Below are 56,813 nucleotides of genomic sequence, written 5' to 3'. Positions count from 1 at the left end.
GCCCTTGATCCGCGCCGATGCGGCGTTGGCGAGCACCGGCACGAAGGCGCCGATCGGCCCCGCACCATCCGGATCGATATTGTAGGTGATCTGGATGTCCTTGTAATCGGTATAGAATCCCGCGATGTTGAAGCGCAGGCGGCGATCGAACAACTCGCTCTTCAGACCAACCTCGTAGGAGGTCGCCTTTTCCGGACCGGCATAGGAGACGATATCGTCGGGATCGGTGCCTGCCGCGGGAACGACCGGCGGGAAATAGCGCATGGTGAAGCCGCCACCCTTGAAGCCCTTGGAATAGCTGGCATAGATCATCGCGTCGCGGCTGAGCTTGTAGTTGATCGAGACCATCGGCGTCACCGACTTGCTCTTGCGCGCATACCAGCCGGCCGGAAACAGCGGCGTGCCGGGCGCGCCGACGGCGCCGGCGAAGAGATTGGTGAAGCCGGGCACTGGCGTCACCGAAAGATAATCGTAGCCCTGCAGCACCTGGCCGGCGGGATTGAAGCGCCGGGTTTCATCCGTGTAGCGCAGTCCGCCAGTGATCGAGAGCTGGCTGGTGAGATCATAGGTCGCCTGACCGAACGCCGCATAGCTGTCGTTGCGAATGCGCCCGCCGGAGAGGAACTGCACCAGGGTCAGCTCGACCGGAAAGAGCTGCTTGCCGGTCTCGTGCAGATAATAAAGACCGAGCACATAATGCAGCTTGCTGCCGAAGGCGTCGCCGAGCAGCTGGACTTCCTGGCTGAACTGCTGCGTCTTGATGTACTGAGCGATGTAGTTGTAATAATATGGCGATGCGGTGATGTCCTGCGCGATATCCGCCTTCACCTTGCGCCAGGCGGTGATCGACTTGAGTTTCGCCCCGCCCAGATTCCATTCGAGCGTGAGCCCGGTGCCGATTACGTCGGTATTGGATCTATTGGGCCCGACATTGGTGGTCTCGTGCGTGTCGATCGGTCTCACCCACTGGCTGTTGTAGCAATAGGGATTGGTGAAGCGCGAGGCGCCCGCGCTGGCGAGGCACACGCCGCTGGGAACGCCGGCATTATAGGCGCCGGCAAAGGACGCATTCTCGTCGACGCGGACGAGCACCTGTCCCGGCGATTCCTCGCGGATGCGCGTGCCGTCGAGGCTGAGCGTCGCAAGCAGGTTCGGCGCCAGATCCGCCTCGATCGCCAGCCGGCCGCTCAGCCGGTTCATATTGCCCTGCCGCGCGCCGGTATATTCGCCATCCGGCGTCACCCGTTTCACGAAGCCGCCCCGGCTCTGATAGGCGCCCGACAGCCGCACACGCACCGCATCGGTGATCGGGCCGGAGATCGCCGCCTTGGCATCGAAGCGGCCATAGCTACCGGTAGTCAGCTCGCCATAATATTCCAGCGCCTTGGACGGGCGCTTGCTGACCAGCTGGATGGCGCCACCGATCGTGTTCTTGCCGAACAGCGTGCCTTGCGGCCCGCGCAGCACCTCGATGCGATCGATGTCGACCGTGTCGAGCAGCGAGCCCATCGACTTGCCGATATAGACGCCATCCAGATAGACGCCGACGGCCGGTTCCACGGTCAGTACATAATCGGTCTGCCCGATGCCGCGGATCGAGATCTGGCTGGAGGCACCGCCCCCGGATTCGCTGGCGGTACTGTCGAACTGCACATTTGGCACGAAATTGGTGATGTCCGACGAGGTCTGGATATTACGCTCCGCCAATGCGGCGGAATTGAACGCCGACACCGAGAGCGGCGTGGTCTGCAGGCTCTCCGCGCGACGGCGGGCAGTGACGACGATATCCTCCAGCCCCGCGCCGGACACGGTCGGGCCGCCATCCTGCGCCCAGGCACAAGCCGGCGCGCCGATCAGCACGAGGCCGAGCAACGAGGTGGACTGGCGAAACAGGCGGGCGGCGCAGCCGCGTCCGGCGATGCTCATGACGTTTTCCCCTTGTCGCGCCCTCTCGGCGCTTGTCGGAGCGGATAGTGATGCCGATCGACCGGATCGCAAAAGACCGTGGTGGCAAAGGCCAGCCAAATCCTGCAACGAATTCGCCATATTGCCATCACCCTGCCGCCAGGATGGGCGGACTTGGCGTTGCCGCGCTATTCTGCCATGCAGAACGCTCTACAGGTGGATCGGAATTGTATTTTCAGCAATGTCACAAGTCAGCATTACCCACAGCGAAGGTGATTTCAGCTTTCGAACCTGGCCCTTCTACTGGCTGACGCGAGCGAGCGGACGCTATCTGCAGAATATGGAAGAGGCGCTGCGGCCGATCGGCCTCGACATTCCGCGCTGGCGCGTGCTCATGGTGCTGCACGAGGAAGAATGCGCGAGCGTAAGCGAAATTGCCGACCACGCCATCTCCAAGCTCTCGACAATGACCAAGATCGTCCAGCGCATGCAGGCGGATGGCCTCGTCATCTGCCGCCCGCGGGCGAGTGATGCCCGCGTAACCGAGGTGTTGCTGACGGAAGCCGGAAAGAAGGCCGGCGAAAAGGCCTGGCAGGCGGCCAACGGTGTCTATTCCCAGGCATTCAAATCGATGCGCAAGAGCGACATCGGCACGCTGAACCGCCTGCTGGAGCAGCTTGCGACCAAATTGGCCGGCGATGGGCCGGCCGGGGCCGAGTAATTTAGCGATCAGAAATTGGTGTCCGATCCGGCGCCCTTGGCTCGATGCTGGCCGTAGCGCAGATTGTGCCGAGTTGCGCTGATCCTTATGGTCGTCTGAATGCTGGCAGAAGCTGCCACGCGCCATGTCTCATGCAGCGGGTAAGACGATCGACTTCACATCGTCGCAAAACCGATCCGCCGCTGCCAATATATGCGCTTTTCGGATATGAAGACTGCCGAATATAACAGCGGAATGAAAGCGCCGAGGATATCGACCAATATGACGGAGAATTAAGCTGCTATCCTCCTTTGTAAGATCGAAAATATTCGTTTAAATATTGCCCTGCGTCCTTCCGTCAAACCGATTGACTGTCGTTCCGCAGTCGCGAGAAGCAGATATGCGGCAATCAGATCGGGGAAGGATAGTTGGACCCAATGGCAAAAGCCAAATGCCCTGGCCACTTCTTCAGCAGTCCCGCAATGTTCAAATCGATGTAGCAGGGAGAAGCAATTAAGATCCGTAATGATATGTCAGCCGCCGCACTTTCGGGGGCACTCGATCACGCCGCTCTTCGTGTCCGCGGGGATCGGCAGGAAAGCGATTCTCGTTCACAATTCGGACACATCGTTCTGCTTGCATTCAGCTTGGGTCGCTGACAGAAGCGGCGCCTTCCCCCTACCCTTCGATGGAGCTTCATTAAATGGACGAAACCCTTCTCACACTGACGGTCGACATCGTTTCGGCGCATGTGAGCAAGAACAGCGTGGCGACGACCGACCTGCCCGCGTTGATCAGCAGCGTGCATGCTTCGCTCTCCGCCCTCGGCAAGCCGGCCGAGCCTGAGCCCGAGGTTTTGGCTCCGGCCGTCTCGGTGCGTTCATCGGTGAAGCCCGATTACATCGTCTGCCTGGAAGACGGGAAGAAGCTGAAGATGCTGAAGCGGCATCTGATGACCCATTATCAGATGACGCCGGATCAGTATCGGGCGAAGTGGAAGCTGCCGGCGGACTATCCGATGGTGGCGCCTAACTATGCCGATCAGCGCAAGGCACTGGCGATCAAGATCGGTCTCGGCCGCAAACCAAAGGCAAGCGAGCCCGCCCCGGCCCCGGCCAAAGCGGCCCGCAAGCCGCGCACGAAGAAGACCGCCAGCGACGCGAAGGCTGCCGCCGCCGCGCATCTCAGCGGAAACTGAGCGCAGGCGCAGCCGCCCGGCGATGGGCGGCTGCACCTGGTTTCACCACTCCGGACCAGCCGGCGCAGCAACACCTTCCACCGGCCAATCCGGGCGTACATGTTGTTGCAGCGACTCGTGATGCCGCTTGGAGAGCAAGTGCGCAACGGCGGCGCTCTGCTGCCGGATATCGGGCACGGCCACGATTTCCCAGAAGGCGCCGCGGGTCATCGGCCCCAGTACGAACAAGCGCGGATTGGCACGCCCCCGCGCATCAATCGCCTCTCCTGCCGCATTGACGTCGATACCGAGGCCATGTGGATCCGGACGGATGTGGCCCGCCGCCAGCAGCAGTCGCAGAAGCGGCTCCTTGGCCTGCACTATGTCCCCGCGTGGCCCCGTGCAGTTCACCACCCTGCCAAAACGCCCGCCGCCGGTGCGACCGCTGCCGCGCTCGCGCCATTCGATCGAGATGCCACCCTGCGGATGGGCGCTCACGCCGGTCAGGCGTCCCGCCACGACCTCCAGCCTGCCCGCGCCGCGGAGGGCCGCGATCCGATCGGCGATACGCGGTGCCAGCCGATGGCGATGAATGTCCCACCATGGCCTGACATGGCGCAGAAAACGGGCCTGCTCCACGCGAGAGGCCGCTATCCACATCGCCTGGGTGTGCGGACGCAGTTCGTCGACGGCCGCACGCCAGCCGATTTCGGCCGCCCGCCGGCGCACGCTGCGTAGGAGCGCAGCGCCCGTATCACGCGGCCGCTCCGCCAGCGGAGCATGCTGCGGCCCGGGCTCAGCCGCATGAGCGAGCGGAAGCAGCCCACGCCGGGATAGCGCCACGATGCGTCCGCGAAAGCCACGTGCATCCAGCATCAGCACGGTATCGACCATCGACAGGCCGGTACCCATCACCAGGACCGCTTGCCCATCCGACAGGCCCTCGCCCGCGCCGGCCGCCCAGGGATCCTTCACATAGCTACCGGGAGGCATCATCGTCGGATCGATCCCCGGCGGATCGTGCGGAGAGAGGTTGCCCACCGCGAGTATGACGACATCCGCTCCGATCAGCGTACCGTCGTCCAGCATCACCTGTGTTCCGTCGGCGGCGATATCGACATCGACCGCAGCCGATCGATAGGTGGCGAGACGACCGACGGCCGAACGCTCTGCCTCTTCGAGCAGCGCGGCGAGATAGTCGCCATACTCCGCGCGGGACGCGAATCCCTGCGGGGCTCCGCCGTCGCGCGCGCCGAGCCAACGGGAGAAATGCGTGGCATCGTCCGGAAAGGCGCTCATGTTCGAGGCGCGTACGTTGAGCAGCAGGTCCGGATGGCTGGTCGAATAGGCGATGCCCCTGCCAAAGGCGTGGCTCCGCTCCACCAGCCCGACCGAAAAACCTTGACGCAGCAGGTTGACCGCCAGCAGCGTGCCGGAAAAGCCCGCCCCGATGATGACGGCACGCCCAGCGGACCGATGCATTCGATCCTTCTCCCTCTCTGAATTGCGCTGCCATCGCCGCAACGCGCCGACGGGACCGGGACGTGCTAGGGGATAAGTCCTATATAGTCTACGTTTTTAATAGGTATTAAGATGACGCTTAAGGGATACTGCTTCCGGCGGTTTCCCGACGATCGCGCCCGTGCTTGAAGATGGCCGGAATCGAACACCGGGCAACGCGCCTCCGTTATCTCGTGCATCGTTGACGCCCGGACGAAATGCCACTCTGGAGCCGACGGGTGCGTTGAGGCATTGCCGAGCGCAGGAATCATTGTCTGCCGGAGGTCGCCGATGTTCATCGCCATGAATCGCTTTCAGGTCATTCGGGGAGAAGAGAAGGCGTTCGAGGAAGTCTGGCTCTCGCGCGACACGCATCTCGCCGGCGTTCCGGGCTTTGTCGAATTCCATCTCCTGCGCGGCGATCCGCAGGACGATCATACCCTCTATTCCTCGCACAGCATCTGGCGTTCAAGGGCCGACTTCGAAGCGTGGACCCGTTCCGACGCCTTTCGCGAAGCGCACAGGAACGCCGGCTCGAACAAACCGCTCTATCTCGGCCATCCCCGCTTCGAGGGATTCGAATCCATTCAGACGGTGAAGGGCGGCTGAGGCCGCTCCTTCCCGCCCTTGCCTATCGAACGATGCCGATGCCGAAACGAAGCCGGGTGGTCCGCCGATCATAGTCGAGCAGATTTTCCCCGTAGCCTGCAAAAGCCTGGCCGAAGAGATAGAGATTGAGGCTCGTGTCGATGATCCGGTCCAGCGGATAGGAAAGCTCCCCATCGATCGCGCCCTTGCCCGACGAGGCGTTGAAACGGACATTGGTGGTCAGGCGCAGTCCATCGTCGCGGCCGATCTCCGCGAACAACGACGTGGCGCCGCGATAGCGCCGTATGTCGGGATTGTCCGAAAGATCGCCGACATAGAAGGATAGATGCGGCCCCAGCGACAGCGTGTAGCCGCCGAGCGGAATGGTCGCGACCGGCTGGACATAGAGGGTGTTCGCGCTTCGCGAGGCCACGCCGTCACGCCCGTTGGATTCGTGGCGAAACCCGATCTGGCCGCCCAGCGCGACCCGGTCGCCCAGCGGGATCGGGGGCACCAGGTAGAACAGCTCCGGCATATAATCGATGTTGCGGAAAGGTGACGACTCCGCCCCCAGATCCCAGAACATCCGTTGCGTATAGCCGAAATGAATGCCGTTGAGGAACGGCGCGCCGCGGCCGACCTCTCCCGCCCGTCCGAAGAGCTGATATTTGAAGCTGATCTGGATCTTGGCCTCGCTGTCGGTACCGGGGCCATAGACCGCGTATATCGGCGCATAGGCCGAAATATTGCCGAGATAGGCGTTGCCCGGATTCGGCTTCGCCGCTCGCCTCGTGGCTTCATTGCCATCGGTGGCCGGCAGGGCCGGCGCCCGGCTGCGCTCTGGTTGCCGCCGCTCCTCGGCCAGGATCGGAGCGTCCGGCAGGGAAAAGGCGTAGCCCAAGCCCGTCAAACCTGGGAGAGCGAGGGTAGCCGCTTCACCGCCCACACCATCGGCCGGAAGCGACAGGCGATAGGACGTCTCGACAAAGCCTCCCGGCGCGATCGGCTCGCGCGCCACCGGGCTCAGCCGGTCCATCGTTACCGCCATCCGCCGGCCGGAGACGATGAGCTCGCCCGACAGCCGATCCGGTGCTCCCTCCCGCGCGCGGCGATCGGGATTGAGAATCACGATGGTGACGATCAGGGTGGACGGATCTCGATCCGGCCGGATGTCACGAACCAAGATGGCTCCTTTATCGGCCTGCCCGTGCGCCTGCGTGGCGATGAGCATGCCGGATAGAAGGGCGATTGCCGGATATAATCGCATTTTCTCTCTCGCTGCTCGTCGCTCGGATAACCTAGCCTCCGACAAAAGCAGATGCTTTCCTCAGATGCGATCCACCATCGATCCATGATGCGTCGCATGGGGTGCTTGCGCCATCCCGGCGCGAAGCCCGCACTTGGCGATCAAGGCCGCCGCTGTCAGGACCCGGACGCCGTGTCAGCCGGCCAAACCCCGTTGGCACGACGTTCCGCCGGCTCGTAGCGGATGATCCATTTCGGATAACCCTCCGGCGCCAGGATGATGTCGGGAAAGGCGACGGGATCCTCGCCCGTCTCGATCCAGCCGAAGCCGGAGCAATAATCGCAGATCGCCCGCTTGCAGCGGAAGCTGACGAGATCGATCTCGACATTCCACTGCCCATGGCCACCGCAGACCGGGCAGCGCGCATCCAGCGCGCCGTTGCGCGGCTGCAGCGGAACGATATCGAAGGCATGGGCGCTGTCCGGCCCCTTGCAGGTCACGATATCGTCGGCATGGGCCATCCATCATCTCCGCTCCGGGCCAGACCGGGCTGTCCAGCCGAAAGCGTCCGAAGCTGATGCCGGTTCCATGGCGAGCGCCGTCCACCGATCCCCCGCAGAGGTTCAGCGCATGTAGAGGCCGCCGTTGACGTCCCAGGTCGCACCGGTGGTGAAACCCGCCTCGCGCGAGCCGAGCTTGACCACCAGGTCGGCGATGAAGGCGGGATCGCCGAGCGTGCCGACGGGGATGGTCTGCTTAACCGCCTCCAGCTTCTCGGGCGAGAGCAGCGCACGAACCGACGGCAGGTCGAGCGGCCCCGGCGCGATGGCGTTCACGGTGATGCCGAACGGTGCGAGATCGCGTGCGAACACCTTGGTGAGCGTCAGCACGCCGCCCTTCGACGCGGCATAATGCGCGCCCGTCGCCGATCCGCCATTCTGGCCGGCGAGCGAGGCGATGTTGACGATCCGCCCATAGCCGCGCTCCCTGAAATGGCGGCCGAGCACCTGGCAGCCAACGAAGGTGCCGCGCAGATTGACGGCCAGCACCGCGTCGAACTCGTCGGGCGTAATTTCCAGCACCGGCTTCACCACGGTGACCACGGCATTGTTGACGAGCAGCTCGATCGAGCCCCAGCGCGCGATCATGGCATCGCATACCGCCTCGAACGCGGCCTGATCGCGAACGTCGAGCTGCGCGCCGAACGCGGTCTCGCCCGCGGGGTCCAGCGTCGCGGCGAGCGCGCCGGCCGCCGCCTCGTCGACGTCGGTGATCGCGACGCGGTAGCCGGCGGCGTGGAGCGCCGTGGCGATGGCGGCGCCGAGCCCCTGCGAGGCGCCGGTGACGAGGGCCGTGTCCGCCATCAGAATAGATAGCCTATGCCGTGGAGCGTATCGTCCGAATTGATCAGCGTGACGACCTTGCGATCGAGCAGCAGCCGCTCCCCCTCCCGCACGAGACGATAGGTGACATCCGCGGCCAGGGTGCGCGTGCGGGTATATTTATACTCGACGATGATCTGCGCGGCGCGCAGGACGAGAGCGCCGGGCTCGCTCGTCTCCACCACGAAGCGTGAGACGGTGCGCACCGTGCGCGCGGGCGGCGCGGAAGACATGGAGAAGCCGCTGCGCAGCCGCTTCACCCGCGCCTCGCGCATCTCGCCATCGTCATAGGCGATGTTGAGCACGGCGGCATAATCGTCCGCATCGCGCTCGATCGGGATGATGTAGCGCCCGTCCTCGGTCCACAGCGCGAGCCAGGGCAGATAATCGTGACGATCGAGCAGCTCCGCCTCGGCCCAGACGAAAGCCTGTGCCTCGACGAGGCCGATCGGGGCGAGATCGGCGGATGCCGGGTTTCGGGTCTCGGTCAGCGTCGTCATACCGCCATCATCCTCTTCCACATCTGATAGGCCGCGCGCATGCCGGTCTCCGCGCTGACGTCGCCGGCATTATGCCCGGGCGCGGCGCGGCCCTCCGGCGCCTCGACGCCGCGGTTGAGCATGATCCAGAGATCGTCGCCGGCCTGGGCGCCGCGCTGGACGCGTTCCCAGCCCTCCGCATCGTCCGGCGTGCCGAAGCCCATCGGCCCCTGGAAATGCTCGTGCAGTCGCATCCGCATGCGATTGCCCGCCTCCGGGCCGCCGTCCATGCCGATCGCGATATGCTGGATCTCGGTCTCCTCGACCGAGATCGGCCGGAGCACGCGGAAGAAGGCCATGGAGCAGGCGACGTTGGGAAAGAGGTTGAGGTTGAAGCCCGATCCGCCGACGGCCCGCACGATGCGGCGCACCTGATCGTCGGCATGGCCCTCCGCCGCCAGCTCGGCCGCGAGATCGGCGAACCGCTCGGGGATCGGCGCGTGGAGATTGTCCTCCAGATCGATCAGATCGGGGATCATCACCATCACGCTGTGGCCGTTGCCGAGATCCTCCACCCAGCCGCCCTGGCCGAGCACGTCCATGAGATTTTCCGTCTCCTCGTCGAGCGAGCTCAGGAAGGTCTTGTGGACGATCGGGAAATGATAGGCGTCGGTGGTGTTCTCGAGCTGGATCTTCCAGTTTCCCGGAAAACGGAAGCGATGCTCGCCGAGCGCCTTGACGCCGAATCCGGCGCCCTGCTTCATGAACAGATCGATCCATTTGCGTGCCGGGCCGAGATATTCGGCCAGCGGCTGGATGTCCTCGCGGAAGGTTGCGAAGATCATGCCGTTATAGTCTTCGGTCCGGAGCGAGACGAGCGAGAATTCCGCCTTGTCGAAATCGTCCCGATAGCCCTCGGCATAGGGCACTTTCCGCAGGCTGCCGTCCACATTGTAGCTCCAGCCATGATAGGGGCAGACGAACACGCTCGACTTGCCCTTCCTGGCTTCGCAGATGCTCGCGGCACGATGGCGGCAACGGTTGAGCAGGACATGCACCTGCCCGTCCTTGTCGCGCGTCACGATCACCGGCTGGCGGCCGACATAGCTGGTCTTGTAACTGTTCCTGTCCGCGATCTCGCTGGCATGGGCGACCCACACCCAGCTATTCTTGAAGATCCGGTCCATCTCCGCCTCGAAGATGGCGGCATCGCGATAAAGGCTGGTGTGGACGCGATCGTCCCTTACCAGCGCGGCATAATCCTCAACGGCGACATCAGTCATGTCGGCCTCCTTGGTTGTCGGAAGGGGGGCTGTCGGATGAAGGAACCGGCACGGGCGCGGGATCGTCCCAGCGATCGACCGGTCGGCTGAACAAGTTGGTCGTTCGGAAATGCGCGATGCGCCAAAGGCCGTCCTCCAGCGCGAAATCGATCTCGAGCTCCGCACTGCGCAGGTCGGAAGCGCCGCTGGCATAGGTGGAGGCTTGCAGCATCATCCAGCGCCCCACCGCCCGCTCGCCGTCGACCGCGATCGTCTCCGAGGCGAGATAATGGGCGTTGAAGGTGAAATGCGGCGGCGGCCCTCGATAGCTCCCGAGCATCGCGACGATCGCATCCCGCCCTTCGTGCCGCCCGAAGGCGGAGGCATAGCGCGATCCCCGCCCCTCCCACCGCGCATCGCGGCAGAAGAGCGCGCCGAGCGCGTCCATCGGCGTCTCCGCGTCCAGCCGGTCGCACAGCCGCATATAATCGGCCATCACCCGCCGGATGGCATTCTCCGCCTCCAGCCGATCGAGGCGAGCGAGGACGGAAGCGAGGTCGGACAAGCTCATCGTCTCCCCTCCCCTGTCTTCATCCTCCCCCGAAGGGGGAGGGGGACCGCGCGCAGCGCGGGGGAGGGGCAAGTCGGGTGAAGAATGTGATGCCGCTCAGTTGGGACGGCGCGGGAGCCCCTCCACCACCCTCCGGGCGGTCCCCCTCCCCCGTTGGGGGAGGATGAGAGGACTAATTCCACCCCCATCATTGCGGGATCACGAGCTCGCGGCCGATGCGCGCCTCGACGCGCATATATTTCCACAGCCGATACTCGCCCACCGCGATGGTGCGGAACAGGTTGCACGCCTCCACCACCGTCTGCCGGTCGGGCACGTCGGCGAGGACGTAGAAGGTCCAGGGCCAGCCATTGGGCGAGGTGCCGACCATCGTCTGATCGTCGTCGATCGTACCGAGGATCTCGACGCCCGGTAGGTCGCGGATGCCCTTCAGCATCTCGCCGGTCGCCTGCCAGACCGCGCCGATCTCGCTTGCGGGCAGATCGAAGAAATTCTGGAGAACGGCGCCGCAGAACAGCACGCGCAGCTTGGCTTGGGGGGCAGTGGCCATGGGTCAGATCCTCTCAGGGGAAGCCGGCGGGAGCATCGAGGCCAAGCAGCACGCGGCCGGCATTCTGCCAGGTGCTGTCTGCCAGGAAGGCATGCTGCGGGACGATCATCGCATCCTGCAGATACTGGGCGATGGGATGCGACGCGAAGACGCCAGTCGTGCCCATCAGGCGATAGACGGTCTGCGCCACGTCCGCGCCGACGCGCGCCGCATTGGTAGACGCGAGGCGCAGCAGCGCGCGCGTCTCCACCGACAGCGGATCGCCAGCGACGAGCGTTGCATAGGCCTCGTCGGTGATCTCGTAGAAGAAGGCACGGGCCGAGCGTAATGCCGCCTCCGCCTTGGCGAGATCGGACTGGACATAGGCACGGTCCGCCATGGTCGGCTGGCCGGTTATCGAGGTGCGGCCGCCGGCGATGCCGATCAGCTCGTCGATCGCCGCGCGCGCCACACCGAGGCCGACGACCGCCAGCACCTGCGCCGCGAGCGGCATGGACGGATATTGGTAGAGCGGGGTATCCAGGCTCGAGGCGCCGCCGCGCACGAAGGTCCACTCCTCCGGCACAACGACCTTATCGACTACCATATCGTGGCTGCCCGTGCCCTTGAGGCCGATCACGTCCCAATTGGGGGCGATCTGCACCTTATCGGCCGGCATCACGGCGATCAGCGGGAGGCCGCCGGTCGAGCCGCCGCCCTCCACCTTGATGCCGACTCCGATCAGGTCCGCGCCGGTGCTGCCGCTGCCCCAGCTCCAGCGGCCCGAGACCTCGAGCCCGCCGTCTACCGGCACCGCCTTCTGCGGCGGGAAGATGCCGCCGGCGAAGATCACGTCCGGTCCATCGGCGTACATTTTTTCCAGCGTCGCGACCGGCAGGGCGGAGAGATAGACCGCCGAAAAGCCGAAGCTCGCCACCCAGCCGGTCGATCCGTCGGCGATCGAGATACGCTCGATCAGCCGCAGGAAATCGGACGGGCTCATCTCGTCCCCGCCGAAGCGCCGCGCGACCAGCGCGCGGTAGACTCCGGCCTCGCGCAGCAGATCGACCACGTCCGCGCTGATCTGCTGCTGCGCACCGAATTCCGCCCGGCGCGCCCGCGCCTGGACGAGCAGCGCCACCAGCGCCTTTTCCCGATCGGGTCCGGCGGTCGCCTCACGTGTCGCGACCGCGTCGAGGACAGCCATCATCTTCCTCCTTCGATGCCGAGTTGGTCGGCCATCCACTGGCCTATGGCGCACAGCGCCTCGTCCGCGCCCCGGCGCCCGATCAGCTGCAGGCCGACAGGCAGTCCCGACGCCGTCTCTAGCGGAATGGTGAGCGCCGGATGACCCGACAGGTTGAACGGCCGGACGAGCCGGGTCAGCGGAATCACCGCGGCTGCGTCCGCTGCGTCCTCCAACCGGGGCGGCAGGATCGGCAAGGTCGGCAGCACGAGCGCATCGACCTCGGCCAGCGCCGCGTCCACCTCCTGCGCGAAACGCACCCGCACCGCTTCCGCGGCAGTCAGCGCATCCGGCGTTATCTTGCCCGCCCCGATCAACCGCGCACGGACGTCCTCGCCCAGCCCGGGATCGTCGACATAATGACCGAAAGCTGCAAAGGTCTCCGCGGCGATGATCGCCAGCCCTGCCTCATAGGCGGCAACGAAGGAGGCCAGCGGGGCGGCCTGCTGCGCCGCGCCCGAGCGCTCCAATGCAGTCGCGACCGTCGCCAGCACCTCGGCATCACCTTCCACCGGCACAACACCGAGCCGCGGCGTTTCGGAACGGGATAAGGCCGTGAAATCCGGATCCATCATCGTCATCGCCGCGAGGATGTGCGCCATGTCGCGGGCGAAAGGGCCGACGCAGTCGAGGCTGGTGCCGTCCGGCACGACGCCGACGCGGCTCAGCCGCCCGAAGCTGGGTTTCAGCCCGAACACCCCGCAGCAGGCTGCGGGAACGCGAACCGATCCGCCCGTATCTGTGCCGATGCCGATCTCGGCCAGGCCTGCGGCGACCGCGGCAGCCGAGCCGCTGGACGAGCCGCCGGGAATGCGGCCAGGATATTTCGGATTGCGCGCCGTGCCCCGGAAAGCGTTCACGCCGGTCACGCCATAGGCGAACTCGTGCATATTGGCTTTGCCGACGATATGCGCGCCGCCGTCGAGCAGGCGCTGCACCACGAGCGCATGACGCGCGGCGGGTGGCTCATCGGCGAGCACCTTGCTGCCGCAGCCAGTGACGGTGCCGGCGACGTCGATCGAATCCTTGATCACGACGGTCGGACCGTCGCGGTCTCCCAGGGAGAGGGGTTGAACCAGTATCGCGTCCATCCACACGCCTCTTCTGCGGGCGATCCATGTCGCCTGATGACCAAGGGCTAAGCGACGATACGTGAATAGTCAACTATTCTTATGCGAAAAACGGAGGGCTTTCAGAGTGCCTCGTCGAAGCTTTTGCAAGACTTTTGATAAATCGCGCGAGAGCGTCTTCAACCATCGTTCCGGCGAAGGCTGGGACTCTCAAAATCGTGCGTTTCTAATGACATGCAACCACCCTGCGGACGGGATTGTGCCAGCGGAACACCCGCACGGCCTCGGTAAACTCCGACGCGCACTCCACGCTGGAGAGGTGCGCCGCCGGCAGCACGATGAGGCTTGCGTCGGGGATTCCCTCGACCAGCGCCTCGGAATGGTCGAGCGGCGTCGCCGGATCGTGGCTGCCTGCGATCACCAGCGTCGGCGTCGCGATCAATGGCAGATAGCGGCGCATGTCCATGTCGCGAATCGCCGCGCAGCAGCCGGCATAGCCATGCGGCCGGGTGGCCAGCAGCATCGCCCGCACGGGCGCGACCGCATCCGGCGCCCGTTCCTGAAACTCGGGCGTGAACCAGCGTTCGAGCACGGCATCGGTCATCGCAGCCATGCCGTCCGCCAGCACGGTGCGGATGCGCGCGTCCCAGCCGCTCGGCGGCCCCATATAGGAGGAGGTGTTGCACAGGATCAGCCGGTCAAGCCGTTCTGACGCTCGCAGCCCCATCCACTGGCCGACCATGCCGCCTTTGGAGAGACCGCAGAAGGTGACGCGATCGATCGCCAGCGCATCGAGCAGTTCGACCACGTCGCGGCCGAGCCTGTCGATCGAATAGGCGCCCGTCGGTGCATCGGACGCGCCATGGCCGCGGCTGTCATAGCGCAGCACGCAAAAATCGCGGGTCAGCGCGGCCATTTGCGGTTCCCACATCGCCATAGCGGTGCCGAGCGAGTTGGACAGCAGAAGAACCGGTGCATCGGCCGGTCCGTCGAAACGATAGGCGATACGGCAACCATCACCGGTGAGGATCGTGTCGGTCATGGATGGTCCTCGGGAAGGAGGTGCAGCATCCCACCAAAGCCTCATGCTGACGAACGTCGGCATCAGGTCTGGAGTTTTGCTCGCCTTCAGGTGATCACGCTATCGGCGGGACACGCGGGCGGGCGTGGAGTTCGCCTTCCGCCTCCGAACGGGCCTTCACCAGCGTGAAGCCGAAATCGATCTCCGCAAACGGCGTGTTGAGCCCTTCGGCGCGGATCGCCTCGGCATCCTCGTGTCGGACGACATCGGGGATCAGGCCTTCGCGCGTCGCCTGGGCGAAATCGTCGTAAAGGAACGGATCGCCGGCGATGTTGATCTGCGTCGTCAGATGGCGGTAGCCGGGCGCGGACACGAAGAAGTGGATATGCGCCGGCCGGTTGCCGTGACGGCCGACCGAACCCAGCAGCCGCTCCGTGGTGCCCTGCGGCGGCACGGCATAGCCTGACGGCACGATGCTGTGGAATTTGTACTTGCCCTCGGCGTCGGTCTCGATCCGGCGACGGTTGTTGTAGTCCGTCTGGGATTTGTCGAAATAGCTGTAATTGCCCAGCGTGTTGGCGTGCCACACGTCCACGATCGCGCCCGCGACGGGCTGGCCGTCCTGATCGGTGACGCGGCCGTGCATGACCAGCACTTCACCCTTGTCCGTGCCGTCGTCGAGCCGCGCGAAGCCCTTGGCAAGCGGTGCGCCCGGCACGTAGAGCGGGCCCTCGATGGTACGCGGCGTGCCGCCCTCGATGCCGGCGGCCTTGTCCGCCTCGTCCATGCGGATGTCGAGGAAGTGATCGAAGCCGAGGCCCGGCGCGATCAGGCCGAACTCCATAGCGCCCTGCTGCAGGAAACCCAGCGTGCCCCAGAATTCGTCCGGCGTGATGTCGAATTCGTCGATCGTCGTATAGAGATCGGAAACTATGCGCCGGACGATCTGCTTGGTGCGCGGATCGCCGCCCCCGACGGTGAGGCCGCTCACGCGATCGAGCAGCTTTTGGATTTCCGGGGTCTGAACCAGTCTAGAAGCCATGAAGATCTCTCCTTGAGATTGTGAGCCGTCTCAGCGGTCGTCGTCGTGGATGGACGAGGGATGACGGCACAGCGCCGTCACGCGAACGTCCATGAAAGGATAGAGCGGCAAGCCGGTCAGAATGTCGTGAAGCTCGGCATTGCTCGCAACGTCGAAGATACTGACGTTCGCATATTGGCCCACTACCCGCCAGATGTGGCGCCAGATGCCGGCGCGCTGCAGCTCCTGGAAACGCATCTTCTCGGCCAGCTTCAGCGCCTCGAATTTTTCCGTATCGAAGCCGAGTGGTACCTTCACATCCATTTCAACCTGGAACAGCATCGGTCATGTCCTCTGGCTTGCAGCGATACTTATGGTCGGCCGATCGGCGCGGTCACGCCGCAGATGGGCGACACGCTCTTCGTCGAGCGCGATGCCGAGGCCGGGGCCGGACGGCACGGCCAGGGCGAAATCGCCATAGCCGAGCGGCTCGGCCAATATCTCCTCGGTGAGCAGCAGCGGCCCGAACAGCTCGGTGCCGAAAGCGAGCGCCGGAAAGGTGGCGAAGACATGTGCCGAGGCGATGGTACCGACGCCGGCCTCCAGCATCGTTCCGCCATAAAGGGCGACGCCCGCTGCATCGGCAATCGCCTGAACCCGCTTGGCCGCGAACAGCCCGCCGGATTGTTCGATCTTCACCGCGAACACGTCCGCCGCCGCCCGCGCGGCGAAGTCATAGGCATCCTCGGGTCCGCGCAGCGCCTCGTCGGCCATGATCGGGATGCGTGAACGCGCCGCGAGGCGGGCCATGCCTGCACGATTGTGGCGAACGATCGGCTGCTCGACGAGATCGCAGCCGGCGTCGGCGAGCATGTCGATCCCGCGCCGCGCGCTCGTCTCGTCCCAGGCCATGTTGACGTCGACGCGGATCGAGGCGCGCGCGCCGAGCGCCTTCTTGATCGCCGCAACATGAGCGACGTCGTCGGCCACTGATCGTTTGCCGATCTTGAGCTTGAAGGCGTTGTGCCGCCGCCGGTCGATCATCTCCTCGGCCTCGGCGATGTCCTTGCCGGTATCGCCGCTGGCCAGCGTCCACAGCACCGGCACGCTGTCGCGCACCCGCCCACCGAGCAATTCGCTGACCGGCAGCCCGACCCGCTTGCCGAGCGCATCGAGCAACGCCGTCTCGACCGCGCATTTCGCGAAATGATTGCCGACGATCTGCCTGGCGAGCGCAGCCATCGCCGCGGCGGGCCGATTCGCATCGCAAGTGAGCAGCACGGGCGCGAAATAGGTGTCGATCGCGAGCTTGATGCCTTCGGGGCTCTCCTCGCCATAAGCAAGGCCGCCGATCGTCGTCGCCTCGCCGATGCCGACCGTGCCGTCCGCGCAGCGGATGCGCACGAGGCACAGTGTCTGGCGGTACATCGTCGCCATCGCCAGGACGTGCGGCCGCACCGTCGGCACGTCGACGATCAGCGTCTCGACCTGTTCGATGCGAGTCATCGGCTCTCCATATCCTTCATGTCTTCAAGACTGGATATTCCTCGAAATCGGCAAAAGGAAAGACCTATTCGGTCCACAGCATACCTGTTAGGTATCGAACATGGAGCTACGTCACCTGCGCTACTTCGTCGCCGTGGCAACCGAGCGCAATTTCACCCGCGCGGCCCAATGGCTGGGCATCGCCCAGCCGCCGCTCAGCCGCCAGATCCGCGAGCTGGAGGAGGAGCTGGGGGCGCCGTTGTTCGTCCGCGCCAGCCGGCCCGTCGCGCTCACCGAGGCTGGACGCCTTCTGCTCGATCACGCGACGCGCGTGCTCGCCGGCGTCGATCAGCTGCGCGCCGAGATCCGCCGACTGGTCGCTGGGGAAAGGCGGCGCTTCGTGATCGGTTTCGTCGGGTCGACCATCTATGGACCCGTGCCGCTGCTGATCCGCCGGTTCCGCGAGGCCGCGCCGGAAATCGACGTCGAGCTGATCGAAATGAACACGCTGGTCCAGATGAAGGCGCTGGAGGATGGCCGTATCGACGCCGGCTTCGGCCGCCTCCTCTTCGAGAATGCGGCGATCGCCCGGCGGGTGATCGAGCAGGAGCCGCTCGTCGCCGTCCTCCCGCTCGGCCATCCGCTCGCCGCTACCGGCGATCCCGTCGCCCTCGCCCGCCTGATCGAGGAGACGCTGATCCTTTATCCGAACGATCCCCGGCCGAGCTATGCCGACCAGCTTCTCGCCATCTTCCGCGCCCATGATCTGATGCCCAAGCGCGTGCGCGAGGTGCGCGAGCTGCAGACCGGCCTCGGCCTCGTCGCAGCGCATGCCGGCATCTGCATCGTGCCGCAGTCAGTGCAGCGTCTCGGGCGCGACGACATCGTCTATCGGCCGCTGGCCGAACCGGATGCCGTCTCGCCGATCATCCTGAGCTGGCGCGCGGCCGACGTGAGCGCGCAGATCCAGACGCTCGGCCGGATATGCAACGAACTCATGCGCGACGAAGTGGCCGTATAAAACCATCGCCCGCCTCTGCAGGGGCGATGCGGCTTATTCCACCTTGGTCTTGTCCGCGTCATTCCGAAGCCCCGCCGTCATCGGGGCTGAGGAGACGTCAAAGCTGCAGTTGCGGTCAAGCAGTATCGCCGATCACTACATAACCGGCAGGTGCGGGAAAAAGCTCACGCTGTCTCGATGTCCGTCTTAGGAAAATCGTCTCCCTTGTACAGGAGCGGCATGCCCGCGTGCCGCGCGCAGGCGTAAGCAAAGCAGTCACCGAAATTCAAAGCCGCCGGATGTCGCGACTTACCATAAGCGTCATAGGCTTTGATAGCGAGGTGACGTACGGCGGGTTCCACTGGAACGATCTCTATTTCCGCGAGAATGACGAATTCTTCGACCGCTTCGGCAGCTTCCAGGATCGGCAGGTTCAACACACGCGCCACAGCGAGCGTTGTCTCCCATGTTGCGAGCGCCGAGGTGATCCGTTTGCCTCTCTTCTGCATACGCGCGAGCAGCTCGGGGCCATCTGCCTCACTGGTCAGGATGGCGGTCAAAGCGGAAGCATCGATGAACATCACTCTTCGCCGTAGAGGCCGTCGATAAAGCTCTTATCTGCAGACTGGCCTCCCGGCGCTGCGCGCGCACGCAAATTCTGGGCAAACTGCATCCCGCGTTCGACCAGACTGGCTTGCGCGCCTTCGCGCTCGAGCTCGTGAAGCAGCGCGCGGCGTACGGCCTCGGTTTTACTCACGCGATGAAGGGACGCCACACGTTCGGCGAGACGGTCCACCTCGATATCCTTCACATAGAGAGCCATCGCCTATCTCCTTAGGATATCCTATATCCTAGGAGTATATAAATGTCAATCCGCTAGGCGCTTCCGCTGACCCAGGAGAAGGAAAATCGATGCGGTGAGAGGATGAAGAACGCGCCATACGCGGTTGGCGCAGATCGCCGAACTGGTGGCCATGGTGCGACCGCTGCTGCGCGGCTGGAGCCGAATCTCTGCTCTTATTCGTCCCCCTCGGAATGAAATTCGTGCCACATGCCGTTGAGTATGCCGAAGCCGACGGCAAGGCCGAGTCCCAATATCCAGCTGAAATACCACATTTGAGCTCTTCCTTGCGTCAATAATAGTCGGGGTTGGTTCTGACCTGGTCGATGGTGATGCGGCCGAACAGCACCCTGTACACCCAGGCGGTGTAGAGCAGCACGATGGGCAGCAGCAGCAGCGTCGCGAGCAGCATGATGAACAGCGTGACGTGGCTCGACGATGCGTTCCAGACGGTCAGGCTCGACGCGGGATCGATCGAGCTCGGCAGGATGAAGGGGAACATCGAGAGCCCCACCGTGGAAATGATCCCGACGGTGCCGAGCGCAGATCCGCCGAAGGCCAGCGCCTCACGCCCGGCCCGAATGCCGATCAGCGCAAGCACCGGGCCGACGAAGCCGAGCAGCGGTGCCGCCAGCATCCAGGGATGGGCGCCGTAATTGTCGAGCCAGGCGCCGGGCGCCTCGACCGTGCCCGAGAGCAGCGGATTGGACGGCCCCAGCGGATCGCCGCCATGGGCCAGGCGATAGCCCATGCCCATCGTCGCCACCATTCCGCCGCCCAGCGCGAAGAGCAGGATCGAAGCAGCCGCGGCGATCTGGCCGAAACGGGCAGCGCGAGCGTGCACCGGGCCATGCTCGACCTTGATCGCCAGCCAACTCGCGCCATGGAGGACGAGCATGGCGACCGATAGCAGTCCGGCCACCAGCGAGAAGGGATGAAACAGGCCGAGCAGGCTGCCGAGATAATAAGAGCGCAGATCGCTGTCGAGGTGGAAAGGTATGCCGGTCAGCACGTTGCCGACCGCCACGCCGAACACCAGCGCCGGCACTAGCCCGCCGACGAACAGGGCCCAGTCCCATCGCGCGCGCCAGCCGGCATCCGGCCGTTTCGAGCGGTATTTGAACCCCACCGGCCGCAAGATCAACGCCGCAAGCACGAGAAACATGGCGAGATAGAAGCCGGAGAAGCTGACCGCATAGACGAACGGCCAGGCGGCGAAAATGGCGCCTCCGCCGAGGATCAACCAGACCTGGTTGCCTTCCCAGGTAGCGCCGATGGAGTTGATCACCAGCCGGCGCTCCTCGTCGCTCCGCGCCACGAAGGGCAGCAGCGCGGCGACGCCGAGATCGAAGCCGTCGGTAAGTGCGAACCCGATCAGCAGGACGCCGAGCAGCGCCCACCAGATCAGCCGCAGCGTCTCATAGTCGATGGGGGGTGTCATGATGCGGGCTCCTCATTCGGCCGGCAGCGGCGCATAGCCGTCGATGGTATGGGCGGAAGGCTGCGGGACATGGTCCTCGGGCCCCTTGCGGATCGCCAGCAGCATCAGGCGGACCTCGATCACAGCCAGCGTGCCGTAGAGCAGGGTGAAGCCGATGATCGTGGTCCACAGCTGCGGCACGGTCAGGCTGGATGCGCCCAGGAAGGTTGGCAGCACGCCGTCGATCGCCCAGGGTTGCCGCCCGATCTCGGCCAGGATCCAGCCGAACTCGATCGCGATCCAGGGCAGCGGCATCGCCCAGAGCGCGGCCCGCTGAAACCATCGCACGTCGAAGCGCTGGACGGTGGAGAAATAGAAGGCGGTCAGGAAGAAGGCGATGAACAGGAAGCCGAGGCCCGCCATCACCCGGAACACCCAGAACATCACCGGTACGTTGGGCACCGTGGTCCAGGCCGCCTGCTCGATCTGCTGCGGTGTCGCCGCGCGCGGATCAGAGACGAAGCGCTTGAGCAGCAGCGCATAGCCGAGATCGAGCTTGTGCCGCTCGAACGCCTCGCGCGCCACCAGGTCGTCGCGGTTCAGCTTGAGCTTCTCGACCGCGTCATAGGCGAGGATGCCGTTTTCGATCCGCCCCTGCGCCTTGGCGACGAGTTCCGATATGCCCGTCACCTCGCCCGTCAGGCTACGCGTCGCGATGAGACCGAGCACATAGGGGATCTTGACCTCATAGTCGGTCTTGCGCTCCTTGACGCTCGGAATGCCGAACAGGGCAATGCCGGCGGGCGCGGGCTCGGTGTGCCACATCGATTCCAGCGCGGCGAGCTTCATCTTCTGGTTATCGGTCAGCGTGTAGCCGCTCTCGTCGCCCAGCACGACGACCGACAGCGAGGATGCGAGGCCGAACGCCGCCGCGACGGTGAAGGACCGCTTGGCTACCGCCACCCATTTGCCGCGCAGCAGATACCAGGAGGAAACACCCAGCACGAACAGCGAGGCGCAGACATAGCCGGCGCTGACCGTATGGACGAACTTGGCCTGTGCCACCGGGTTGAACAGCACGGCCATGAAGTCGTTCACTTCCATCCGCATCGTCACGGGATTGAAGCGCGCGCCGGCCGGATGCTGCATCCAGCCGTTCGCGATCAGGATCCAGAGCGCCGACAGGTTGGAACCCAGCGCCACCATGAAGGTGGTGAAGAGATGCGCCTGCTTGGACAATTTGTCCCAGCCGAAGAACATCAGCCCGACGAATGTCGCTTCCAGGAAAAAGGCCATCAGCCCTTCGATCGCGAGCGGCGCGCCGAAGATGTCGCCGACATAGTGCGAATAATAGGACCAGTTGGTGCCGAACTGGAATTCCATCGTGATGCCGGTCGCGACGCCGAGCACGAAGTTGATCCCGAAGATCTTGGCCCAGAAACGCGTGACGGTCCGCCAGATCTCGCGCCCGGTCATCACATAGATGCTCTCCATGATGACGAGCAGGAAGGAGAGTCCCAGCGTGAGCGGCACGAAAAGGAAATGATACAGCGCCGTGAGCGCGAACTGCAGGCGCGAGAGTTCTATGACAGCCATATCCACCATGGCGGTACCCCCGTTCGATCGATAGAGGAGTCGATGGGCTCGGTCAGGTTCGGCTATTGCCTGGGCTTATAGAGTTACGGGTACGAAACAGGCAAGGCATGCGGGCTTTCGAATGAGCGGGACACGAGCTTCCCTCCTCTGGGTCGCCGATGGAGCAGGCGCCATCGGCATTGCGCTGGCGCTCGCATTGGCGGTTTCCGATCCGGCGGCAAATCGGGGTTTCTACGTATCCGCCCTGATCCTGCTGGTCGCTTCGGGCGCGCTGCGCGCCTGGGTGCAGACCGCGGCCGCGACGACGGGCAGCCGCAGCGCCGCCGCTGCCAAGGCGGCACGGCGGCCGATCGTCCTGGCGGCACTGCTCGGCGTTGCACCCGGATCGCGTCGCCTGCTCGGCGAGCAGGTGGCGGACGCGACCGATCGGCTGGAGGATATGGACGGCTATCATGCCCGGTTCCGGCCGCTGCGCACCGCGGCGGTGGCGACGCCGCTGCTCGTTGCTGCGGCCGCGGCCTTCGCGAGCCCGATCGGCGCGGGCATATTACTGGCGACGCTGCTGCCCTTCGCGATCGGCATGGCGCTGGCCGGCAGCACCGCCGGGCGCGCCGCGGCGGCGCAGCTCGAGGTGCTGAGCCGTCTTTCGGGCCTGTTCATCGATCGCGTCCGGGCGCTGCCGGTGATCGTCGGCTTCGGCGCCGAGGATCGGATCACCCGCCAGCTCGCCGAGACGACGCGCGAAGTGGCTCTGCGCACCATCGCCGTGTTGCGCGTCGCCTTCCTGTCGGGCGCGATCCTCGAATTCTTCGCGGCGCTCTCAGTGGCGCTCGTCGCGGTCTATTGCGGCTTCAACCTCCTTGGCCTCCTACCCTTTCCGGTGCCCGAGCGGCTGGATCTCGCGCGCGCCCTCTTCGTGCTCGTGCTCGCGCCGGAATTCTATCTGCCGATGCGCCGCCTTGCCGCCGCCTATCATGACAAGCAGGTCGGGGAAGCCGCGATCGAGCGGTTGGACGCCCTGGCCGCCACGGCCGAACCCGAACGCGCGGCGGACGCGGTTATGCTCGCCCGGCCGCCCGCCATCCGCTTCGAAGCGGTGGTGATCGATTATGGCGAGCGGCGCATCGGCCCGTTCACGCTGGACATAGCCGCCGGCCGTGCGACCGCGCTGTCCGGTGCGACCGGTACGGGAAAATCGAGCCTCCTGCATGCGCTGCTCGGCCTCGCACCGGTCGCGGAGGGACGCATATGGATCGACGGCCAGCCGCTCGCCGCAGGCGGGCTCGGCGGCGCGGTCAGCTGGGCAGGCCAGGCGATCGCGCTGGTGCCCGGCACATTGGCCGGCAATATCGGCATCGCCCGGCCGGACGCGGATCGCGCGGCGATCGCGGAGGCCGCCGAACGGGCTGGTCTCGGGCCGCTGATCGCCGCACGCGACGGTGGGCTCGATCTGCCGATCGATGCGACCGGATCCGGCCTTTCCGGCGGCGAACGGCGGCGCATCGGCATCGCCAGGGCACTGCTGCGCGACGCGCCGCTCTGGCTGCTCGACGAGCCGACCGCGGATCTCGACGAGGCATCGGCGGCTACGCTGACCGAGGCCGTGCTGCAGGCGGGGCGCGGCCGGACGCTGCTGTTCGTCACCCACAGCGCCGCGGCCGCGGCACGCGCCGACGCGCGGGAGGTGCTGGCATGACGGCACTCGATCGCCTGCTCGGCCGGATCGCAGCGCCCTATCGCGCCACCCGCCTCGCCGCCACCCTGTGCGCAGCGGCGACGGCGGTTTCCGGTACCCTGCTGCTCGGCCTGGCCGGGTGGTTCATCGCGGGTGCCGCGATCGCGGGTGTTGCCGGCATCGCGGCGGTACAGGGCTTCAACTATCTGCTGCCGAGCGCGGGCATCCGGCTGCTCGCGATCCTGCGCACGCTGGGGCGCTATGGCGAGCGGTTACTCGGGCATCGCGCCGCGCTGCTGGTGCTTGCCGACCTGCGCGTCGCGCTGTTCGAACAGCTGGTGCGGCGCCCGCTCGGTGCGGGCGAGCGCACCTCCGGCGAGGCCGCGGCGCTGCTGATCCAGGACGTGCAGGCGATCGAGGACCGCTTCGTCCGGGCACCGGCGCAGGCGGCCGCGCTCTGCGGGATCGGCGCCGCGCTGCTGCTGACCTTGCTCGCCGGCACCGCCGCCACGATCGCGCTCGCCGCCATTCTCGCCGCCACCGCGGCGGCCGCATGGACGGCGGCGCGGCGCTGGCTGCCGGGTCCCGCCGCCGATGTGCAGCGGCAGATCGCAGAACTGAAGCATGAGCTCGTCGAATATGCCGCGGCCTCGCCCGAGATCGCGGCCTATGGGCTGACCGCCTCGATCAATGCCGGCTTGGCCGAGCAGGCGGCGCGGCTCGATGCCGCCCGGCTCGCCTTCGCGCGCGGTGAAGCGCGGCTGGCCGCGCTCGGCCTCGCGGCAAGCGGGATCGCCATGGCGGCAGTGATCGCGCTGTCGCACGGATCGTTGCCGATCACCCTGCTTGCGGTGCTGGCCGCGGCGGGCGCCAGCGAGGCACTCGGCGCGCTGATCCGGTCGTTCGGGCGCGATGCGGTGATCGCGGCGGGACTCGCACGGCTGGAGCAACTCGCCCAAGCGAACGATAGGAAGCAGGCGGCGCCGGCAAGGCCGGCCGGCGAGAGGCTGACGCTTCCCGGTACGCCGCAGGTCACGCTCGCCGCCGGCGAACGCCTGGCGATCACCGGGCGCTCCGGCATCGGCAAGACACGTCTCGTCGAAACGCTCGCAGGATGGCGCGACACGCCCGACCCTGCCCTTCTGATCGACGGCCAACCGCTCGATGCCTGGCCGCCCGAGGCCCGCCGATCGCTCTTCGCCCTGTCTCCCCAGAATGCCGCGATGATCGGCGGCACCATCGCCGACAATCTGCGCCTCGCCCGCCCCGGCCTTGCGGGCGAGGCGCTGTGGCGCGCGCTCGAAGCCGCCTGTCTTGCCGAGGAGGTACGCGCGATGCCGGACGGTCTCTCGACCTGGATCGGGGACAGCGGCGCACGCCTATCCGGCGGCCAGCGCAAGCGGCTGTCGATCGCCCGCGCGCTGCTCGCCGGCCGACGCTGGCTGCTCCTGGACGAGCCGAGCGAAGGCCTGGATCCGGAGACCGAAGCCGAATTGTGCAGGCGGCTCGCGCTCTGGCTGGATGCCGAGGGATGCGGCCTGATCCTCGTCACCCATCGCCCCGCCATGCTCCCGCTGGCCGCAACGCAGCTGCAGATGGAAGGCTGACTTTCGACAGCGACCCGTCCCTTGGCGCGCAGACCCGTGCCCGTCGAGCCTACAGCAACACCGCCCGATAAATGGCGATCTCGTCGCGCAGCGCCTCCCGTGCTTCGGCCCGCGCGAAGATCCGGTCGAGCACGTCGAACCCCTCGACGATCTCCCCGAACGCCGCGAAGCCGAGGCCATCGGGCTGGCGCGCGCCGCCATGGTCCAGCTCGGGCTCGTCGCGCCGGCACAGGAAGAAGCCGTGATAGACCGCCCCCGGCGCGAAACGGCTCAGCGAGATACTGCCGCGCCGATGCCGAAGACCGGTCCGCAGCGTGGATTCATGTTCGAGACTGGGGCATGTCGGCTCGGCCGGCTGGCGCACCCCGCCCTGCACGATCTCGATCGGCACGCTCTGCTCCGGATCCTGGTTGGCGAGCGTGACGACGCGATAGAAGCTCGTGCCGTCATAGCGCCCGCTCGCCACGTCACGCAGGAAATAGGTCCCAGTCGCCGGCGCCCGCACCTGCTCGACCGCGATGATCATGTCGCCCAGCGCCGTCGAAAGACGGACGCGGGGATGGTCTTCGCCGGACATGGTCACGCGGGCAGAAGGGTCTTGTGAATGACGCCGCCCTTCATCACCAGGGCGATGCGCTGCGGATCGGCAAGCAGGGTGACGTCCTCCAGCGGATTGCCGTCCACCACCAGCAGATCGGCGAGACAGCCCGCGCGTACCGCGCCGAGCGCATCGGCATGGCCGAGCAGCGCTGCATTCACCGAGGTGGCGGAGCGCAGGATCTCGATCGCGGGCTGCACGGCGCGGCGCAGGCGGAACTCGTCCGCCTGATGCGTCATCAGCGGACCGAGCAGGTCCGTGCCGAAGCCGATGCGCGCCTTCGCCGCCTGCAGCATGTCGAGCGAGGCGAGCGCATGGCGTTCGACCTCGATCGTCTTGGCGACGCCGACCGGCGGCAGGCCGAGCGCCGCGCCTTCGTCGACCAGCTTGCGCAGGGTGACGAGCGTCGGAACGGCATAGACGTCGTCGGCCGCACCGATCGCATCGGCTGCCTCGCGGGTCAGGATCGTGGCATGCTCGATAGAGCGGACGCCGTTGCGGATGCAGCGCAGCGCCGCATCCGCGGTATGGGCATGCGCCATCACATAGGTGCGCCGGGTCGCCGCCTCCTGCACCGCGGCCTGCAGCTCCTCGTCGCAATATTGCGCCATCCAGTAAGGATCCGAAGGCGACGCGACCCCGCCCGACAGGAACAGCTTGATCTGCGTGGCACCGAGGCGAAGCTGCTCGCGGGCGGCCTTGCGAACCTCATCGACGCCGTCCGCCAGGGTGGTCAGCGATCCGCAATAGGCGCAGCCGCATTCCGGGCCGGTGCCGCGCATGTCGCCATGGCCGCCGGTCTGGCTGAGCGCCAGGCCCGAATAGAAGAAGCGCGGCCCGCGGATCAGTCCGCGCTCTATCCCCATCGCCAGCGCGATGTCGCCGCCGGCCGCGTCGCGCACCGTGGTAAAGCCGCGTTGCAGCGCATCCTCCAGCGCCTTGCGCGCATAAAGGGCGCGCAGCTCCGGCCGGGTGCGATCGAGCACGCCGAGATTCACCTCGGCCGCATAGGCGTGGAAATGCGCATCGATCAGCCCCGGCATCACGGTGCGGCCCGCAACGTCGATCACCGTCGCCGCGGCGCTGGTCGCCGGCCGGTCGTGGATCTCCGCGATGCGGCCGTCGCGGATCACCAGCGTCCGATCGGGCAACAGTTCGGGCGATGCACCGTCAAAGACGGTGCAGTTTGTCAGGATCATGGTCATGATGAAAGGATTCCGGTCAGTCCCCGAGGCCGCCATAATGGCGCTCGATCTGCTCGGCCGTCAGGAAGCCGTTGCGCAGATCCTCGCGTAGCGCCGCCTTGCAGCGTCGCTTGGGATCGCCCCAGCCACCGCCGGTGGCAGTGATCATGCGCACCACGTCCCCTTTGGCAACCTTCGCGCCCGTCACCTTGCCGTGCACCTCATGGCTGCCGTCGGCCCGGATGATGTCGAGATGGTTGGGCGATCCGTCGCTGCCCCCGGCCATGCCCCAGGCCGGATATTTGAAGCGGCCGAAGCTCCCGGTGACCGCGAAATCGTCGGTGCGCATCCGATAATCGAGAACGACGCCCTTGCCGCCGCGATGCTCGCCATGCCCGCCATCCTCGGTGTGGAAGGCATATTGGTCGACGAGCACGCCGTAGCGCGCCTCGGTGATCTCGATCGGCACATTATAGGTCTCGCCATCGGCCGCGGCGAACTGGCCGGACTGGCCGTCGCGCCCGTCGCCACCGCCCCAGCCGCCGACGAGCGGCTGGACCAGGATCGTGCTCTTGCCGGTGTCGGCATGGCTTCCAGCGAAGACCACCGAGCAGACCGACAGCATATGGCCGGCCCCCAGCCGCTCGGGCACATGCGGCGCGAGCGCGCGCCAGATCAGGTCGACCGCATACATCAGCGTCTCCCAATAGGTGGAGACGGGTGCGGGCCGCTCGGCCGTGAACACCGTGCGGTCCGGGCAGACGATCTCTATCGGGCGGAAGGATCCGCTGTTCGCTGGCACCTGCGGATTGGTGATCGCCTTGAAGATCAGCCGCACGGCCGATGTCAGGCCGGTCCGCGAATTGTTGATCGGCCCCATCGTCTGCGGCGCGCTGCCGGTGAAATCGGCGACGAACTTGTCGTCGGTGATCGTGATCTTCACCATCACCTTGAGCGGCGTGTCGCCAAGCCCGTCGTCATCGATCAGATCCTCGGCGAAGAACTCGCCCTTGGGCAGGCCGGCCAGCTCGTGCTTGACCATCGCCTCGCCATAGTCGAGCAGTTCCTCCTTGGCGGTCAGCACCGCCTCATGCCCATATTTGTCGAACAGTTCGCGCACGCGGCGCTCGGCCACGCCATTGGCCGCGACCCCGGCCCACATGTCGCCGACGCTCTCCTGCGGCACGCGAATATTGGCGATGATGATGTCGAGAATATCCTGGCGCAGCACACCCTGATCGATGATCTTGCAGATCGGCATCTGGATGCCTTCCTGGAAGATCTCTGTCGCGTTGGTGGAGAAGCTGCCGGGAACGGCGCCGCCGACATCCAGCCAATGCGCCTTGTTGACCGCGAAGGCGACGAGCGTGTCGTCATGGAAGATCGGCGTGGCGAGGCCGAAGTCCGAAAGATGGGTGCCGCCGCCGCGATAGGGATCGTTGCCGATGAAGACGTCTCCCGGCCGGATCGCATTGCCGAATTTCTCGAGTATGTCGTGCACGAAGCTGTCGATCATCGCCAGCAGCACGGTGGTGCCCTGCCCCTGCGCGATCAGCTCGCCGCGCGCGTCGGTGATGCCGACGGAGAAGTCCAGCGCCTCGTAGATGATCGGGCTCATGCTGGTGCGAGCCATGGTCTGGAACATCTCGTCGCCGATCGCGACGAGCGCGTTCTTGATGATTTCCAGCGTGTACGGATCGGTCTTCATCGCTCTTCTTTCCCTCACGCGTTCATATGGACGTGGAGATTGCCATAATCGTCCACCGCCACCGTCCGTCCCGGCGTCACCACCAAAGTGGCCGCCGCTTCCTCGACGATGCACGGCCCGGCAAAGCGCATGCCCGGCTCCAGCCGGTCGCGATCGTAGATCCTCGCCTCATGCACGCCATGTTCGTCGAAATCGACGGTGCGCAGGCCGGACATCGCGTCGTCCGGCGTGCGGCCGGTGACGGGCAGCTTCTCCGGATCATGCTTGGGCACGTCACCCAGCGCCACGACGTGGAAATTGACGATCTCCACCGGAAGCTGGAGGCGGAAGGTATATTCGCGCTCGTGCGTCACATGGAAACGCTCGATCGCGGCCGCCAGCACGGCCGCGTCGAAGCCGCCATCCGGCAGCTCGACCTTCACGCTGTGTTCCTGGCCGAGATAGCGCATGTCGGCATAGCGCTGCACGCGCAGCGCGAGATCGCCCGATCCGGCCTCGTCGGCGAAACTGGCGCGCGCCGTGCCTTCCATGGCTGCGAATATCTCCTCGATCCGCGCGGCATTCTCTCCCGCGAGCAGCACCACCTGGGTGCGCACGAAATCGCGGCGCAGGTCAGTCATCAGCATGCCCCAGGCGGAGAAGACCGACGAGTTCACCGGGATGATCACCTTGGGCATCTGCAGCTCCTCGGCGAGCATCACCGCGTGCATCGCGCCGCCGCCGCCATAGGCGACCAGGGTGAAGTCGCGCGGATCATGGCCCTTGTTGAGCGAGACCAGCTTCAGCGCATTGACCATATTGGCATTGGCGATGCGGATGATGCCCCGCGCCACCGAGCCGATGTCGCCGTCCAGCCGGTCGACCAGCGGGGCGAAGGCGCGATGGACGTTGTCCAGGTCCGGCGTGATCTCGCCGCCCAGGAAGTTGGCGGGATTGATCCGGCCGGTGACGAGATTGGCGTCGGTGGTCGTCGGCCGCGTCCCGCCGCGCCCATAAGCCGCGGGGCCCGGCGAGGCACCGGCGCTTTCCGGGCCGACATAGAGGCGGCCGCCGGCATCGATGCCGGCGATCGAGCCGCCGCCATTGCCGATCTCGACGATCTCGATCACCGGCGTCCGGATCGGATAGCCCGGATTGGTACGCGACCATTCGATCCGATATTCGGTGGTGATCCGCGTCTGGGCATTCTCGATCAGCGAGCATTTGGCGGTGGTGCCGCCGATATCCAACGCGATGATCTTGTCCTCGCCGAGCAGCGTGCCGAGAGCCGCGGCGCCGAGCACACCGCTCGCCGGCCCGGATTCCACCATCGCGATCGGATTGCGGATCGCGCCCTCCACCGTGTCGATGCCGCCGTTCGACTGCATGATATAGGGCGCATGGCCATAGCCCGCGGCATCGAGGCTGGTCTGCAGCGTGCGCAGGTAACGCTTGGCGGCGGGATGGACATAGGCGGTCAGCACCGCCGTCGAGGTCCGCTCATATTCGCGCCATTCGCGCGAAATCTCGTGGCTGGCGATCACCGAGACATTCGGCCAGGCGGCACGGATATAGTCGCGCGCGGCGATCTCATTGGCCGGCGAGACATAGGCGTGGAGGAAACACAGGGCGATCGCCTCCACCCCTTCCGCCCTGAAATCGGCCAGGATCGGATCCAGCGTCGCGGGATCGAGCACGGTCAGCACCTCGCCCAGATAGGTGCTGCGTTCGTCCACCTCGCGCCGCAGATAGCGCGGCACGAACGGCTCGGGCTTCTTGAAGGCGAGGTTGAACAGGTCGGGGCGGTTGCCGCGCGCGATCTCCAGCACGTCGCGAAAACCCTTGGTCGTGATCAGCCCGGTCTTCGCGCCCTTGCGCGACAGCAGCGCGTTGATCACCACCGTCGTGCCGTGCGCGAAGAAGTCGAACGCCGCGGGATCGAGCCCGGCCTTGGCGATCGCGTTCATCACGCCTTCGTCGAATTGCGGATAGGTGGTGTCGGTCTTGGCGGTGCGCAGGCCGACGACGCGGCCGCTCTGCTTGTCGACGTCGTAGCACACCAGATCGGTGAAGGTGCCGCCGACGTCCGTTGCCACTCGCATGCTGATACTCCCCAGAATGAGCGCGCCGTATCAGGCGCCGCCGACCGTCACCGTGAAGATGCGGGTATCGGCCAGGACATGGAAGAAATGGGATTCGCCGGCCGGGACGACCACGGCGTCGCCGGCCTCGATCCGTCGCCGCTCGCCGCCGCTTTCGAGGTCGAACGCCCCGCTGAGGACGAGTGAGATCTCGATCTCGTCATGCTGGCTCCGTCCTTCCTCGGGAACGCGGAGGCCAGCCGCGAAGGACGAGACGAGCATGCGGCAAGCCGCGCCGCCGGGCGCCGCCAGTTGGCGGATCGAGTCCGCGTCGAGGATGGCAGGGAAGACGTTCACGCCGGATCGTCCCCCTCGGCCGCTGCGGGAAACAGCACCGGTGTTCCCACCCAGAGCACGCGCACCGGCTCGGTGCCGCGATTCTGCATCGTGTAGCTGTGCCGCGTGTCGAAGTGGAGATTGTCGCCGGGCCCGAGGTCGAAGCTCTCCTGGCCCACTTCGAAATGCAGCTCACCCTCCAGCATGTAGTAGAAGGATTCGCCGTCGCGGTGGACGCGCGGGAAGATCGGCCCCGGCGGAATGACGAAGATGAAGCTATCCATCTTCTGATTGGTATGGCCGGCGCTCAGGCGGATATAGGTCACCGGGGAATCGATCGGATAATATTCCGGTTCCACCGCGCGGTGGATGATGTTGTTGGTCTGGGGCGGCGTCAGGAAATAGCTGAGATCGATTTCCAGCGCCTGAGCGAGGCGCGAGAGCGAGACGATGGAGGGGGTCGCCTTGCCGCGCTCGGCGAGCGAGATGAAGGATACGGACAGGCCGGACCTGAGGGCCACCTCGTTGAGGGTCAGGCGCAATTTCTTCCGCCGGTCCCGCAGCAAGGCACCGAACGACATCATCGGATCGCTCGCCGGCACCGCAACGCTTGCCTTGGTCATTCTCTCCTGTTCCTCCATTGCTCCGTCCCGCGCCTCTCAGGCACTTAGAAAGTCTTCGAAATATCGATGCCGTAGCTGCGTGGCCGCGCCTGGAAATTATAGTCGGGCACGACGACCTTATCGTAATATTTCTTGTTCGTCAGGTTCTTGCCCCAAAGCGAAGCGCTCCAGCCGCTCGCGAGGCTGAGCTTGATCTGGCCGTCGAACAGATTCAGCGGATCGCGGATCGGCACGCCGATCGCCGTGCCGCCCTCGTGGAAATAGGTCTTGCCGAGATGTTCCCAGTTACCGCGGATCAGCAGGTCCATGCCGCCCAGATCCTGGGTATATTGCAGGGCGAGATTGGTCTTGAACTTGGTGGTGTTGGGCAGCTGATTGCCGACGGTTGTCGGATTGGCCGTATATTTCCGGATCTTCGCGTCCGTATAGCCCAGTCCGCCGAACAGCGCGAACCCGTAGGGAAGCTTTGCCTGGGCTTCGAACTCGAGGCCCTTGATACGCGCCTTGTCGATATTGTTGACGACCTGCGCGTTCACCGACCCGTTGAAGTTGAAGACCTGCAGATTGTTCGCATCGGTTTGGAACAGGGCACCGCTCAGCGAAAGGCGGCGATCGAGCATCTGGCTCTTGAAGCCGATCTCATAGGTTTCGGACACCTCCTTCTTGAAGATCGGATCGGCGATCTTAGCCCCGGTATAAGGATCCAGCTCGGTGCCGGCCGCATTGAATCCGCCCGACCGGAAGCCCTTGGCATAATTCGCGTAGAAGGACAGCGTGCGCAGCGGCCGATAGTTGATCGTGAACTTGGGCTGCCAGGAGTCGAAGGACTGCTTGCGCGTACGCGGGCCCGTGATCGGCCGGCCAAGACCATCCAGCCTGTAGATGTCGGGCCGCGGATCGGTCTGTTGGCGATGATCCGAATCGTAGCGCATCGCAGCCGAAATCTCGATCGACCGGGTCACATCATAATTGACCTGCGCAAAGGCGGCATAGGCCTTGTCGTTGTTATGCTCCTGGAAATAGGCGCGGGTCTGGTTCGGCGTCGACGGATCGAAATCCAGCTCGGGAATGATACCGAAGCCCTTATCCTCCTGCGTCGCGGTCACCAGGTCGCGCTTGCGCTGCAGGAAATACAGACCCGCAATATAGCGCAGCGGTTGGTTGGACGGGCTGGTGAAGCGCAGTTCCTGGCTGAAATTGCGTTGCCGGTAGCGCTGGAATGTCGTGTTGAACGGCGCCGTATAGAAGGGCGTCCCGCCATTGAGGCCGCCTAACGTGATCTCCGGATTGGCGCAAGCATAGGGCGTCGACAGCGGCGAGGTCAGCTCGAAGCAATTCTGGTTGTTCGAATAGTCGTAACCGTCGAACGTCGTCAGAAGATCGATCGCATCATAGGCGGTGATCGAGGAAAGGACGCCCGCACCGGTATCGTAATCGGCCTTGAACGAAATATCCTTGAGCAGGCGCTTGTTGTAGCCGAGATTGTTCGAAGTCGGCGCGATCACCGTGTTCGCGACGCCATGGGCATCTGAAATCACGATGCCGTTGAGATTGGCGTTGCTCGATCGCACAAAATAGGCCGCACCGCCCGTGACGCGGCCATAATGGCCGCGCAGGTCGAAGGTGAGGCTGTCGGTCGGCTTGAAGATCAGCTTGAGATCCGCGCCGATATTCCGGAAATTGTCGACCTTCTTGTCGAGGAAGGTGTTGGTGATCCATCCATCGGCATCGCGATAGGAAACGCCGGCGCGGAACAGCAGCTTGTCCTTGATGATCGGCCCGGACACCGATCCTTCCGCGCGGGTGAAATTGCCGTTTCCATAACCGACCACGACGCGGCCTTCATAATCGTTCGTAACGGGCTTGGTGGTGATGTTGATCGCGCCGGCGATCGCGTTGCGTCCGTAGAGCGCGCCTTGCGGGCCCTTCAGCACCTCGATCTGCTGGATATCGAACATTTCCTCGTTGAACTGGAAGGCGCTGGTCTGCAGCACGCCGTCGACCGAGATCGCAACCGGCGTTTCGCCGTTTGGTACCTGGCTGATGCCGCGAACCGTGAGATAGGTGGTCCCGGCGTCCTGCGCCGTCGAAAAGGTGACGTTCGGCGTCAGTGCGACGAAGTCTCCAGGGCGTTCGATCTTGGCATCCTCTATCTGCTTCGATCCGAATACGCTGATCGATGCCGGAACATTCTGAAGATTTTCCGATCTCATCCGGGCTGTAACGATGATGTCAGCGGGATTTTCATCCTTCTGCGCGAGATCCTGTGCCAATGCCGGAACCGATACACCGCATAACAGAATGGATGCGATGACGCTGGATATGAATCCTTGCTGCATGTCAGCCACGACGCCCCTTTCTTTTTGAAGACCCCCACAGGTCGATAAGGGGAAGCTGACACACTGAAAGATTCTCATCAACTAAAATTTTGAGTGGTACACGAAATTATCACAAACCCGCGGATGCGGCCCGATCTGGCCGCGTCAGGAGGGTCGGCGGCATGGCGAGGAACGCTTGACGCACGCCGCGCAACGCCGGAATGTCCGCCGATGAACCCGTCCGATCGCAAGTCGAGCACGTCCGCCATCAACCCGCCGTCGCGCAAGGCGCTGCCTCCGTTCGAGGCGCTCCGTGCCTTCGATGCGGTCGCGCGGCTGCGCGGCATTCGCAAGGCCGCCCAGAGCCTGGGTCGCGATCATGCGGTGGTGAGCCGGCATCTGCGCGCGATCGAGCGGTGGACGGGCACCACCCTGATCGAGCGCAGCAGCGGCGGCGTGACGCTGACCGAGGACGGCAAGCGTTATCACAAGGAAATCGGCGCGGCGCTGGACAGCATCGCGCTGGCGACGATCGATCTGATGCGGCGCGGCGATCATCACCGGCTGCATATCTGGTCGATGCCCGGCTTCGCGCTGCACTGGCTCTCGCCGCAGCTCGGCGCATTCGAAAAAGCCCATCCCGGCGTCGATATCGAGTTGCGCCCCACCGACCGCAGCCCCGATTTCTCGCACCATGAGACGGATATCGATATCCGCTTCGTGCCGACCTATGGTGAGCCGTTCGAGCTGGCGCCGGGCCTGCGCAGCGTGGAATTCGCGCGCGTGCCGATCGTGGCGGTAGCGAGCCGGGCCTATCTGGACGCCAATCCGCCGATCCGCACGCCGGCCGATCTCGTGACCCACCGGCTGCTGCACGAGGCGAATTTCGACAGCTGGGCGAACTGGCTCGGCGCCCATGGCGTCTATGAGGAACTGGACCTCACCGGCCCGCTGCTCTGGCAAGGTCATCTTACCCTGGACGCGGCCAAACATGATCGCGGCGTCGCGCTGGCCAATCATCTGCTCGCGGGCGACGATCTGCGCTCAGGCCAGCTCGTCGAGATCGGCGTCGGCGAGGCGGCATTCCAGCCCTACAGCCTCGGCGTCTATCATTTCATCACGCGCGCCGATCGCTGGGACCAGTCGCTGATCCGCCGTTTCCGGCTGTGGCTGACCCATGCCATGAGCAAGATTCCGCCGCTGCGAGGCGACTGATGACGAGCAACGACCAGTCATAAAGACAGCATTCTGCTGAATTGATTCAGTGTCTGCTCTAAGTTGGGTGCTGCACATGCCCGTTTCACCGTGGACTTGAAACAGGCTGAGGGCGGCTCCGATTTCACGAAGCCGCCCTTCTCCATTCAATCTGATCCCGCCCTCAGGCGAAGACGGCGCTGTCGACCAGCCCCATCGCTTCGAAGCTCGCAGCGACGATCTCGATCCCCTCGTCGAGCTGGTCCATCGGAATGGTGAGCGGCGGCAGGAAACGGATGACATTGGCCTCGGTGCCGCAGGACAGGAGGACCAGTCCTCGCGCCTGCGCCTCCGCGATGAGCCGCTTGGTCAGCGCCGCATCGGCGCGGCCGTCCGCGTCCACCAGCTCCATCGCCACCATCGCGCCCAGCCGGCGGATGTCGCCGATGCTGCGGCTTTGCGCCCGGAGCGCGGCCATCCGCTCCGCGATGCGCGCGCCGATCGCCTCGGCGCGCTCCACCAGCCCTTCCTCGGCGATCACGTCCAGCACCGCGAGCGCCGCAGCGCAGCCGACCGGCGATCCGCCATAGGTGCCGCCCAAGCCGCCTGGGGCCGCTGCGTCCATCAGCTCCGCCCGGCCGGTGATCGCGGCGAGCGGGTAGCCGCCGGCAATCCCCTTCGCCATCGTCACGAGATCGGCCTCGATGCCGGCATGTTCATGGCCGAACATCCGCCCGGTGCGGCCGAAGCCGGCCTGGATCTCGTCGAGGATCAGCAGGATGCCATGCTCGTCGCAGAGCGCGCGCAGCGCCACCAGGAATTCGGGCGGCGCGATATGGAAGCCGCCCTCGCCCTGCACCGGCTCGACGATGATCGCCGCCACCCGCGCCGCATCGACATCGTCGCGAAACAGCTGACGGATGCTGGCGATCGCCTGATCGGTGCTGACGCCGCGCGCCGGGAAGCGCGCATGATGCACCTCGGCCGGAAACGGCCCGAAGCCGGCCTTGTAGGGCACGACCTTGCCGGTCAGCGCCATGGTCATCATCGTACGGCCATGGAACGCGGCGGAGAAAGCGATCACCGCGCTGCGCCCGGTGGCGACGCGCGCGATCTTCACCGCATTCTCCACCGCCTCGGCGCCGGTCGACACCAGCAGCGTCTTGCGCGGGGACGATCCGGGCACGAGCGCGTTCAGCCGCTCGGCCAGCGCCACATATTGCGGATAGAGCGTGACGTTGACGCTGACATGGGTGAAGCGATCGAGCTGAGCGATCACCGCCGCCTTGACGCGCGGATGGTTGTGCCCGGTGTTGACCACCGCGATGCCCGCGGCGAAATCGACATAGCGGCGCCCTTCGAGGTCCCAGATCTCGGCATTGGCGGCCCGGTCGCACACGATCGACGTGACGTGGCCGAGCCCGCGCGGCACGGCCTGCGCCCGCACCGCCAATACCGCGTCGCTGTCATGGGCCATCGCCGTCTTCTCCTTCTCGTCCCTCGTCATCACGCCGTCCCCAGTTCGCCGGCCGTCGCGATCAGCCGGTCCGCGACCGCATCGATGCTCTTCTCCAGCCGCTCGGCCATCTGATCGACCTCGGAGCGGCTGATCGTCAGCGCGGGCGAGAGCACCATCGCCTGGTTGACCGCACGCGCGATCAGGCCGTTTTCGAGGCACTTCTCGCGCACCGCGATCGCCGCCGCCTGCTCGGCGGCGAAGGGACTGCGTATCGCCCGGTCGCTCACCAGCTCCAGCGCGGCCATCAGGCCGACGCCGCGCAGCTCGCCGATATTCGCATGGCTGTCCGCCAGCTGGCCGAGCACGGTGCGGAAATAGGGCCCGATCTCCTCGCGCACCCGATCGACGAGGCCTTCGCGCTCGATGATGTCGATATTGGCAAGCGCCACCGCGCAGGCGACCGGATGGCCCGAATAGGTATAGCCATGCGCGATCAGCCCGCCCTCGTTGATCGCGGCGAAGACGCGATCGTTGACGGCGACGGCGGCGACCGGAAGATAGCCCGAGGAGAGGCCCTTCGCCATCGGCATCACGTCCGGCTGGATGGCATACGTCTGCGATCCGAACCAGCGGCCGGTGCGCCCGAAGCCGCAGATCACCTCGTCCGCCACCAGCAATATGTCGTATTTGCGGCAGATGCGCTGGATCTCGGGCCAGTAGGTGGCGGGCGGATCGATCACGCCGCCCGCGCCCTGCACCGGCTCGCCGATGAAGGCGGCGACATTCTCCGCACCCAGCTCGAGGATCTTGGCTTCCAGCGCCCGTGCGCACTCCAGCCCGAAGGCGTCGCGATCCAGCGCCGTGCCCGACAGATACCAGTGCGGATGGGGGATATGCGCGAAACCGGGCAGCAGCGAATGGCCCATGGCATGCATGTGCGCCATGCCGCCGAGGCTCGTCGCCGCCAGCGTGCTGCCATGATAGCCGAGCGTGCGGCCGATGAAGATCTGCTTCGCCGGCTGCCCCTGCAGCTGCCAGTAGCGGCGCACGACGCGGACAACCGTGTCGTTCGCCTCCGATCCCGAATTGGCGAAGAAGACATGGTCGAGATCGCCCGGCGTGAGCTCCGCGAGCTTGTCGGCCAAAGCGATCATCTGCGGCGTCGCGCTCTGGAAATGGTTGCTGTAATAAGGCAGCGCCTCCATCTGCCGGCTCGCCGCCTCGACCAGCTCGCGCCGGCCATAGCCGACATTGACGCACCACAGGCCGGCCATGCCGTCGAGGATGCGGTTGCCCTCGCTGTCCCAGATCCAGCAGCCCTCGCCGCGGGTCACGACGATCGTGCCCTTCGCCGCCATCGCCTTGGGATCGGTGAAGCTGTGGACATGGTGCGCGCTGTCGAGCGCCTGCCATTCGGCGGTGCTCTTCTCCTGGTTCGTCATGCTGTTTCTGCCCTTCCAATGCGGGTTTCCTGATCGGCCCGGCGGGTTCGATCCGGAAGATGACAAACCATCGGCAGCTGGTGCGTTCAGGACACCAGTTTCACCCGGCGGCAGCCGGAGAGACGTGCAGCGCGCGCAGGAAAGCCCCGCGCAACAGCATCAGGATCGCGGCCCCGGCGATGGCGATGCCGCCGTGCAGCGCCCAGAACGATGCCGGGCCGAGCGGTTCCCAGAACCGGCCGAGCCAGCCGCTGACGATCCCGCCGACGAAGATGGCGAGATAATAGGCGCCGACCATCATCGCATTCACCGCCGCCGGCGCCGCGCGCGAGACCAGCGCCAGCGCGATCGGCGCCGCATAAAGATAGGCGACCGCGCAGACGAAGTGGAACAGCACCGGCCAGACGAGCCACACCTGCCCGCGCCCCGCAATGGCCTGGCCGAGGGTGAGCAACAGGCAGGCGGCGCCATAGAGCAGCATGCCGAGCGCGATCTTGCTCATGTCCCCGGGCTCGGCGCCGCGCGCGGCCTGGCGTTTCCACAGGATGATCATCACCGGTGCGAGCACCAGCACGGCGAGCGAATCGAGCGCCTGGAACCAGGTGACCGGAATGACGAGGCCGCCGCCCACCGACCGATCGACATTGTCGCGCAACCAGAGCGGATAGGTGTTCCACACCTGGGTCTGCGCGATCCAGTAGAGCGCGGTAACAGCCAGCAGGGCGAGCAGCGCGGCGACCACTCGTCCCTCGCCCGGCGCCAGCCGCACCCGCTCGCGCGCCGCCAGCGGCCCGGCCTCGGGCGCGAGGTGGCGCATGCCGATCAGGTAGATCACGATCGACAGCATCATGCCGATGCCCGCCGCGGTGAAGCCGTAATGCCAGCCGTAAAGCTCGCCAAGCGTGCCGCAGACGAGCGGCGCGACGAATGCGCCGATGTTGATGGCGGTGCAGTAGATCGTATAGGCGCCGTCGCGCCGCCGGTCCTCCTTGGCGTAGAGATCGCCGACCTGCGCAGCGAGATTGCCTTTCAGCAGCCCGCAACCCAGGATCAGCAGGGCCAACGCCGGCAGGAAGGCCGCCTCGATCGCCATCAGGAAATGGCCGCCGGCCATCAGCGCCGCGCCGGCGAGCACCGCCCGGCGCCGTCCGGTCAGCCGGTCGCCGACGAGGCCGCCGAGCACGGGCGCAAAATAGACCAGCCCGACATAGAGGCCGAAGATTTGCGAGGCGAGCGCCTGGCGGGACAATGCGCCGAACAGCAGCGTCAATGCCGCCTCGAACCCCTCGAATCCCCAGACTTTCTCGACATGGCCCGGCAGCAGCAGCTGGCCGGTCATATAGAGCACCAGCAGCGCCTGCATGCCATAGAAGGAAAAGCGCTCCCACGCCTCGGTGAAGGCGATGAAGGCGAGGCCGCGCGGATGGCCGAACCATTCGCCGCGCCGGGAGGCATCGGACTGGGAGGGGGAGGCGATGCTGATCTCCACGGACGGCTCCTTTCGTGTCGCGCTCAGCGTAGCGCCTCGGCGACGCTGTTGAAGAACGCGTTGTCGAGGATCGCCTCCGCCCCCTTCGGCTTCGATCGCGCGCTGAGCACGACAATGGCGAGGTCGAGCGCCGGGTTCAGATAGATATATTGGCCGAAGATGCCGCGCGCGCTGTAGGCGCCGTCGGCCCGGCTGCCGTCGCGCGAAGGCACCGCCCACCACATGTAGCCGTAATCGACCAGACTGCCGCCGATCATGCGCGGCGCGCCGGCTTCCGCCGTCCAGCCTTCCGGCAGCACGCGCTCCCCGTCGATCGTGCCGCCGCCGAGCATGAACAGGCCGAAGCGCGCATAATCACGCAGAGTCGCGCTCATACCGCTGCCGGCCACTTCCAGCCCCCCGGGCGCCTCCAGCCACCAATGCGCATCGGCCTCCATGCCGAGGCGGGACCAGATGCGCTCGGACAGATAGTCGGACAGCCAGCGGCCCGTCGCGGCCCGCACCAGCGCGCCGACGACATGCGTCTCGCCGGTGCTATAGTTCCAGCGCGTGCCCGGCGGCGCGATGCGCGTGCAGGAAGCGACATAATCGAGGATCGCGCCTTCGCGCTGCGCCACCTGCAGATCGAGCATGCGGCGCCGGTGGGACTGCGGATCGGTGTGGGTATCGTCCCAGTCGACGCCCGAGCTCATCTGCATCAGCGCGCGGATCGAGACCGGCTCATAGGCGGTGCCGGCCAGCGCGGGCAGATAGCGGGTCAGCGGATCGTCGACCGAGCCGATATGGCCGTCCTGGATCGCCGCGCCCACCAGTGTCGTCGCGACCGATTTGGCCATCGACATGGACAGCCAGCGCGTGCCTGCGTCGATACCGAGATCATAATGCTCGGCCAGCAGCACGCCGCCCTTGAGGATCGCCAGCCCCGCGACGCGGTTGCGCGAGACATAGTCGTAAAGGTCATAGACCTGCCCTTCGGCGCGGACCGGGAGATCCTCGATCATCGTCGCGGCGCGGGCGATGGGGCGCACGGCCCCGCCCCGCGCGATGGGGCGCGTGGCGAACAGACGCTCGGCGGAGGCGAAAGCCTGCACCATCTCGTCCGGCATCAGCGTGCCCGCATAGAGATCGATCGCCGATGCCTGTGCCGCGCCCGGCCGCGTTTCGCCGCGGGCCGCCTGGTCGATCAACACGTCACTCAAAACCCTGTCCCTTCGCTGTTCGCCGGGCGCTGCCGCGCGCTCCGGCAGGCGGCTTATTGCCGCGAACCGCGGCCGGGCCGCGGTGTGTAAGCGGCGCGGGCCGGTGAGCCATCGTCACCAGACCTGGCCGCCGCGATCAGCCGGCATCGTCCAGCAGCAGATCCTCGTAGAAGGCGCTGAACGGCCGATCCGGATGACGGATCTGGATCTCCAGCACCCAGAGGCCGCTGGAGGGCCGGTGCGCGCTGTCGGCGAGGGCGCCCTTGTAGTGCACGGCGTGGGGAAAGTCGGAAAGGCGATGGCCGGACATGGCCAGGTTCAACTCCCAGCCGAGCGCGGCCGCTTCCGCCGCCGCCCGCTCGTACAGCGCGGTGCCGGTCAGCCCCTCCCCGCGCCAGGCGGCGTGGGTGCGGTCGAACACCGTGCGCACGTCGCGCGCCGCGGCCTGCATCGCCGGATCGCCGCCGACGACGAAGGTGTCGCCGCCATCGCCCTCATAACCGTTCCACACCGGGCCGATGTCGATGAAGAAGATGTCGTCCTCGCCCAGCACCACGCCCGGCTCGCCCGGCTCGCCGAAAGTCTTCAGCGTGTTGCGGCCGAAACGGACATGGATGCCGTGCCAGCCGCGCAGCATGCCGCGCGCCTTCAGCATCTGGCGAGCCATCTCCATCGCCGCCTCCTCGGCCATGCCGGGGCGGATCGCCGCGGCAATGGCGTCGATCGCCGCCCGGGTACGCGCCCGCGCCTCGAGCAGCAGCGCAGGATCGAAGGCGTCACCCACTTTTTCGTCGAGGCGCGTGGCGCCGTCATTTTCCCCAGTCATCTTCGATCCCATCGCACCATCAATGCGGCCTGGCGCCATGCCGCTCGGCCGTCATCGTCAGAAATCGTAGCCGAGCTTGACGCCGACCACGCGCGGACGCGTCCGGTTCGAATTGGCCCAGCCGACATAGGGATCGACCGCCTTGTTCTGATTGGTAAGATTTTCGCCGAAGATCTCGGCCTTCACTCCCCGAACAGTGGCACCCACTCGCGCGTTCAGCAGGTTCAGGCTGTCCGAGACCTGCGGCAGCACCGACGCGTAGAAGCTCGAACGATCGATATAGGTCACATGATCGCGATGGTTGAAGTCCACCCGGATGAAGCCCGGCATGTTCGCGGCCCAGTCGAAGGCGTAATTCGCGCCGATCGTCCAGCTCCACCGTGGCGAATAGTCGGTCCGGTCGCCCGGCAGGTTGACGGGATCCTCCGGATCGGTGGCGACGATCTGGCTGTGGACATAGGCGAGCGTGCCGTCCAGCGTCAGGCCTTTCATCACGCGGCCCGTCAGGCCGAGCTCGACACCCTTCGACTTCACCTTGCCGATATTGCTCGATTCCGAGAGATAGGCGCCGCCCACCTGGGTCAGCCTGCGGCGGACCATGTCCTTGTAGATGGTGTAGAAGCCGGCGAGATCGAAAAGCAGATGATTGTCGAACAGCGCCCCCTTGGTGCCGACTTCATAGGTGAAGATCTTTTCCGGCTTATAGGGCGCGAATGGCGCCGAGTTGAAGCCGCCCGAACGGAAACCCTTGCCGAAACTGGCGTAGAGCGTGCCCTTGTCGGCATATTTGTAGGATGCGTAGACGCGCGGATCGATCGAATGGAAATTGGCAGTCTGCAGCTCGCCGGCATCGGGAACATAGGTGATCAGGCTCTTCTGGTGATCGTGGAAGTAGCGCACGCCCGCGCCGACCGTCAGCCGATCGGTGATGTGATAGGCGGCATCGGCGAAGAGTGAATAGGATTTCGAATGCTGATAGGAATAATAATAGAGATTCTGATACAGGGTTCCGCCATTGGTTGAGAGCGTTCCGTCCGGCGAATAGATATATTCATAGGTGTCGAGCATCGTATTGCGCTCGCTCCGGTAAAATCCGCCGATCGTATATTCGAACGGTTTTCCGGAGGATTGGAGGCGCACTTCCTGGCTGAACTGATGCGCGCGGACGTAGCGCAGGTCGTTCCCTTCGACATAGTTATAGGAGAAATTGCCCGGCCGCGGAATATAGGTGAACGGGTAATTATGCTTGTGGTCGATGTAGCTCGTCGCGCTCACCAGCTTGGCGAAGCCGAGATCGTAGCGCAGCTCGAGATTGTAGATGGTAAAATCGAACTTCTTGGGGATCAGCCGCTCGCCGCGATCGATGCCGACGTCGACGGTGCGATCCGGCTCCTCGAAACCGAGGCCGAGCTTGGTCTTGGCGCGATGCACCTGCACCATCGCCTCCGCCTCGAAATTGTCCGATGGAGCCCAAAGCAGCTTGCCGCGCAGATTGAGCAGGCGGGTGCCGTTGCCGTTCTTGATGCCCGCCTCGGGCTGGTCGATCCAGCCGCCGCCGGCCTCATAGGATCCGGCGAGACGCAGTGCCAGCTGATCCTTGACGATCGGCAGGTTGATCACCGCCTCGCCCTTGCCGCCGACGGCGCCGTGCGACACGTCGTAGACCTGCGCCTCGACATGGCCCTCGATCCGATCGAGCTTCGGCTTGTTGGTGATGAAGCGGATCGTGCCGCCTGCCGAACCCTGGCCGTAGAGCGTGCCCTGCGGACCCTTCAGCACCTCGACGCGAGCATAATCGAGCTCGACCGGGCTGAGCTGGTTATAACCGTCGAGCGAGAGCGGCACTTCGTCGAGATAGAGGCCGACGAGCGCGCCGCTGCCCGACTGGTTGGCGAGCCCGCGCAGGAAGATGGTGTAGCTGCCGGGGCCATCCTCGCGCATCGTGAGGCCCGGAACCGAGAAGGAGAGATCCTGGACGCTCTCGATGCCCTTGGCCTTCAGCTCCTCGCCGGTCACCACGGAGATCGCCATCGGCACGTCGATCAGCTTCTGCTCGCGCTTCTGCGCCGTCACGATGATGTCGCCGAGGCCGGTGCCGGCGGCCGCGCTGTCCTGCGCGCAGGCCGCGCCGCCCACCAGCATCGTCGATATCGTCGTCATCAGATAGACTTGGAACTTGGTCATCTTTAACCCCCTTCGGCTCTTCGGCTCGTGCACAGGCTTCCTCTTGGGGGCCTTTCGAAACAGATGCCAAAAGGGCGTGGGGTGGTGATGCAGAGTCACCGAGCCCGCTTGCCGCTCACCTGCTGCCAGGGTCCGGGATTGATCGTCAGCGTGCCTTCGCGATCGAACCGCAGCACCAGCGGATAGCGGCCGGGCACGGTATAGCTCCCCGCCTCGACCGTCGGCTTCAGCTCCGTATCCGCCATTCGGCCGATATCGTAGACGTCGCGCTGCCCGGTCGCCCGCGCCATCAGCCGGCCGCCTGCGACACTGACCTTGAGGCTGGCAAAGGGGCTGAACACATAGCTTCCGGCGAAGCGGCCCGGATCGCCCGCCGGGGGCGCATCGGCCGCGGGTACCACCGGCGGCTGGGGCGGCACCGAGGCGAGCACCGCATCCCACATCACCTCGGATGCGATCGCGCCCAGTTCCGGCGAGGAGATGCCGCCCTTGGCCGGCGGATCGATCTCCTCCGTCGAAACCGCATAAAGCACGTCGCCGTCGAACATCGTGGCGAAGGGCTGAATGCCCCGCGCCATCGAGGTGTGGACCTGCGTCGCCAGCCGCTGCAACTCGGACACCGGCAGCTTCTGATTGACGACGATCAGGCTCACCGTGGTGTTGCGCTTGGCTCCCGCCCAGTCGGGCTTGCGGCTTTCGGGCAGGCTGTTCATCAGGTCCGGCACCTTGAGGTCCGCCGGCCAGTTCGCCGCCGGATAGCAGGCCGCGATGCCGCCATCGCGCCTGGTGATCACGCCGATCGCATTGACCACGGTGAACGCCGCGATCTTCAGGTCGCCAATCTGGCGGAAGGCGCCGCCCTGCCCCGAATGCGCCTTGCAGCCGAAGAAATCGCCGGTCTCAGTGAAGCGGCCGGCGCCGGCCGCGCCGAGCCGGAAGACGCCGGGCTGTGCCGCGCGATAGGCGGCCTGCGCCAGCGCCTTGTCCGGATAGATCTCGTTCAGCCGGCGCGGCCCGAAATCATAGACGATCGCGCCGACGGCGAGGCCGATATCGTCCCACTTGCCGCCGCGGATGCCGTCGTCCTTGAGCGCGGTATCGACTGCGGTGGTGCTTTCCAGCCCGTACCAGGAGCCGCCGGAGAAGACGACCGCATCGAGATCCGGCGTTTCGTAGCCGAGCCGCAGATAATCGGTGTTGACCGTGCCCGGCCCGCCGCCGCGCACGTCGACCGCGCCCATCACCTTCTTGCCGAAGCGGAAGACGGTGACGCCGGTCGGCCCCTCGCGATACTGGGCGGATCCGATGCGGATCATCGGCCAGTCGAACTGCAGGGCCGGCCCGGCCGTTTCTACCACCGGTTGCAGCGCGGCCTGACCATAAGGCGGTTGCGGCGTGGCCGCTGGCAATGCGGTGGATAGGGTGGCGATCATCGTCGCGGTCAACAGCGCGGTCTTCATGGGCGGGCTCCCCCTGCAAAAAACTCTGCGAGCGTCCATAATAGGCACCTGTCCGGCGAGGCGTGGCGATTAATGCTCTGGCCGTGGTGCCTCCTGCGCACCGATGGGGACCGGCCAGAGATTGACGCCGGCCTCCAGGATCAGCCGCACGAGATCGGTCTGGCGGTTGACGCCGGTCTTGGAAAAGATCGCGGCGAGCTGGTTGCGCGCGGTGTTGCGGCTGATCCCGCCGCTGGCGGAGGCCTCGTCGAGGGTACGACCTTGGGCGAGCTGCAGCGCCAGCTCGGCTTCGGCCGGAGTCAACCCGAACTGGCGGACGAGATGTTCAGCCGTCGCGGGCCGGAAATGGCCCGGCGCGCGGACGAGCAGCATGACCGCCGGCCGCGCATCGGGATCTGCTGGGATCGGATCGATCACCGGCTCCGCGAGCACACTCCACGCCGCACCGCCGTCCGCGGCACCGAGCAGCAGATGCACGCCCTCCTGTCCCGCCGCGGGAAAGCGGATCAACCGGTCGAGCGCGGCCTGCAGTGGTGCGTCATCCTGCGGGCGGGCGCCGATGACGCGGCTGCCCCGGATCAGCAGCGGACAGCCATGCGCCTGCATGTCGCGCAGCACGACATTGGCGAACACCAGCTGCCGCGCCTCGGTAAGCAGTGCAGCACCGATGCCGAGCCGCTCGGCCGAACGATCGTAAAGCGCGAGCAGGCTCTGCTGGCCGAGCAGCCGGCCGTGGATCTCGAGCGCCGCCTGCAAATGCGGCAGCAACAGCCGGACGACATGCCGCTCGTGCTCGGCAAAGGGCGCGCTTCCGGCCGAGCGGCTGGCGCGCAGGCGCAGCGTCATGCCCGACCGGGCGTCCGCCAGATCGACCGCCAGGATATCGGTGACGCCGGCAGGCTCCAGATAATCGCGATAATATGGCAGCGCGGCCAGCACCGCCTCGCTCATCATCGTGCGTAGCGTATGGATCTCGCCCGGCGGCAGATCACGGAACGGCGTCTGATCGAACAGCGACTGCTGATAGGGCCGCGACCCTTCGGGATTGGGTTCGGACGAAACCAGCAAGCCCGGATCGTGCGCATTGGGCACGCGCGCCACGATGGTGGGATGGCGACACGGCAGGAAGGCGGCCAGCGCCTCGAGAAAGCCGATCCACGGGCTGCCGGTGACGAGATCGGCATAGAGCGGCGCGATCAGCGCGGACACATCCTTGGCCTGCATGGCGCGGCTGGTAGCATGGTGCGTCCCCATCGGCGAGGGACGCCGTCTGCAAGCGAGTTGGTTCGATCTGGCCACAGAATGGGGCGTCGGAGGAGACGCATCCATGATCTTCCGCCGTGGAAGATTTTCAGCCGCGCATATCGCGACTGGATATCAGTGTTCGCAAAAGCCGTACCGCTCGTTCGATCTCCCCAAATCCGATCAGCCGGGCGACCGTCCGCCACAAGCCGGATCGCGCGCCACCCGATGCGACGTGCGCAACCAGCATGTCGAAGCCCGCGCCCCGCATCGCCTCGCGCGAATAGACGAGATTGGGAGCGACTTCAGCACAGACGCGCCGTGCCGCATCAGGCCGGCCGAACAACGTATCGAGCGCCTCGATCGGCGGCAGCGCCTCCAGGCTCTCCGTGGGATCCGGCGCACCCGCGGCACGCGCCTCATGCGCCAGCCGCGCGATCGCGGCGCCGGTCTGCTGCGCGACGACGTGGCGGCTGCTGATCTGCCCCGGCGAGCGGCGATAGAGCAGCAGCCGGTCGGGCAGGTTGGCGAGCCGGGTCCGCGTCGAGAGGCGGAGCCACAGGTCATAATCCTCGCAATGGCGATAGGCCGCGCGATAGCCGCCGACGCGCGCCAGTACATCGCGTCGCATCGTCACCGAGGAGTGGCAGAAGGGGGAGCCACGCTTCAGCGCCGCGACGATCGCCTCATGATCGAAGGGATGGAAGTCGGTACACTCCGTGATCGTGCCGGCATCGTCTATCTCATGCGTATTGGTGCCGAGCACGCCATGGTCGGTATGCGCGTCGAAGAAGGCGACCTGGCGCGCAAACCGATCGGGCAGCGCGATGTCGTCCCCATCCATCCGCGCGATCAGATCGCCCCGCGCGCGCGCGATCATCAGGTTGAGGCTCGCCACGAGGCCGCGATTGGGCTCGTGCCACAGGCGGATGCGGGGATCCCGGCGCGCATGATCGTCGAGGATCGCGGGTGACCCGTCGGTCGAGCCGTCGTCGACGATCAGCAGCTCGAAATCGCCGAAGCTCTGCGCGAGGATGCTGTCGATCGCCTGCGCGACGACCCTCTCATTGTTGTAGATGCTCATCGCCACGCTGATGCGCGGCGCGCCTCGCTCAGCCACCGCGCAGGCCGCCTTTCAGCATCGCATGGCCGGCGCGGGCGATGCCGCCGAGGCTGCGGAGATTATGAAGCGCCACCCGCTCCAGCACCCGCCTTTCGTCCATCCAGTCGGCCTTGTAGCCGTCATCCCCGGTTCCGAAATCGACGAGCCTGGGCTGGTCGCGATCGAGCACATGGCGGAACAGCGCCTCGCTCAGCAGCGTGCCGGGCGATCCCGCTTTCTCCGTTTCGATATGGGCGAGCTTGTGGATGGTGGCGACGCCCTGCTCCACCGTCCAGAACTGGGCGGCGACCGGCACGCCCGCACGCCGGGCGATGCCGAGCCGCAGCGTCCCCGCCGCGCCCTCCGCCCGTGCCAGCGCGCGCAGGAAGTCCGGCGAGCCCTCGGCCGGCTTCCAGCTCGCCCGATAGACCGCCTCATAGGCGTCCCATTCGGCATCGTCGAACCGCTCGTGGATCGCGATGGCGAGATCGGAATCGCGCAGCTTGCGCCGCAGCGTGTTGCGCAGGCGCGAGGGCCGCTCGGCCCAATAGGCCGCGAAATCCTTGCCGGCCGTATGGGCCACCCAATTGGCCGTGGCCTCGCTGCGCGCCGCCCACCAGCCTTGCTGGGCGAACGCGGGGATCAGCAGATCCGCAGAGGCGGCCGCCATCGGCGCCAGGTCGATACCGGAAAAACGTCCGCGCAGCGCGCGCGCCAGCGCACCCAGCAAAGGCGCATGCAATGCCTCAGGTCCCGCGAATACCGGCGCGAAGCGCAGCGTGTACCAGCTCGCATAGGCTTCCGCCCTGCCGCCGCGGGCGGCGCGCAGGAACAGCCAGCAGCGCCCCGCCCCCAGCGCCGCACGGGCGATCAGCGGCACGGCTTCGGGCAGCACATGCGCCCGCGTCAAGCGCAGCCAATCGATGCGATCGTAGAGCGAGGGCCGCGCCATTCGATCCAGCGCTCCCTCCGCATCGCGCGCCACCGCATCGAGATCGTCGAACATCCGCACATCGATGGCGCCGGTCGCGCCGCGGCCCGCAAACCGTATCGACATCACCCGCCATTCCGTCTCAATACGCGCCGCGCGCGTCGGATCGCACGCCAGGCGAACGATTTGGCACGATTCTGTCGTGGGAAGCGCCCCGGCAGCGCGGGATCGAGCCCCATGCGGCGCAGCAGATGGTTGAAGCTATGGGCATCCTCCTCCCGATAGCTCCACTCCGATCGCCAGGTGACCGAGAAGGAAATCGAAGGGTCCGGCCCGTTACGTACCCAGTGCGGTGCCTTCACCGGCACGTATACGGCCTCGCCAGGGCCGATCGCGAGCGACCGCCCCTTCGTCTCGAACACCGTCTGGAAAGGCAGGTTGCGGTGGCCGCCCCGATGGAAGGCCTCATGCTGGCTGCCATGCGCGATCTCGGCGTCGCCGGCAGGAAAGACCGTCATCGTCTTACAGCCGCGAAGCTGCAGCAGGATATTATGCTCCGGATCGAAGTGAAACGGCGTCACCGCATTGGGCGAGGACAGGAAGATGAAGCCCTCGCGCTTGATCATTGCGCCGGTGCGCCGCGCGACGAGCGGCTCGATCTCGGCCAATATCTCTTCCAGCAGGGCACGATAGGCGGGATCCTGCTCGACGAACTTGAGGACCATCCAGGAGCCGTTCTGCTCGATCGAGCGGATCGTGTCGGCAATCGAGAGGCCATTGTGCCGCACCTCGGCCGGATCGATGCCGACCGGCAGGTCGCCGATATTCTGCTCGACGTCGATCGGGCGCATCCGCGCGGCCAGCTCGATCAGTGCCTCCAGCGTGAACAGCGGATGGCCGGCCAGCCGATGGGTGAGGATGCCCGGCCGTTCCGGATAGATCCCGCCGAGCGCAGCGCGCGCTTCGTCGGTGAAGACCGGGCTATCGGTCATCGCCCGCCTCGACCGGGGAATAGGACGATGCCGCCAGCCGGGATCGGATTCGGCGGGCGGCAGCCGCCACCCGCTCGGCGCTGCGGCAGAGATGGAACAGCGCCGTGCCGCGCCCTGCGCCGAGCGGAGTCGTCACGCGCACGATCGCGCGCCGCTCGGCCCAGAGGCTGTTGATCATCGGATGATTCTCGACGGCGCAGCTATCCATCCACGCGATATCGGGTCGATCGAGGATCCGGTAATTTTCGATCTGCACCAAAACCCCCGGCGAGAAACGGGCATAATCCTCGTCGAAAGCGATCTTGAACGAGAAGGAACCGGGCGGCGCAAGAAAATTGACGAGCATCGCGATCGGCCGGTCATCAAGATCGAGACGCAGCATCTCCAGCCGGCCAGCGGCATGAGCGCCGGCCACCGCCTCGCGAAAGAAGGCTTCCGTGTCCGGCATGTTCGCGAGCGCCGCGCCACCCTTTCCCTTCCAGCCCGATTGCTCCAGGGTCAGGAAAACGTCGATCCAGTCAAGCAGCGCATCTGCCGGACCGAGGCGACGGGTCCGTACCGCGCCGAGTTCGCCGAGCCGCGTCGCGAGACGCTTCAGCTCCTTGCGCTTCTTCTTGCGCACGGTGCGCTCATAATAGGCCGTCGGTGTCAGGGCGCTTTCCAGCAGAGCGCGTTCGATACGGTGCACCGTATCGCATGTCCTCCCGATCGCCCGCGCCGCCGTGATCAGGCCGCGATGCACCGGGCCGTTTTCGACAAGCCCGTCGATATGCAGGAAATTGCATGCCCAGGGGAGACGGCCGAGCGCGTCGAGGATCGCGCTCCAGGCTTCGCGCTCGCGACCGGCGACGATCAGCGGCGTGCCGAGGAAGCTTTGATAGTGGCGCCAATTGGTGACATGGCGGACCGGGAAGCGACCGTAGCGCCGCGACGATGCGAGCGCGAGCAGCGCCACCAGCCGCGCGTCCGCGCCCTCGCCGTCCCATATCTCCAGCCGATGTGCGGTGGAGCCCAGCGGAAGATGATGGATTGCCGCCATCACGAACCAGCGTTCGGAGAAGATATTGGGTTCGGCCGCAGCGGCTGCGAGCGCGTCCCATGCGGCGGCAAGCCCTTCGGAGGGTTGTTCGAACCGGCCGAACACGATGCGTAGCGGCCGCGGCCGCACGGCCGGCACGACATCCCCGGCCAGCTCGATCTCCTGCGCGATCACGTCTCCCGCCTGCAGCGTCATCGCGCAGCCGCCGCAATCTCGCCGGCGCGGGCGGGCAGCACGCCTTCGCGCGCAAACAGATCGAACACCCCGTCCCACCACTCCCAGAAGCGGCTGAGATCGGCCTCGTCCCGTACATATGGCGTGTGGCCGATCTCCACCGACGGAGTGTGGAAGGACAGGCTGAACAGCCGCACGCCATCATCCAGCAACCGGCGGATGGCAACCAGCGCCTCGACCAGCGGCGTTCCCTCGGGCGTCAGCGCAACCCGGCTCAGCAGCCGGGCACGGGCGAGCAGTCCGCGGACGGGCTTGATCCGGTGGAGACGGGGCCAGCCTCGCGCAGCGCCAACGAATGTCGTGGTGAGCGGCACCTCGAGCAGCCCCGGCGTCACCCACCATGGCCAGATCGGATGCCCGGAAAAGTCCGGGCCTTGTTCGCCGCTATAGTCGAATAGCGCGCGGGTCGAAACGTCCATGCTGTATCCAGCCTCACGCAGCAGCGCGGCGCTGTTCGACCCGACGCCGTATCGGCCGGCCCGATAAACGATCGGGCGCTGGCCCGTGACCGCCTCGATCCGGTCTGTCAGGGCATGCAGCTTCGCCCGCTCGAGCTGGCGCGGAAGATTGCCGACGAAGCTGTTGGCGGTCGTCACCTCCTCTTCGAACGGCGGATTGACCCATGGGTGGAGCTGCGTGCCCACGTCGCAGGCGCCATCCGCCACCATCTGGGCGATCGCGGCGCCGCTGCGCGCATTGGCGACGACCGGATAATCGACGAGATAGGTTGGGATCAGCCCCCGTTCGGTAAAGCGCCGCGTGGCCGCCGGCAGGCTGGCGATGGCCTCCGTAGACGTCGAATCGCGCGAGAGAGGGGCGCTCCAGTCGAACTCCTCCTCCGCATCGCCGAAGATCGCGAATCGCCGTCCGAACTCGCGCGCCAGCCTGGCGCGCGACGCCGGCGGAGGCGCCCGATCGAGCCTGTTTTGCCCATGCATCATTTACTACTCGTCCCTGTACGCCCCGCTTACCGATAAAAGCGTAGCCATATCGTCAACAAATGGGACAAATTTCACGACGCAACCCGTATCGGAACGTGTGGCACGGGATCAAGCGCCCACGCCGCTCAGCGTTTCCGATGCGTCGGGGCGTGGAAATCCGGCGGTTTGCTCTCGATCCAGGCCAGGAAGCGCGTCATTTCCGGTCGCGCCAGCAAGAAGTCGCGCGATGGCCTGCGCGCCAGCTCCGCATTGCTGAAATGCGCGTGGATGGTCGCATGGCAGATGGGATGGATCGGGGCCACCTCGCGGCCGCCACGACTCTTGGGTTTGGTGTGATGCCATTGCACGCGGCGCCCGAGCGCGCGGCCGCACAGCCAGCAGCGCCGCTCGTCCGCGCCGGAGGTCACAAGTCGCGAGTCCAGGTCTGGCCGACGAGATCATGACCGAAGCTGTGATGCGCGGCTTCCTCGACCAGGTGGAATCCCGCCGCCTCATAGATTCGCCGCGCCGACACCAGCACCGAATTGGTCCAGAGCCGCAACTCCCGGTAGCCCAGCGCACGGGCGCGCGCGATGCAGGTCTCGACCAGCCTGCGGCCGAGCCCCAGGCCGCGCGCGGCCCGTTCCACATAGAGCAGCCGCAGCTTGGCGACGCCAGGCGCATCGCCGCGCACCAGAAAGATCGATCCCGCGATGGCACCGTCCACCTCGGCGATCCATGCCTGGTCCAGCGCCGGATCGAAATCTCGCACGAAGCCAGCCACTATCTCCGCCACCAGCGCCTCGTAAGTCCAGTCCCAGCCATATTCCTCGGCGTAGAGCAGTGTCTGACGATGGACGATCCAGCCGAGATCGCCCGGCCGCGGCCCGCGCAGCACGATGGCGCGCTCCATCGTTTCCGGCGGTTCGAGCAGCGCGGCGATCGTGGCGGCAGCGGCCAGGAGCCGATCCCGCCCCGCGGCACCGATTGGCGCAAGCAATTCCCCCATCGCCGCGTCGGCACCGTGATCGAGCGCGCGCACGGCCGCCACTCCGGCCGGAGTCAGCGCCAGCAATCGGCGACGGGCATGGCTGGAGCAAGCCGTCGCTGTCACCAGCCCGCTGTCGGTGAAACGCTTCACGATTCGGCTGAGCTGGGCGCGATCGAGGTCGAGGGCGCGGCCGATCTCCGCGGCGGTCGGTCCGTCGCGATGCGCCAGTTCGTAGAGGATCCGTGCCTCGGTAAGCGAAAAGGGGCTGTCGTCGAGACGATCGTTCAACAGGCCGATGCGGCGCGTATAAAGGCGGTTGAACGCGCGCATTGCGGCAATGTCGGCCTGGCGAGGGCCATCAAGGCGGGAAGCGTCGGGCTGCATGCCGCGACGCTACCCCCATTGTTGACTGAGTCAACATAGAAACAGCAGGGAGAAGAGCGTGGCGGCCGCAGCCTCGATCAAATGCCCTCAGGTCCGCGCCGCGCCTTCCTCGCAACGGCGAGCAGCGCTTCCTCCTCTGCCTTCTCGATCGCCACCGCCGGCTCGCCGCTCTCCTCCGGATCGATATCGATCGGGGCGCCGGGCGTGGGCTGGCCATACCGATCAACGCCGTGCGGCTCGTCCTCAGGCCCATCGCGCGAAGCCGAAGCCCTTTCCTCTTCCCGCGGACCGGTGCGATCGGGCATGCGGGCAGACTGGCTGTGGGTCATGGTGCATCTCCTCAAACGGCATCAACCGCCGAGGGGCACGGATGATCCAGCCGCTTGCTCAGCCCGTCGCTGACGGCAGGCCTTCGATCCAGTTGACGACGCGTCGGTACATGGCCGGCGCGGTCGGCGCGACGAAGACGTGATGGCCAGAGGTCGGCAGCACGATCAGCGTGAAATCCGGACAGGCCCTGTAGTCCGAGGCGAGCAGATGCGGCGGCCCGGTGATATCCCGGTCGCCGACGGCGAGGAAGACCGGCACGTCCACCCCACCCAGTTCCTGCCGCACGCTGCCGGGCGTCATCGCATGGACGCCCACCGCCATCACCACTCGATCGTGCACGGCGCGCAGCGCGCGGCTGGCGGGGGTGTCGTCATAACGGACCGGCGGCTCGACATAGGCCTGGCCGCCAGAGCGGTCGCGCGCGAACTCCACGATGCGCGAGCGTCCGCCGTCCGGCTCATCCAGCGAGGCCAACTGCTCGGGGGTAAGTTGCTCGCGCAGCCCGCCGGTGCCGAAACAGAACAGGATCATCGCGTCGAAATCGCGATACAGCGCCTGCTGCACCACCGCGATCACCGCGCCCGCCGAATGGCCGCCGCCGACCAAGCGCAACGTGCCGAGGTCGATCCCGCCCACCGTCATCGTGCGCAACCTTTCGAAGGCGCGGTGGATCAGCTGCGCCTCCACCTCGGTGGTGAGAGTGAAGCCGTCCTCCGGCCGAGTGCTGCCGCCGACGCCGACGGGATCGACCGCGACGACGACATGGCCGGCGGCATTCATCTCCCGCGCGAAGCTGAAGCGTGTGCCGGGTCCGCCGTCGAGATCGAAATAACCCCGCGCAACGCCCCCGCCCGGCAGGCAGAAGAACAGCACCGCATCCGCCGCCGGCCGCGCGGGCAGATGCACGTCGATCGCGACGCGGTTGGCCGGCCCGCCGGGCAGATGCGGCCCGACGTCGATCAGAAGCTCCGTCTTCATCGGCCGGGAATCGTGCCGTCGGATGCCATATCCTCTCCCTTCCCCACGTGGCCGAATCCGCGCACCAATCCCGAACGGCGTCAGGCCGCGAATTCGGCGCGCACCACGCGCCGCAGCAGCTTGCCCATCTCGTTGTACGGCAGCGTCTCGACGAAGCGGATCTGCTGCGGCACCCGCGACGAGCGCAGCCGCGCGCGCACCCACGCCTGCAGCACCGCCGCCTCCACCATGCCCTCGCGCACCACGATCGCGGCCGCGACGCCCTCGCCCCAATCATTGTCCGGAATGCCGACCACCGCGGCATCGCTGACCGCCGGATGGGCGAGCAGCACCTCTTCCACCTCGCCCGGCGAGATATTCTCGCCACCGCGCACGATCACGTCGTCGGCGCGTCCATCCAGGAAGAGATAGCCGCCGGCATCGACGAAGCCGCGATCGCGCGTGTCGAACCAGCCATCGGCATCGAGCAGGCTGCCCAGTCCGCCATATTCGCCCGCCACCTGCGGTCCGCGCACGAGGATGCGGCCGACCTCGTCCGCGCCGAGCGATCGCCCCGCTTCGTCGCGCACCGCGATCTCCACCGCCGGCAGGCTGCGGCCGACCGAGGCGAGGCGCCGTCGGATCAGCGGATCGGCGCTTCCCGCCGCCTCGCGATGATCGTCCGGGCCGAGCAGGCAGATGGTCGAGCTGGTCTCGGTCAGGCCATAGGCATTGGTGAAATCGACGCCGGGGAAATGTGCCATCGCCCGCTCGATCACCGGCAGCGGCATGCGGCCGCCGCCATAGGCGATAGAGCGCAAGGCCGGAACGTTCGCCGCCGCGCCCGCGGCGTCGAGATGATCGACGATGCGGCTCAACATGGTCGGCACCAAGAAGGCGTTGGTGACATGCTCCGCCCGGCACAGGCGCAGCCATTCGGCCACGTCGAAATTAGGCAGCTGGACGATGCGGCGGCCCGCATAGACCGAGCTCAGCAGCGCCGAGACGCCGGCGATATGATAGGGCGGCACCGAGACGAGCGTCGCGCTCTCCTCCTCGGCGGCAGCGAATTCCACCGATCCGACGATGTAGGAGAAGAGATTCTCGTGCCGCAGGATCGCGGCCTTGGGCTGGCCGGTGGTGCCGCTGGTGAACAGCTGCACCGCGATCGTCTCGTCGGCCGCCTCGTCGAGCGCCGGCTGGGCGGGATCGCAGGCGGCCGCGAGGAAGGCGGCGCGGTCGATCGTCCGCACCCCCTCCGGCAGCGCGACCGCGGACGCATAGTCAGGATCGGCGACCAACAGGCATGGCGCGATCCGGCCGATCAGCGCCGCCAGTTCGTCGCCGGTCAGCCGATAGTTGAGCGGCACATAGGGAACGCCCGCGATCGCCGATCCGAACAGCGCCACCGCGGCGGCCGGGCTCGCCACCGCGAGATGGCCGACGAAGCGCACCTGCGCCGCGCGGATGGCGGCTGCGCCGCGCCGCGCGGCGGCAAGGAGTTCGGCATAGGTGAGCGAGCGTCCGTCGCAGCTGATGGCCGCGCGATCGGGAAAGGCGTCCGCCGCCATTTCGAGGAGTGTCGCGATGTTCATGGATCAATCCGAGCTGGGCAGCGCCTTGGGCTGCTTGGTGGCAAGCGCGACGCCATCGAGCGACAGGCTGCCGGCGCCGCCTTTCACGCAGAGCAATTCCAGGCTCTCGTCCGCATTCACGTAACGCTTGCCCAGCAGCGTGCCCTCGGCCACGGCGGGATCGAGCGTGCCCGACGGCGTCTCGGCCATGTCGATCATCGCAGCGCCGCCGCAGCGGAGATCATGCTCGCCGGGGATGGGCTTGATCACCATCACCTGCGTGTCGCACACGCTGCTCTTGAGCTTCTGACCGGCCTTCAGGACACGCATTCACTAAACTCCCGTGGGTTGGGCACCGCCTTGGCTGCGGCGCCGTTGCTCGTCTTCTCGATCGAACGGATCCATGCGGCGGCCCGCCGGGTGAGCGTATCGATCGAGGGAAAGGCGAAATGGCTGTGGCCGGTATCGGCCAGAATATGGAGCGTGATGTCGCGGCTGCCGGAGAACCAGCCCGGAACGTCGCGCGGCTCGGGACAGATATCGTCGTCGCCGAACAGCAACAGCAGCGGCACATCGATCGCCGCGGCCTCGGGCGCCCAGCCTTCCGGTATCATCGTGAAGGAGCCGACTACCGAGAGGATAGGGGTGCGCACCTGCCGCATCCAGGCGATGGCGGCGGGATCGCCGCCACGGAAGATGGCGCGGCTTCGCGGATT

General features: G+C 66.1%; 54 protein-coding genes (2 of these 54 only partly in view). 7 read left to right on the top strand and 47 right to left on the bottom strand.

Annotated elements, in window-relative coordinates:
* Positions 1-1,926, bottom strand: the 5' portion of a protein-coding gene (locus tag GQY20_RS15915; protein WP_157218090.1) for a TonB-dependent receptor. Its footprint begins 474 nt before the window's first position; only the first 1,926 of its 2,400 coding nucleotides appear in the window; it begins with the start codon at positions 1,924-1,926; its stop codon lies off the left edge, out of view.
* A gap of 220 nt (positions 1,927-2,146) precedes the next feature.
* Between GQY20_RS15915 and GQY20_RS15910 the strand changes: the two genes are divergently transcribed.
* Both GQY20_RS15910 and GQY20_RS15905 read left to right on the top strand, forming a co-directional pair.
* Positions 2,147-2,626 carry a MarR family winged helix-turn-helix transcriptional regulator gene (locus GQY20_RS15910; protein WP_157218089.1) on the top strand — a complete coding sequence of 160 codons (480 nt, stop codon included), beginning with the start codon at positions 2,147-2,149 and terminating at the stop codon, positions 2,624-2,626.
* Positions 2,627-3,308: 682 nt separating this feature from the next.
* Positions 3,309-3,803, top strand: a complete 495-nt coding sequence (locus GQY20_RS15905; RefSeq protein WP_157218088.1) for a MucR family transcriptional regulator — start codon at positions 3,309-3,311, stop codon at positions 3,801-3,803.
* A gap of 42 nt (positions 3,804-3,845) precedes the next feature.
* Here the strand turns inward: GQY20_RS15905 and GQY20_RS15900 are convergent, their stop codons facing one another.
* Positions 3,846-5,264, bottom strand: coding sequence for an FAD/NAD(P)-binding protein (locus GQY20_RS15900; RefSeq protein ID WP_157218087.1), 1,419 nt, complete (start codon positions 5,262-5,264; stop codon positions 3,846-3,848).
* 309 nt (positions 5,265-5,573) lie between these two features.
* On the opposite strand from GQY20_RS15900, the gene GQY20_RS15895 reads away from it, so the two are divergent.
* Positions 5,574-5,891, top strand: coding sequence for an antibiotic biosynthesis monooxygenase family protein (locus GQY20_RS15895; protein ID WP_157218086.1), 318 nt, complete (start codon positions 5,574-5,576; stop codon positions 5,889-5,891).
* Between the two features lie 22 nt (positions 5,892-5,913).
* Here GQY20_RS15895 and GQY20_RS15890 read toward each other — a convergent pair whose 3' ends face one another.
* From GQY20_RS15890 to GQY20_RS15830, 13 genes are all read right to left on the bottom strand, one after another.
* Positions 5,914-7,053 carry a phospholipase A gene (locus GQY20_RS15890; RefSeq protein ID WP_232476077.1) on the bottom strand — a complete coding sequence of 380 codons (1,140 nt, stop codon included), beginning with the start codon at positions 7,051-7,053 and terminating at the stop codon, positions 5,914-5,916.
* Positions 7,054-7,292: 239 nt separating this feature from the next.
* Positions 7,293-7,637, bottom strand: coding sequence for a hypothetical protein (locus GQY20_RS15885; protein WP_157218085.1), 345 nt, complete (start codon positions 7,635-7,637; stop codon positions 7,293-7,295).
* Between the two features lie 102 nt (positions 7,638-7,739).
* On the bottom strand, positions 7,740-8,480 hold the full coding sequence (locus GQY20_RS15880; protein WP_157218084.1) for an SDR family NAD(P)-dependent oxidoreductase: 741 nt from the start codon (positions 8,478-8,480) through the stop codon (positions 7,740-7,742).
* Positions 8,480-8,998 carry an aromatic-ring-hydroxylating dioxygenase subunit beta gene (locus tag GQY20_RS15875; protein WP_157218083.1) on the bottom strand — a complete coding sequence of 173 codons (519 nt, stop codon included), beginning with the start codon at positions 8,996-8,998 and terminating at the stop codon, positions 8,480-8,482. Before GQY20_RS15875 ends, GQY20_RS15880 begins: the two co-directional genes overlap by 1 nt.
* Positions 8,995-10,260, bottom strand: coding sequence for an aromatic ring-hydroxylating oxygenase subunit alpha (locus GQY20_RS15870; RefSeq protein WP_157218082.1), 1,266 nt, complete (start codon positions 10,258-10,260; stop codon positions 8,995-8,997). The genes GQY20_RS15875 and GQY20_RS15870 overlap by 4 nt, the downstream gene beginning before the upstream one ends.
* The gene (locus GQY20_RS15865) at positions 10,253-10,810 is read right to left on the bottom strand and encodes a nuclear transport factor 2 family protein (RefSeq protein ID WP_157218081.1); all 558 of its coding nucleotides are present in this window, start codon (positions 10,808-10,810) and stop codon (positions 10,253-10,255) included. Before GQY20_RS15865 ends, GQY20_RS15870 begins: the two co-directional genes overlap by 8 nt.
* 187 nt (positions 10,811-10,997) lie before the next feature.
* Positions 10,998-11,360: a hypothetical protein gene (locus GQY20_RS15860; RefSeq protein WP_157218080.1), complete on the bottom strand. Its 363-nt coding sequence runs from the start codon at positions 11,358-11,360 to the stop codon at positions 10,998-11,000.
* Between the two features lie 13 nt (positions 11,361-11,373).
* The gene (locus GQY20_RS15855; RefSeq protein ID WP_157218279.1) at positions 11,374-12,546 is read right to left on the bottom strand and encodes an acyl-CoA dehydrogenase family protein; all 1,173 of its coding nucleotides are present in this window, start codon (positions 12,544-12,546) and stop codon (positions 11,374-11,376) included.
* Positions 12,546-13,676 (bottom strand): amidase, encoded by a 1,131-nt coding sequence (locus tag GQY20_RS15850; RefSeq protein ID WP_157218079.1) that lies wholly within the window; start codon positions 13,674-13,676, stop codon positions 12,546-12,548. Before GQY20_RS15850 ends, GQY20_RS15855 begins: the two co-directional genes overlap by 1 nt.
* A gap of 205 nt (positions 13,677-13,881) precedes the next feature.
* Entirely contained in the window at positions 13,882-14,697 is an 816-nt protein-coding gene (gene pcaD, locus GQY20_RS15845) for a 3-oxoadipate enol-lactonase (RefSeq protein ID WP_157218078.1), read from the bottom strand.
* A 94-nt stretch (positions 14,698-14,791) separates the two neighbouring features.
* A complete protein-coding gene (gene catA / locus GQY20_RS15840; protein WP_157218077.1) occupies positions 14,792-15,718 on the bottom strand; it encodes a catechol 1,2-dioxygenase in 927 nt (308 codons plus the stop codon).
* Positions 15,719-15,748: 30 nt separating this feature from the next.
* Positions 15,749-16,039 (bottom strand): muconolactone Delta-isomerase, encoded by a 291-nt coding sequence (gene catC / locus GQY20_RS15835; RefSeq protein ID WP_157218076.1) that lies wholly within the window; start codon positions 16,037-16,039, stop codon positions 15,749-15,751.
* A gap of 3 nt (positions 16,040-16,042) precedes the next feature.
* Positions 16,043-17,203 carry a muconate/chloromuconate family cycloisomerase gene (locus GQY20_RS15830; protein ID WP_157218075.1) on the bottom strand — a complete coding sequence of 387 codons (1,161 nt, stop codon included), beginning with the start codon at positions 17,201-17,203 and terminating at the stop codon, positions 16,043-16,045.
* A 100-nt stretch (positions 17,204-17,303) separates the two neighbouring features.
* Between GQY20_RS15830 and GQY20_RS15825 the strand changes: the two genes are divergently transcribed.
* On the top strand, positions 17,304-18,203 hold the full coding sequence (locus GQY20_RS15825) for a LysR family transcriptional regulator (RefSeq protein WP_157218074.1): 900 nt from the start codon (positions 17,304-17,306) through the stop codon (positions 18,201-18,203).
* Positions 18,204-18,367: 164 nt separating this feature from the next.
* Here the strand turns inward: GQY20_RS15825 and GQY20_RS15820 are convergent, their stop codons facing one another.
* From GQY20_RS15820 to GQY20_RS15800, 5 genes are all read right to left on the bottom strand, one after another.
* Complete coding sequence (locus GQY20_RS15820; protein WP_157218073.1) at positions 18,368-18,763, bottom strand: type II toxin-antitoxin system VapC family toxin; 396 nt, start codon at positions 18,761-18,763, stop codon at positions 18,368-18,370.
* Positions 18,763-19,005, bottom strand: coding sequence for a type II toxin-antitoxin system VapB family antitoxin (locus tag GQY20_RS15815; protein ID WP_157218072.1), 243 nt, complete (start codon positions 19,003-19,005; stop codon positions 18,763-18,765). Before GQY20_RS15815 ends, GQY20_RS15820 begins: the two co-directional genes overlap by 1 nt.
* Positions 19,006-19,199: 194 nt before the next feature.
* Positions 19,200-19,298, bottom strand: a complete 99-nt coding sequence (gene cydX, locus GQY20_RS15810; protein WP_157218071.1) for a cytochrome bd-I oxidase subunit CydX — start codon at positions 19,296-19,298, stop codon at positions 19,200-19,202.
* A gap of 17 nt (positions 19,299-19,315) precedes the next feature.
* Positions 19,316-20,464 carry a cytochrome d ubiquinol oxidase subunit II gene (gene cydB, locus GQY20_RS15805; RefSeq protein ID WP_157218070.1) on the bottom strand — a complete coding sequence of 383 codons (1,149 nt, stop codon included), beginning with the start codon at positions 20,462-20,464 and terminating at the stop codon, positions 19,316-19,318.
* 12 nt (positions 20,465-20,476) lie between these two features.
* Entirely contained in the window at positions 20,477-22,045 is a 1,569-nt protein-coding gene (locus GQY20_RS15800; protein ID WP_198351019.1) for a cytochrome ubiquinol oxidase subunit I, read from the bottom strand.
* 115 nt (positions 22,046-22,160) lie between these two features.
* Between GQY20_RS15800 and cydD the strand changes: the two genes are divergently transcribed.
* Positions 22,161-23,735 (top strand): thiol reductant ABC exporter subunit CydD, encoded by a 1,575-nt coding sequence (gene cydD, locus GQY20_RS15795; RefSeq protein WP_157218068.1) that lies wholly within the window; start codon positions 22,161-22,163, stop codon positions 23,733-23,735.
* The gene (locus GQY20_RS15790; RefSeq protein ID WP_157218067.1) at positions 23,732-25,321 is read left to right on the top strand and encodes an ATP-binding cassette domain-containing protein; all 1,590 of its coding nucleotides are present in this window, start codon (positions 23,732-23,734) and stop codon (positions 25,319-25,321) included. Before cydD ends, GQY20_RS15790 begins: the two co-directional genes overlap by 4 nt.
* Positions 25,322-25,370: 49 nt before the next feature.
* Here the strand turns inward: GQY20_RS15790 and GQY20_RS15785 are convergent, their stop codons facing one another.
* Genes GQY20_RS15785 through GQY20_RS15755 form a run of 7 tightly spaced genes read right to left on the bottom strand, consistent with a single transcriptional unit; the run spans position 25,371 to position 34,043 of the window.
* A complete protein-coding gene (locus GQY20_RS15785) occupies positions 25,371-25,898 on the bottom strand; it encodes a peptidylprolyl isomerase (protein WP_157218066.1) in 528 nt (175 codons plus the stop codon).
* A 2-nt stretch (positions 25,899-25,900) separates the two neighbouring features.
* Positions 25,901-27,124, bottom strand: a complete 1,224-nt coding sequence (locus tag GQY20_RS15780) for a metal-dependent hydrolase family protein (RefSeq protein WP_157218065.1) — start codon at positions 27,122-27,124, stop codon at positions 25,901-25,903.
* A gap of 16 nt (positions 27,125-27,140) precedes the next feature.
* Positions 27,141-28,811, bottom strand: a complete 1,671-nt coding sequence (locus tag GQY20_RS15775; RefSeq protein ID WP_157218064.1) for a hydantoinase B/oxoprolinase family protein — start codon at positions 28,809-28,811, stop codon at positions 27,141-27,143.
* Positions 28,812-28,825: 14 nt separating this feature from the next.
* Complete coding sequence (locus GQY20_RS15770; protein ID WP_157218063.1) at positions 28,826-30,892, bottom strand: hydantoinase/oxoprolinase family protein; 2,067 nt, start codon at positions 30,890-30,892, stop codon at positions 28,826-28,828.
* Positions 30,893-30,922: 30 nt separating this feature from the next.
* Positions 30,923-31,228, bottom strand: a complete 306-nt coding sequence (locus GQY20_RS15765; RefSeq protein ID WP_232476076.1) for a cupin domain-containing protein — start codon at positions 31,226-31,228, stop codon at positions 30,923-30,925.
* Complete coding sequence (locus GQY20_RS15760) at positions 31,225-31,830, bottom strand: helix-turn-helix domain-containing protein (RefSeq protein ID WP_157218062.1); 606 nt, start codon at positions 31,828-31,830, stop codon at positions 31,225-31,227. Before GQY20_RS15760 ends, GQY20_RS15765 begins: the two co-directional genes overlap by 4 nt.
* Before the next feature lie 44 nt (positions 31,831-31,874).
* On the bottom strand, positions 31,875-34,043 hold the full coding sequence (locus tag GQY20_RS15755; RefSeq protein WP_232476075.1) for a TonB-dependent receptor: 2,169 nt from the start codon (positions 34,041-34,043) through the stop codon (positions 31,875-31,877).
* 336 nt (positions 34,044-34,379) lie between these two features.
* Here GQY20_RS15755 and GQY20_RS15750 point away from each other — a divergent pair, with 336 nt between their 5' ends.
* Positions 34,380-35,363 carry a LysR substrate-binding domain-containing protein gene (locus GQY20_RS15750; RefSeq protein WP_157218060.1) on the top strand — a complete coding sequence of 328 codons (984 nt, stop codon included), beginning with the start codon at positions 34,380-34,382 and terminating at the stop codon, positions 35,361-35,363.
* Positions 35,364-35,526: 163 nt separating this feature from the next.
* Here GQY20_RS15750 and gabT read toward each other — a convergent pair whose 3' ends face one another.
* The 20 genes from gabT to GQY20_RS15650 all read right to left on the bottom strand — a co-directional run.
* The gene (gene gabT, locus GQY20_RS15745) at positions 35,527-36,849 is read right to left on the bottom strand and encodes a 4-aminobutyrate--2-oxoglutarate transaminase (protein WP_232476074.1); all 1,323 of its coding nucleotides are present in this window, start codon (positions 36,847-36,849) and stop codon (positions 35,527-35,529) included.
* A complete protein-coding gene (locus GQY20_RS15740) occupies positions 36,849-38,243 on the bottom strand; it encodes an aspartate aminotransferase family protein (RefSeq protein ID WP_157218059.1) in 1,395 nt (464 codons plus the stop codon). The genes gabT and GQY20_RS15740 overlap by 1 nt, the downstream gene beginning before the upstream one ends.
* Positions 38,244-38,343: 100 nt before the next feature.
* A complete protein-coding gene (locus tag GQY20_RS15735) occupies positions 38,344-39,732 on the bottom strand; it encodes a peptide MFS transporter (protein ID WP_198350997.1) in 1,389 nt (462 codons plus the stop codon).
* Between the two features lie 23 nt (positions 39,733-39,755).
* Positions 39,756-40,922, bottom strand: a complete 1,167-nt coding sequence (locus GQY20_RS15730; protein ID WP_232476101.1) for a serine hydrolase domain-containing protein — start codon at positions 40,920-40,922, stop codon at positions 39,756-39,758.
* Between the two features lie 145 nt (positions 40,923-41,067).
* On the bottom strand, positions 41,068-41,757 hold the full coding sequence (locus tag GQY20_RS15725; RefSeq protein WP_157218058.1) for a M24 family metallopeptidase: 690 nt from the start codon (positions 41,755-41,757) through the stop codon (positions 41,068-41,070).
* Positions 41,758-41,814: 57 nt separating this feature from the next.
* Complete coding sequence (locus GQY20_RS15720) at positions 41,815-43,941, bottom strand: TonB-dependent receptor (RefSeq protein WP_157218057.1); 2,127 nt, start codon at positions 43,939-43,941, stop codon at positions 41,815-41,817.
* Between the two features lie 95 nt (positions 43,942-44,036).
* Positions 44,037-45,401, bottom strand: a complete 1,365-nt coding sequence (locus tag GQY20_RS15715; RefSeq protein WP_157218056.1) for a P1 family peptidase — start codon at positions 45,399-45,401, stop codon at positions 44,037-44,039.
* A 69-nt stretch (positions 45,402-45,470) separates the two neighbouring features.
* Entirely contained in the window at positions 45,471-46,655 is a 1,185-nt protein-coding gene (locus GQY20_RS15710) for a helix-turn-helix transcriptional regulator (protein ID WP_157218055.1), read from the bottom strand.
* A 97-nt stretch (positions 46,656-46,752) separates the two neighbouring features.
* Positions 46,753-47,763, bottom strand: a complete 1,011-nt coding sequence (locus GQY20_RS15705; RefSeq protein ID WP_232476073.1) for a glycosyltransferase — start codon at positions 47,761-47,763, stop codon at positions 46,753-46,755.
* Positions 47,756-48,802 carry a GNAT family N-acetyltransferase gene (locus GQY20_RS32600; RefSeq protein ID WP_232476072.1) on the bottom strand — a complete coding sequence of 349 codons (1,047 nt, stop codon included), beginning with the start codon at positions 48,800-48,802 and terminating at the stop codon, positions 47,756-47,758. The genes GQY20_RS15705 and GQY20_RS32600 overlap by 8 nt, the downstream gene beginning before the upstream one ends.
* Complete coding sequence (locus GQY20_RS15695) at positions 48,802-49,668, bottom strand: cupin domain-containing protein (protein WP_157218054.1); 867 nt, start codon at positions 49,666-49,668, stop codon at positions 48,802-48,804. Before GQY20_RS15695 ends, GQY20_RS32600 begins: the two co-directional genes overlap by 1 nt.
* Positions 49,658-50,902: a GNAT family N-acetyltransferase gene (locus GQY20_RS15690; RefSeq protein WP_157218053.1), complete on the bottom strand. Its 1,245-nt coding sequence runs from the start codon at positions 50,900-50,902 to the stop codon at positions 49,658-49,660. The genes GQY20_RS15695 and GQY20_RS15690 overlap by 11 nt, the downstream gene beginning before the upstream one ends.
* A complete protein-coding gene (locus GQY20_RS15685) occupies positions 50,899-51,882 on the bottom strand; it encodes a polysaccharide deacetylase family protein (RefSeq protein ID WP_232476071.1) in 984 nt (327 codons plus the stop codon). The genes GQY20_RS15690 and GQY20_RS15685 overlap by 4 nt, the downstream gene beginning before the upstream one ends.
* Before the next feature lie 125 nt (positions 51,883-52,007).
* Positions 52,008-52,289, bottom strand: a complete 282-nt coding sequence (locus GQY20_RS15680; protein WP_157218052.1) for an HNH endonuclease — start codon at positions 52,287-52,289, stop codon at positions 52,008-52,010.
* Positions 52,286-53,236 carry a bifunctional helix-turn-helix transcriptional regulator/GNAT family N-acetyltransferase gene (locus tag GQY20_RS15675; RefSeq protein WP_157218051.1) on the bottom strand — a complete coding sequence of 317 codons (951 nt, stop codon included), beginning with the start codon at positions 53,234-53,236 and terminating at the stop codon, positions 52,286-52,288. Before GQY20_RS15675 ends, GQY20_RS15680 begins: the two co-directional genes overlap by 4 nt.
* 77 nt (positions 53,237-53,313) lie before the next feature.
* Positions 53,314-53,565, bottom strand: coding sequence for a hypothetical protein (locus GQY20_RS15670; RefSeq protein ID WP_157218050.1), 252 nt, complete (start codon positions 53,563-53,565; stop codon positions 53,314-53,316).
* Between the two features lie 58 nt (positions 53,566-53,623).
* Entirely contained in the window at positions 53,624-54,544 is a 921-nt protein-coding gene (locus GQY20_RS15665) for an alpha/beta fold hydrolase (RefSeq protein ID WP_157218049.1), read from the bottom strand.
* Between the two features lie 80 nt (positions 54,545-54,624).
* The gene (locus GQY20_RS15660; RefSeq protein WP_157218048.1) at positions 54,625-56,118 is read right to left on the bottom strand and encodes a class I adenylate-forming enzyme family protein; all 1,494 of its coding nucleotides are present in this window, start codon (positions 56,116-56,118) and stop codon (positions 54,625-54,627) included.
* 3 nt (positions 56,119-56,121) lie between these two features.
* Positions 56,122-56,427: a hypothetical protein gene (locus tag GQY20_RS15655; RefSeq protein WP_157218047.1), complete on the bottom strand. Its 306-nt coding sequence runs from the start codon at positions 56,425-56,427 to the stop codon at positions 56,122-56,124.
* A protein-coding gene (locus tag GQY20_RS15650) for an alpha/beta fold hydrolase (protein ID WP_157218046.1) crosses the window boundary here: on the bottom strand, positions 56,415-56,813 show its 3' portion. The gene runs 627 nt beyond the window's last position; 399 of the gene's 1,026 nt are visible here — the last part of the coding sequence; the start codon falls outside the window, past its right edge; it ends in the stop codon at positions 56,415-56,417. The genes GQY20_RS15655 and GQY20_RS15650 overlap by 13 nt, the downstream gene beginning before the upstream one ends.

It is taken from the genome of Flavisphingomonas formosensis, from assembly GCF_009755815.1.
GTDB classification, from domain to species: domain Bacteria; phylum Pseudomonadota; class Alphaproteobacteria; order Sphingomonadales; family Sphingomonadaceae; genus Flavisphingomonas; species Flavisphingomonas formosensis.
Note: the sequence above shows the minus strand (reverse complement) of the source record. Positions and strands in the feature narration are given on the sequence as shown.

Bases quoted from the DNA above. Each gene is read 5' to 3' on its own strand.
- GQY20_RS15775 (WP_157218064.1), bottom strand. From the start codon at position 28,811: ATGAAGACCGATCCGTACACGCTGGAAATCATCAAGAACGCGCTCGTC.
- GQY20_RS15740 (WP_157218059.1), bottom strand. From the start codon at position 38,243: ATGACGAACCAGGAGAAGAGCACCGCCGAATGGCAGGCGCTCGACAGC.
- GQY20_RS15710 (WP_157218055.1), bottom strand. From the start codon at position 46,655: ATGGGGACGCACCATGCTACCAGCCGCGCCATGCAGGCCAAGGATGTG.
- catA (WP_157218077.1), bottom strand. From the start codon at position 15,718: ATGGCTTCTAGACTGGTTCAGACCCCGGAAATCCAAAAGCTGCTCGAT.
- GQY20_RS15675 (WP_157218051.1), bottom strand. From the start codon at position 53,236: ATGCAGCCCGACGCTTCCCGCCTTGATGGCCCTCGCCAGGCCGACATT.
- GQY20_RS15905 (WP_157218088.1), top strand. From the start codon at position 3,309: ATGGACGAAACCCTTCTCACACTGACGGTCGACATCGTTTCGGCGCAT.
- GQY20_RS15855 (WP_157218279.1), bottom strand. From the start codon at position 12,546: ATGGCTGTCCTCGACGCGGTCGCGACACGTGAGGCGACCGCCGGACCC.
- GQY20_RS15780 (WP_157218065.1), bottom strand. From the start codon at position 27,124: ATGACCATGATCCTGACAAACTGCACCGTCTTTGACGGTGCATCGCCC.
- GQY20_RS15715 (WP_157218056.1), bottom strand. From the start codon at position 45,401: ATGAAGACCGCGCTGTTGACCGCGACGATGATCGCCACCCTATCCACC.
- GQY20_RS15820 (WP_157218073.1), bottom strand. From the start codon at position 18,763: ATGTTCATCGATGCTTCCGCTTTGACCGCCATCCTGACCAGTGAGGCA.
- GQY20_RS15785 (WP_157218066.1), bottom strand. From the start codon at position 25,898: ATGTCCGGCGAAGACCATCCCCGCGTCCGTCTTTCGACGGCGCTGGGC.
- GQY20_RS15830 (WP_157218075.1), bottom strand. From the start codon at position 17,203: ATGACTCGCATCGAACAGGTCGAGACGCTGATCGTCGACGTGCCGACG.
- GQY20_RS15660 (WP_157218048.1), bottom strand. From the start codon at position 56,118: ATGAACATCGCGACACTCCTCGAAATGGCGGCGGACGCCTTTCCCGAT.
- GQY20_RS15860 (WP_157218080.1), bottom strand. From the start codon at position 11,360: ATGGCCACTGCCCCCCAAGCCAAGCTGCGCGTGCTGTTCTGCGGCGCC.
- GQY20_RS15695 (WP_157218054.1), bottom strand. From the start codon at position 49,668: ATGACCGATAGCCCGGTCTTCACCGACGAAGCGCGCGCTGCGCTCGGC.
- GQY20_RS15790 (WP_157218067.1), top strand. From the start codon at position 23,732: ATGACGGCACTCGATCGCCTGCTCGGCCGGATCGCAGCGCCCTATCGC.
- cydD (WP_157218068.1), top strand. From the start codon at position 22,161: ATGAGCGGGACACGAGCTTCCCTCCTCTGGGTCGCCGATGGAGCAGGC.
- GQY20_RS15825 (WP_157218074.1), top strand. From the start codon at position 17,304: ATGGAGCTACGTCACCTGCGCTACTTCGTCGCCGTGGCAACCGAGCGC.
- cydX (WP_157218071.1), bottom strand. From the start codon at position 19,298: ATGTGGTATTTCAGCTGGATATTGGGACTCGGCCTTGCCGTCGGCTTC.
- GQY20_RS15770 (WP_157218063.1), bottom strand. From the start codon at position 30,892: ATGCGAGTGGCAACGGACGTCGGCGGCACCTTCACCGATCTGGTGTGC.
- GQY20_RS15755 (WP_232476075.1), bottom strand. From the start codon at position 34,043: ATGAGATCGGAAAATCTTCAGAATGTTCCGGCATCGATCAGCGTATTC.
- GQY20_RS15870 (WP_157218082.1), bottom strand. From the start codon at position 10,260: ATGACTGATGTCGCCGTTGAGGATTATGCCGCGCTGGTAAGGGACGAT.
- GQY20_RS15685 (WP_232476071.1), bottom strand. From the start codon at position 51,882: ATGATGCATGGGCAAAACAGGCTCGATCGGGCGCCTCCGCCGGCGTCG.
- GQY20_RS15665 (WP_157218049.1), bottom strand. From the start codon at position 54,544: ATGAAGACGGAGCTTCTGATCGACGTCGGGCCGCATCTGCCCGGCGGG.
- GQY20_RS15760 (WP_157218062.1), bottom strand. From the start codon at position 31,830: ATGACCAAGGCAAGCGTTGCGGTGCCGGCGAGCGATCCGATGATGTCG.
- GQY20_RS15655 (WP_157218047.1), bottom strand. From the start codon at position 56,427: ATGCGTGTCCTGAAGGCCGGTCAGAAGCTCAAGAGCAGCGTGTGCGAC.
- GQY20_RS15880 (WP_157218084.1), bottom strand. From the start codon at position 8,480: ATGGCGGACACGGCCCTCGTCACCGGCGCCTCGCAGGGGCTCGGCGCC.
- GQY20_RS15885 (WP_157218085.1), bottom strand. From the start codon at position 7,637: ATGGCCCATGCCGACGATATCGTGACCTGCAAGGGGCCGGACAGCGCC.
- GQY20_RS15720 (WP_157218057.1), bottom strand. From the start codon at position 43,941: ATGACCAAGTTCCAAGTCTATCTGATGACGACGATATCGACGATGCTG.
- GQY20_RS15900 (WP_157218087.1), bottom strand. From the start codon at position 5,264: ATGCATCGGTCCGCTGGGCGTGCCGTCATCATCGGGGCGGGCTTTTCC.
- GQY20_RS15750 (WP_157218060.1), top strand. From the start codon at position 34,380: ATGAACCCGTCCGATCGCAAGTCGAGCACGTCCGCCATCAACCCGCCG.
- GQY20_RS15850 (WP_157218079.1), bottom strand. From the start codon at position 13,676: ATGGACGCGATACTGGTTCAACCCCTCTCCCTGGGAGACCGCGACGGT.
- GQY20_RS15725 (WP_157218058.1), bottom strand. From the start codon at position 41,757: ATGACTGGGGAAAATGACGGCGCCACGCGCCTCGACGAAAAAGTGGGT.
- gabT (WP_232476074.1), bottom strand. From the start codon at position 36,849: ATGACGAGGGACGAGAAGGAGAAGACGGCGATGGCCCATGACAGCGAC.
- GQY20_RS15670 (WP_157218050.1), bottom strand. From the start codon at position 53,565: ATGACCCACAGCCAGTCTGCCCGCATGCCCGATCGCACCGGTCCGCGG.
- GQY20_RS15910 (WP_157218089.1), top strand. From the start codon at position 2,147: ATGTCACAAGTCAGCATTACCCACAGCGAAGGTGATTTCAGCTTTCGA.
- cydB (WP_157218070.1), bottom strand. From the start codon at position 20,464: ATGACACCCCCCATCGACTATGAGACGCTGCGGCTGATCTGGTGGGCG.
- GQY20_RS15815 (WP_157218072.1), bottom strand. From the start codon at position 19,005: ATGGCTCTCTATGTGAAGGATATCGAGGTGGACCGTCTCGCCGAACGT.
- GQY20_RS15690 (WP_157218053.1), bottom strand. From the start codon at position 50,902: ATGACGCTGCAGGCGGGAGACGTGATCGCGCAGGAGATCGAGCTGGCC.
- GQY20_RS15895 (WP_157218086.1), top strand. From the start codon at position 5,574: ATGTTCATCGCCATGAATCGCTTTCAGGTCATTCGGGGAGAAGAGAAG.
- GQY20_RS15875 (WP_157218083.1), bottom strand. From the start codon at position 8,998: ATGACGACGCTGACCGAGACCCGAAACCCGGCATCCGCCGATCTCGCC.
- catC (WP_157218076.1), bottom strand. From the start codon at position 16,039: ATGCTGTTCCAGGTTGAAATGGATGTGAAGGTACCACTCGGCTTCGAT.
- GQY20_RS15865 (WP_157218081.1), bottom strand. From the start codon at position 10,810: ATGAGCTTGTCCGACCTCGCTTCCGTCCTCGCTCGCCTCGATCGGCTG.
- GQY20_RS32600 (WP_232476072.1), bottom strand. From the start codon at position 48,802: ATGTCGATACGGTTTGCGGGCCGCGGCGCGACCGGCGCCATCGATGTG.
- pcaD (WP_157218078.1), bottom strand. From the start codon at position 14,697: ATGACCGACACGATCCTCACCGGTGATGGTTGCCGTATCGCCTATCGT.